The 55,886-nt window shown below is 64.3% G+C and carries 51 protein-coding genes (1 of these 51 running past the window's edge); 26 read left to right on the top strand and 25 right to left on the bottom strand.

Annotated features, from left to right (window positions below):
* The 3 genes from spoT to C6A77_RS11065 all read right to left on the bottom strand — a co-directional run.
* Positions 1-1,936: the 5' portion of a bifunctional GTP diphosphokinase/guanosine-3',5'-bis pyrophosphate 3'-pyrophosphohydrolase gene (gene spoT, locus C6A77_RS11075; RefSeq protein WP_114169513.1), read on the bottom strand. It extends 173 nt beyond the left edge of the window; 1,936 of the gene's 2,109 nt are visible here — the first part of the coding sequence; its start codon is at positions 1,934-1,936; the stop codon falls past the left edge of the window.
* A 59-nt stretch (positions 1,937-1,995) separates the two neighbouring features.
* On the bottom strand, positions 1,996-2,259 hold the full coding sequence (rpoZ, locus tag C6A77_RS11070; protein ID WP_003253383.1) for a DNA-directed RNA polymerase subunit omega: 264 nt from the start codon (positions 2,257-2,259) through the stop codon (positions 1,996-1,998).
* Positions 2,260-2,519: 260 nt separating this feature from the next.
* Positions 2,520-3,392 carry a LysR family transcriptional regulator gene (locus C6A77_RS11065; protein WP_114169512.1) on the bottom strand — a complete coding sequence of 291 codons (873 nt, stop codon included), beginning with the start codon at positions 3,390-3,392 and terminating at the stop codon, positions 2,520-2,522.
* 207 nt (positions 3,393-3,599) lie between these two features.
* Here C6A77_RS11065 and C6A77_RS11060 point away from each other — a divergent pair, with 207 nt between their 5' ends.
* The 3 genes from C6A77_RS11060 (at position 3,600) to C6A77_RS11050 (ending at position 7,416) form a co-directional block, all read left to right on the top strand.
* Positions 3,600-4,982: a glutamine synthetase family protein gene (locus C6A77_RS11060; protein ID WP_114169511.1), complete on the top strand. Its 1,383-nt coding sequence runs from the start codon at positions 3,600-3,602 to the stop codon at positions 4,980-4,982.
* Positions 4,983-4,986: 4 nt separating this feature from the next.
* Complete coding sequence (locus C6A77_RS11055; protein ID WP_114169510.1) at positions 4,987-5,760, top strand: gamma-glutamyl-gamma-aminobutyrate hydrolase family protein; 774 nt, start codon at positions 4,987-4,989, stop codon at positions 5,758-5,760.
* Positions 5,761-5,874: 114 nt separating this feature from the next.
* Positions 5,875-7,416 carry an APC family permease gene (locus tag C6A77_RS11050; RefSeq protein WP_114169509.1) on the top strand — a complete coding sequence of 514 codons (1,542 nt, stop codon included), beginning with the start codon at positions 5,875-5,877 and terminating at the stop codon, positions 7,414-7,416.
* Positions 7,417-7,539: 123 nt separating this feature from the next.
* On the opposite strand, the gene gmk is transcribed toward C6A77_RS11050, so the two are convergent.
* Both gmk and C6A77_RS11040 read right to left on the bottom strand, forming a co-directional pair.
* A complete protein-coding gene (gmk, locus tag C6A77_RS11045; protein WP_114169508.1) occupies positions 7,540-8,160 on the bottom strand; it encodes a guanylate kinase in 621 nt (206 codons plus the stop codon).
* A gap of 13 nt (positions 8,161-8,173) precedes the next feature.
* Positions 8,174-9,037 carry a YicC/YloC family endoribonuclease gene (locus C6A77_RS11040; RefSeq protein ID WP_114169507.1) on the bottom strand — a complete coding sequence of 288 codons (864 nt, stop codon included), beginning with the start codon at positions 9,035-9,037 and terminating at the stop codon, positions 8,174-8,176.
* Between the two features lie 226 nt (positions 9,038-9,263).
* Between C6A77_RS11040 and rph the strand changes: the two genes are divergently transcribed.
* Together rph and C6A77_RS11030 are read left to right on the top strand one after the other, a co-directional pair.
* On the top strand, positions 9,264-9,986 hold the full coding sequence (gene rph, locus C6A77_RS11035) for a ribonuclease PH (RefSeq protein WP_051096411.1): 723 nt from the start codon (positions 9,264-9,266) through the stop codon (positions 9,984-9,986).
* A gap of 23 nt (positions 9,987-10,009) precedes the next feature.
* A complete protein-coding gene (locus tag C6A77_RS11030; RefSeq protein WP_114169506.1) occupies positions 10,010-10,378 on the top strand; it encodes a DUF4870 domain-containing protein in 369 nt (122 codons plus the stop codon).
* A 33-nt stretch (positions 10,379-10,411) separates the two neighbouring features.
* Here C6A77_RS11030 and C6A77_RS11025 read toward each other — a convergent pair whose 3' ends face one another.
* A complete protein-coding gene (locus tag C6A77_RS11025) occupies positions 10,412-11,191 on the bottom strand; it encodes an exodeoxyribonuclease III (protein WP_003253401.1) in 780 nt (259 codons plus the stop codon).
* Positions 11,192-11,271: 80 nt separating this feature from the next.
* Here C6A77_RS11025 and pyrE point away from each other — a divergent pair, with 80 nt between their 5' ends.
* Positions 11,272-11,913 carry an orotate phosphoribosyltransferase gene (gene pyrE / locus C6A77_RS11020; RefSeq protein WP_003253405.1) on the top strand — a complete coding sequence of 214 codons (642 nt, stop codon included), beginning with the start codon at positions 11,272-11,274 and terminating at the stop codon, positions 11,911-11,913.
* Positions 11,914-12,076: 163 nt separating this feature from the next.
* Here pyrE and C6A77_RS11010 read toward each other — a convergent pair whose 3' ends face one another.
* The 7 genes from C6A77_RS11010 to coaBC form a co-directional block, all read right to left on the bottom strand.
* Positions 12,077-12,736: a DUF799 domain-containing protein gene (locus C6A77_RS11010; RefSeq protein ID WP_114169504.1), complete on the bottom strand. Its 660-nt coding sequence runs from the start codon at positions 12,734-12,736 to the stop codon at positions 12,077-12,079.
* Positions 12,733-13,080, bottom strand: coding sequence for a DUF4810 domain-containing protein (locus tag C6A77_RS11005; protein WP_241507411.1), 348 nt, complete (start codon positions 13,078-13,080; stop codon positions 12,733-12,735). Before C6A77_RS11005 ends, C6A77_RS11010 begins: the two co-directional genes overlap by 4 nt.
* 48 nt (positions 13,081-13,128) lie before the next feature.
* On the bottom strand, positions 13,129-13,809 hold the full coding sequence (locus C6A77_RS11000) for a CsgG/HfaB family protein (protein WP_114169502.1): 681 nt from the start codon (positions 13,807-13,809) through the stop codon (positions 13,129-13,131).
* A 161-nt stretch (positions 13,810-13,970) separates the two neighbouring features.
* The gene (argB, locus tag C6A77_RS10995) at positions 13,971-14,876 is read right to left on the bottom strand and encodes an acetylglutamate kinase (RefSeq protein ID WP_085621522.1); all 906 of its coding nucleotides are present in this window, start codon (positions 14,874-14,876) and stop codon (positions 13,971-13,973) included.
* A gap of 30 nt (positions 14,877-14,906) precedes the next feature.
* A complete protein-coding gene (locus C6A77_RS10990; protein ID WP_114169501.1) occupies positions 14,907-16,307 on the bottom strand; it encodes a phosphomannomutase/phosphoglucomutase in 1,401 nt (466 codons plus the stop codon).
* A 111-nt stretch (positions 16,308-16,418) separates the two neighbouring features.
* Positions 16,419-16,874, bottom strand: a complete 456-nt coding sequence (gene dut / locus C6A77_RS10985; protein WP_114169500.1) for a dUTP diphosphatase — start codon at positions 16,872-16,874, stop codon at positions 16,419-16,421.
* 5 nt (positions 16,875-16,879) lie between these two features.
* Positions 16,880-18,091, bottom strand: a complete 1,212-nt coding sequence (gene coaBC / locus C6A77_RS10980; RefSeq protein ID WP_114169499.1) for a bifunctional phosphopantothenoylcysteine decarboxylase/phosphopantothenate--cysteine ligase CoaBC — start codon at positions 18,089-18,091, stop codon at positions 16,880-16,882.
* 127 nt (positions 18,092-18,218) lie between these two features.
* On the opposite strand from coaBC, the gene radC reads away from it, so the two are divergent.
* Positions 18,219-18,899, top strand: coding sequence for a DNA repair protein RadC (gene radC / locus C6A77_RS10975; protein ID WP_114169498.1), 681 nt, complete (start codon positions 18,219-18,221; stop codon positions 18,897-18,899).
* Positions 18,900-19,033: 134 nt separating this feature from the next.
* On the opposite strand, the gene C6A77_RS10965 is transcribed toward radC, so the two are convergent.
* The gene (locus C6A77_RS10965; protein WP_114169497.1) at positions 19,034-20,641 is read right to left on the bottom strand and encodes an ABC transporter substrate-binding protein; all 1,608 of its coding nucleotides are present in this window, start codon (positions 20,639-20,641) and stop codon (positions 19,034-19,036) included.
* Positions 20,642-21,002: 361 nt separating this feature from the next.
* On the opposite strand from C6A77_RS10965, the gene rpmB reads away from it, so the two are divergent.
* Positions 21,003-21,239, top strand: a complete 237-nt coding sequence (rpmB, locus tag C6A77_RS10960; protein ID WP_003258972.1) for a 50S ribosomal protein L28 — start codon at positions 21,003-21,005, stop codon at positions 21,237-21,239.
* A gap of 10 nt (positions 21,240-21,249) precedes the next feature.
* Entirely contained in the window at positions 21,250-21,405 is a 156-nt protein-coding gene (rpmG, locus tag C6A77_RS10955; RefSeq protein WP_003253507.1) for a 50S ribosomal protein L33, read from the top strand.
* A gap of 168 nt (positions 21,406-21,573) precedes the next feature.
* On the opposite strand, the gene C6A77_RS10950 is transcribed toward rpmG, so the two are convergent.
* The gene (locus C6A77_RS10950; protein ID WP_112249410.1) at positions 21,574-21,933 is read right to left on the bottom strand and encodes a cupin domain-containing protein; all 360 of its coding nucleotides are present in this window, start codon (positions 21,931-21,933) and stop codon (positions 21,574-21,576) included.
* A gap of 196 nt (positions 21,934-22,129) precedes the next feature.
* Here C6A77_RS10950 and C6A77_RS10945 point away from each other — a divergent pair, with 196 nt between their 5' ends.
* Positions 22,130-23,623, top strand: coding sequence for an aldehyde dehydrogenase (locus tag C6A77_RS10945; RefSeq protein ID WP_114169496.1), 1,494 nt, complete (start codon positions 22,130-22,132; stop codon positions 23,621-23,623).
* Positions 23,624-23,761: 138 nt separating this feature from the next.
* Positions 23,762-24,901, top strand: a complete 1,140-nt coding sequence (locus C6A77_RS10940; RefSeq protein WP_114169495.1) for an MFS transporter — start codon at positions 23,762-23,764, stop codon at positions 24,899-24,901.
* Positions 24,902-25,033: 132 nt separating this feature from the next.
* Here C6A77_RS10940 and C6A77_RS10935 read toward each other — a convergent pair whose 3' ends face one another.
* Together C6A77_RS10935 and C6A77_RS10930 are read right to left on the bottom strand one after the other, a co-directional pair.
* Complete coding sequence (locus tag C6A77_RS10935; protein ID WP_114169494.1) at positions 25,034-26,587, bottom strand: phospholipase D family protein; 1,554 nt, start codon at positions 26,585-26,587, stop codon at positions 25,034-25,036.
* Positions 26,588-26,647: 60 nt separating this feature from the next.
* Positions 26,648-28,078, bottom strand: coding sequence for a PLP-dependent aminotransferase family protein (locus C6A77_RS10930; RefSeq protein WP_161959661.1), 1,431 nt, complete (start codon positions 28,076-28,078; stop codon positions 26,648-26,650).
* 177 nt (positions 28,079-28,255) lie between these two features.
* Between C6A77_RS10930 and C6A77_RS10925 the strand changes: the two genes are divergently transcribed.
* A complete protein-coding gene (locus tag C6A77_RS10925) occupies positions 28,256-28,486 on the top strand; it encodes a DUF1127 domain-containing protein (RefSeq protein ID WP_114169492.1) in 231 nt (76 codons plus the stop codon).
* Positions 28,487-28,609: 123 nt separating this feature from the next.
* Here the strand turns inward: C6A77_RS10925 and C6A77_RS10920 are convergent, their stop codons facing one another.
* Positions 28,610-29,902, bottom strand: coding sequence for an FAD-binding oxidoreductase (locus C6A77_RS10920; protein WP_114169491.1), 1,293 nt, complete (start codon positions 29,900-29,902; stop codon positions 28,610-28,612).
* 208 nt (positions 29,903-30,110) lie between these two features.
* Here C6A77_RS10920 and C6A77_RS10915 point away from each other — a divergent pair, with 208 nt between their 5' ends.
* Positions 30,111-30,464, top strand: coding sequence for a YkgJ family cysteine cluster protein (locus C6A77_RS10915; protein ID WP_114169490.1), 354 nt, complete (start codon positions 30,111-30,113; stop codon positions 30,462-30,464).
* A 2-nt stretch (positions 30,465-30,466) separates the two neighbouring features.
* Here C6A77_RS10915 and dadR read toward each other — a convergent pair whose 3' ends face one another.
* Positions 30,467-30,955 (bottom strand): transcriptional regulator DadR, encoded by a 489-nt coding sequence (gene dadR, locus C6A77_RS10910; RefSeq protein ID WP_003258963.1) that lies wholly within the window; start codon positions 30,953-30,955, stop codon positions 30,467-30,469.
* A gap of 156 nt (positions 30,956-31,111) precedes the next feature.
* Here dadR and dadA point away from each other — a divergent pair, with 156 nt between their 5' ends.
* From dadA to C6A77_RS10885, 5 genes are all read left to right on the top strand, one after another.
* On the top strand, positions 31,112-32,416 hold the full coding sequence (dadA, locus tag C6A77_RS10905) for a D-amino acid dehydrogenase (RefSeq protein ID WP_114169489.1): 1,305 nt from the start codon (positions 31,112-31,114) through the stop codon (positions 32,414-32,416).
* Positions 32,417-32,558: 142 nt separating this feature from the next.
* Complete coding sequence (gene alr, locus C6A77_RS10900; RefSeq protein WP_114169488.1) at positions 32,559-33,632, top strand: alanine racemase; 1,074 nt, start codon at positions 32,559-32,561, stop codon at positions 33,630-33,632.
* 109 nt (positions 33,633-33,741) lie between these two features.
* Complete coding sequence (locus C6A77_RS10895) at positions 33,742-34,290, top strand: cupin domain-containing protein (protein WP_114169487.1); 549 nt, start codon at positions 33,742-33,744, stop codon at positions 34,288-34,290.
* 154 nt (positions 34,291-34,444) lie between these two features.
* On the top strand, positions 34,445-34,849 hold the full coding sequence (locus C6A77_RS10890; RefSeq protein ID WP_038408395.1) for a c-type cytochrome: 405 nt from the start codon (positions 34,445-34,447) through the stop codon (positions 34,847-34,849).
* A gap of 220 nt (positions 34,850-35,069) precedes the next feature.
* A complete protein-coding gene (locus C6A77_RS10885) occupies positions 35,070-36,929 on the top strand; it encodes an acetyl-CoA hydrolase/transferase C-terminal domain-containing protein (RefSeq protein WP_114169486.1) in 1,860 nt (619 codons plus the stop codon).
* 109 nt (positions 36,930-37,038) lie between these two features.
* On the opposite strand, the gene C6A77_RS10875 is transcribed toward C6A77_RS10885, so the two are convergent.
* On the bottom strand, positions 37,039-37,611 hold the full coding sequence (locus tag C6A77_RS10875) for a xanthine phosphoribosyltransferase (protein WP_009683322.1): 573 nt from the start codon (positions 37,609-37,611) through the stop codon (positions 37,039-37,041).
* Between the two features lie 65 nt (positions 37,612-37,676).
* Complete coding sequence (rep, locus tag C6A77_RS10870) at positions 37,677-39,686, bottom strand: DNA helicase Rep (RefSeq protein WP_114169485.1); 2,010 nt, start codon at positions 39,684-39,686, stop codon at positions 37,677-37,679.
* 253 nt (positions 39,687-39,939) lie between these two features.
* Here rep and C6A77_RS10865 point away from each other — a divergent pair, with 253 nt between their 5' ends.
* Positions 39,940-41,604 (top strand): bifunctional diguanylate cyclase/phosphodiesterase, encoded by a 1,665-nt coding sequence (locus tag C6A77_RS10865; RefSeq protein WP_114169484.1) that lies wholly within the window; start codon positions 39,940-39,942, stop codon positions 41,602-41,604.
* 123 nt (positions 41,605-41,727) lie between these two features.
* On the opposite strand, the gene C6A77_RS10860 is transcribed toward C6A77_RS10865, so the two are convergent.
* Positions 41,728-43,116 (bottom strand): NorM family multidrug efflux MATE transporter, encoded by a 1,389-nt coding sequence (locus tag C6A77_RS10860; RefSeq protein WP_114169483.1) that lies wholly within the window; start codon positions 43,114-43,116, stop codon positions 41,728-41,730.
* A 157-nt stretch (positions 43,117-43,273) separates the two neighbouring features.
* Between C6A77_RS10860 and C6A77_RS10855 the strand changes: the two genes are divergently transcribed.
* Together C6A77_RS10855 and C6A77_RS10850 are read left to right on the top strand one after the other, a co-directional pair.
* Positions 43,274-44,200 (top strand): LysR substrate-binding domain-containing protein, encoded by a 927-nt coding sequence (locus C6A77_RS10855; RefSeq protein ID WP_114169482.1) that lies wholly within the window; start codon positions 43,274-43,276, stop codon positions 44,198-44,200.
* A 236-nt stretch (positions 44,201-44,436) separates the two neighbouring features.
* Positions 44,437-46,344 (top strand): methyl-accepting chemotaxis protein, encoded by a 1,908-nt coding sequence (locus C6A77_RS10850; protein ID WP_114169481.1) that lies wholly within the window; start codon positions 44,437-44,439, stop codon positions 46,342-46,344.
* Positions 46,345-46,464: 120 nt separating this feature from the next.
* On the opposite strand, the gene C6A77_RS10845 is transcribed toward C6A77_RS10850, so the two are convergent.
* Both C6A77_RS10845 and C6A77_RS10840 read right to left on the bottom strand, forming a co-directional pair.
* Positions 46,465-47,859, bottom strand: coding sequence for a VOC family protein (locus tag C6A77_RS10845; protein WP_114169480.1), 1,395 nt, complete (start codon positions 47,857-47,859; stop codon positions 46,465-46,467).
* 190 nt (positions 47,860-48,049) lie between these two features.
* Positions 48,050-48,940, bottom strand: coding sequence for a LysR family transcriptional regulator (locus C6A77_RS10840; RefSeq protein ID WP_114169479.1), 891 nt, complete (start codon positions 48,938-48,940; stop codon positions 48,050-48,052).
* A gap of 136 nt (positions 48,941-49,076) precedes the next feature.
* Here C6A77_RS10840 and C6A77_RS10835 point away from each other — a divergent pair, with 136 nt between their 5' ends.
* Both C6A77_RS10835 and C6A77_RS10830 read left to right on the top strand, forming a co-directional pair.
* Positions 49,077-50,567 carry an aldehyde dehydrogenase family protein gene (locus C6A77_RS10835; protein WP_114169478.1) on the top strand — a complete coding sequence of 497 codons (1,491 nt, stop codon included), beginning with the start codon at positions 49,077-49,079 and terminating at the stop codon, positions 50,565-50,567.
* Between the two features lie 97 nt (positions 50,568-50,664).
* Positions 50,665-51,951 carry an FAD-binding oxidoreductase gene (locus tag C6A77_RS10830; protein ID WP_114169477.1) on the top strand — a complete coding sequence of 429 codons (1,287 nt, stop codon included), beginning with the start codon at positions 50,665-50,667 and terminating at the stop codon, positions 51,949-51,951.
* A gap of 146 nt (positions 51,952-52,097) precedes the next feature.
* Here the strand turns inward: C6A77_RS10830 and C6A77_RS10825 are convergent, their stop codons facing one another.
* Positions 52,098-53,525: a mechanosensitive ion channel family protein gene (locus C6A77_RS10825; protein WP_114169476.1), complete on the bottom strand. Its 1,428-nt coding sequence runs from the start codon at positions 53,523-53,525 to the stop codon at positions 52,098-52,100.
* A gap of 319 nt (positions 53,526-53,844) precedes the next feature.
* On the opposite strand from C6A77_RS10825, the gene ycaC reads away from it, so the two are divergent.
* The 3 genes from ycaC to C6A77_RS10810 all read left to right on the top strand — a co-directional run bounded on the left by ycaC (position 53,845) and on the right by C6A77_RS10810 (position 55,758).
* The gene (gene ycaC, locus C6A77_RS10820) at positions 53,845-54,474 is read left to right on the top strand and encodes an isochorismate family cysteine hydrolase YcaC (protein WP_114169475.1); all 630 of its coding nucleotides are present in this window, start codon (positions 53,845-53,847) and stop codon (positions 54,472-54,474) included.
* Positions 54,475-54,591: 117 nt separating this feature from the next.
* On the top strand, positions 54,592-54,900 hold the full coding sequence (locus C6A77_RS10815; RefSeq protein ID WP_114169474.1) for a hypothetical protein: 309 nt from the start codon (positions 54,592-54,594) through the stop codon (positions 54,898-54,900).
* Between the two features lie 39 nt (positions 54,901-54,939).
* A complete protein-coding gene (locus tag C6A77_RS10810; RefSeq protein ID WP_114169473.1) occupies positions 54,940-55,758 on the top strand; it encodes an alpha/beta hydrolase in 819 nt (272 codons plus the stop codon).
* The last annotated feature ends 128 nt before the right edge of the window (positions 55,759-55,886 follow it).

Genomic DNA, 55,886 nt, shown 5'->3' with positions numbered 1-55,886 from the left:
TGCTTGCCAGCAGGGCAATCAGGCCGCGCTGGTGCTCCAGCTCGACACGCAACTCGACGTTGAACTCACCGGTGATGTCCTTGGCCCAGGAGAGCTGTACGCACTTTTCCGGGTTGTGGCGGATTTCACTGATGTTGCGGCAGTTTTCCAGGTGCACGACCATGCCCTTGCCGGCTGACAGGTGGCCAACGATCGGGTCGCCCGGGATCGGCGTGCAGCACTTGGCGTAGCTCAGCACCAGGCCTTCGGTACCGCGGATCGCCAGCGGGCCTTCCGGCGCCGGCAGCTGCTCGCCTTCGGCCGACAGCAGGCGGCGCGCGACCACGTAGGCCATGCGGTTGCCCAGGCCGATGTCTTCGAGCAGGTCTTCGATCAGTTCCAGGCGGTACTCGGCGAGAATCGCCTGGATGCGCTCCTGGGGGATTTTCTCCAGGCTGCTGTCGAAACCGGTAAGCACCTTGTTCAGCAAGCGTTCGCCCAGGCTGATCGACTCGGAGCGGCGCTGCTGCTTGAGCGCGTGGCGGATGTGCGTGCGAGCCTTGCCGGTAACCACGAAGTTGAGCCAGGCCGGGTTCGGCCTGGCGCCCGGGGCGCTGACGATTTCCACCGTCGAGCCGCTTTGCAGCGGTTCGGACAGCGGCGCCAGGCGGCGGTTGATGCGGCAGGCGATGCAGCTGTTGCCAACGTCGGTGTGCACCGCGTAGGCGAAGTCGACGGCCGTGGAGCCTTTGGGCAGCTCCATGATGCGGCCTTTGGGCGTGAACACGTAGACCTCGTCCGGGAACAGGTCGATCTTCACGCTTTCGATGAATTCCAGCGAGTTGCCGGCCCGTTGCTGCAGCTCGAGGATACCCTTGACCCACTGGCGGGCGCGGGCGTGGCTGCCCTTGGGCTGCTCGTCGTCGTTGGACTTGTACAGCCAGTGCGCGGCGATGCCGTTGTTGGCCATCTCTTCCATCTCGCGGGTACGGATCTGGATTTCGATGGGCACGCCGTGCATGCCGAACAGCGTGGTGTGCAACGACTGGTAGCCGTTGGCCTTGGGGATTGCGATGTAATCCTTGAAGCGGCCCGGCAGCGGCTTGTACAGGTTGTGCACGGCGCCGAGCACGCGGTAGCAGGTGTCGACCTTGTCGACGACGATGCGGAAGGCGTACACGTCCATGATCTCGTTGAAGGCGCGGCGCTTGCCACGCATCTTCTTGTAGATGCCATAGAGGTGCTTCTGCCGGCCGCTGACCTCGCCCACGATGCCGTCGGCGGCCAGGCAGTTGGCCAGCGAGTGCTCGATCTTGGCGACGATTTCCTTGCGGTTGCCGCGTGCGCTTTTCACCGCCCGGTGGATCAGCGACGAGCGCATCGGGTGCATGGCCTTGAAGCCGAGGTCCTCGAATTCCACGCGCACGGTGTGCATGCCCAGGCGGTTGGCGATGGGCGCGTAGATCTCGAGGGTTTCCTTGGCGATGCGCCGGCGTTTCTCGCCGGACAGCACTTCCAGGGTGCGCATGTTGTGCAGGCGGTCGGCCAGCTTGACCAGGATCACGCGGATATCGCGGGCCATGGCCATGGCCATTTTCTGGAAGTTCTCGGCCTGCGCCTCGGCCTTGGTCTCGAAGTTCATCTGGGTCAGCTTGCTGACCCCGTCGACCAGCTCGGCCACGGTCTCGCCGAACTGCTGGCTGAGGGCTTCCTTGGCGATGCCGGTGTCTTCGATCACATCGTGCAGCATGGCCGCCATCAGGCTCTGATGGTCCATGTGCATGTCGGCGAGGATGCTGGCCACGGCCAGCGGGTGGGTCACGTAGGGCTCGCCACTGCGGCGGCGCTGCCCGTCGTGGGCCTGTTCGGCGTAGAAATAGGCGCGCCGGACCAGGTTGACCTGTTCGGGGCCAAGATAGGTCGACAGCCGTTCGGCCAAGGCTTCTATACCCGGCATGGGTTCACCTCCTGCCGAGGAAGAGGGCCTTGCGCCGTGCGACGTCGACCTGGCATCAATCAGACAGCCTCGTTGTTCTCGTCCTCGAACGCGGCGAAGACCGGATCCTCGGTGACGATCTCTTCAGCAGCGATGAATTCGTTGGTGACGATGCCTTCGGCGATTTCACGCAGGGCAACAACGGTCGGCTTGTCGTTTTCCCACGCCACGCGTGGTTCTTTGCCGCCGGTCGCCAGCTGGCGAGCGCGCTTGGTCGAGAGCATGACCAGCTCAAAGCGGTTATCCACGTGTTCCAGGCAGTCTTCAACAGTTACGCGGGCCATGGTCTTCCTCAGTAGCAAATGCGGTGGGCGTGCAGCCCGATAATGGGCAGGCGGACTCGATAGTTTAAAAAATCACCAGCCAATAGGGAAGCGCTGTTTTGTCGGGTGTTACCTTCAAGCCCTGTGTTGCCTTCTTCGCGGCTAAAGCCGCTCCCACAGGGACCGCGTTGTCCTCAAGCCCGGCACCGCACCCTGTGGGAGCGACTTCAGTCGCGAAAGGGCCGCAACAGACAGCCTACCGCTTGAGCCTGACGATAACCTCAGAGCATCGCGTCACGCAACCGCGGGGTCAGCTCCTCGAACAGCGTCTGCACCGAGCGCAACGCCCGGCAATCCGGCCGGGTCAGCAGCCACAACTGGGTGTCGCAGCCCGGCAGCGGCCCGCTCAGTGCATCCACCCCGGGCAGCGCATGCACCATGTAGTCCGGCAGCGCCGCCACACCCAGCCCAGCGGTGACCAGCTGGGCGATGGTGGACATGCCGCTGCACTGGTAGCGCGGGCTCAGCCCCGGGTGCTGCTGGTTGCGCCAGACCACCGTGGGGTGGTCCTGCATCGAGTCGTCGGGGGCGATCCACGGCACGCTGGCGGGCGCCTCGGCCAGGCGCTCGCGCCACTGCGGCTGGCCGCAGACTACATAAGAGGTAGAGCCCAGGTTACGGCCCACCAGGTGTTCCGGAGGCGTATTGGTCAGGCGCAGGGCGATGTCGGCATCGCGTCGGCTGAGGTTGGCGAAGGTGTTGGAGGTGCCCATCTCCAGCGACAAGGCCGGGTAGTTGGGCATGAACTCGGCCAGCGCCGGCAGCAGCAGGCTGTGCATCACCGCCTCGGTACAGGTCAGCCGCACCGTTCCGCTGACCACCTGTTCGCCGCTGGTCATGGCAATACGCGCGGCCTCCAGCGCCTGTTCGGCACGCTCGGCCTGCTCGGCCAGCGCCTGCGCGGTGTCGGTCGGCAGGTAGCCCTTGCGGCTCTTGACGAACAGGGCGGTGCCCAGCGCCGACTCCAGGCGACGGATCGAGCGGAACACCGTCGATACGTCGACCTTGAGCAACTCGGCAGCCTTGGCCAGCGAGCGGCCACGTTCCAGCGCCAGGACCAGGGAGAGGTCGGCATGGGTAATCTGATATTGCATTGGTGCACGCTCTGCTTGCCGAATTGCCAATGTCTGTTGCGTTTTGGCCATTTTATAGTGGAACCGCCCCTGGGAATCAATGCGCCCGGTCGGGTAACCAATCCCCACGATGGGAAAGTGAAAAGAACAACAGCTGCAACCATCGTCGCCCCCCGAGGCGCCAGCCGCATCTCCACATCGCCGCAGCAAATCATAGGATGTACAGCCATGACGTCGGTAACCCCGTGCGCCAGTTCTTCCAGCGAGATGAATGACTTCCTCCAGGCCCATCCGGACACGCAGTACGTCGACCTGCTGATCTCCGACATGAACGGCGTGGTACGTGGCAAGCGCATCGAGCGGGCCAGCCTGCACAAGGTGTACGAAAAGGGCATCAACCTGCCGGCATCGCTGTTCGCCCTGGACATCAACGGCTCCACCGTGGAAAGCACCGGCCTTGGCCTGGACATCGGCGACGCCGACCGCATCTGCTTCCCGATCGCCGGCACGCTGTCGGACGAGCCGTGGCAGAAACGCCCCACCGCCCAGCTGCTGATGACCATGCACGAGCTGGATGGCCAGCCGTTCTTCGCCGACCCGCGCGAAGTGCTGCGCCAGGTGGTCAGCAAGTTCGACGACCTGGGCCTGGATATCTGCGCCGCGTTCGAGCTGGAGTTCTACCTGATCGATCAGGACAACCTCAACGGCCGGCCACAGCCGCCGCGTTCGCCGATTTCCGGCAAGCGCCCGCAGTCGACCCAGGTGTACCTGATCGACGACCTCGACGAATACGCCGACTGCCTGCAGGACATGCTCGAAGCGGCCAAGGAGCAGGGCCTGCCTGCCGACGCCATCGTCAAGGAAAGCGCCCCGGCGCAGTTCGAGGTCAACCTGCACCATGTGGCCGACCCACTGAAGGCCTGCGACTACGCGATCCTGCTCAAGCGCCTGATCAAGAACGTCGCCTACGACCATGAAATGGACACCACCTTCATGGCCAAGCCCTACCCGGGCCAGGCCGGCAATGGCCTGCACGTGCACATCTCGTTGCTGGACAAGAAAACCGGCAAGAACATTTTCGCCAGCGACGACCCGCTGCAAAGCGACGCGCTGCGCCATGCCATCGGCGGTGTACTGGAGACCATGCCGGCGTCGATGGCCTTCCTCTGCCCGAACATCAACTCCTATCGCCGCTTCGGCGCGCAGTTCTACGTGCCCAACGCGCCAAGCTGGGGCCTGGACAACCGCACCGTGGCCGTGCGCGTACCCACCGACAGCAGCGACAACGTGCGCCTCGAGCACCGCGTGGCCGGCGCCGACGCCAACCCGTACCTGATGCTCGCGGCGATCCTCGCCGGCGTTCACCACGGCCTGACCCAGCAGGTCGAGCCCCAGGCGCCGATCGAAGGCAACTCGTACGAGCAGCTGGATCAGAGCCTGCCGAACAACCTGCGCGATGCCCTGCGCGCGCTGGACGACAGCGAAATCCTCAACCAATACATCAGCCCGGACTACATCGATATCTTCGTGGCCTGCAAGGAAAGCGAACTGGCCGAGTTCGAAGTGTCGATTTCCGACCTCGAGTACAACTGGTACCTGCACACGGTGTAAGCCCATGAGCGCAAATGCGGTCCCCTTGATCGGTGTCAGCGCCTGCCGTCAGCAGGTGGGGAAGAACTCGTCGCACACGGTAGGCGACAAGTATGTCGAGGCGGCCGGCTTTGCCGGCTTGCCGCTGATCTTGCCCGCGCGTGACGGGGGCAGCGACACGCAGGCGCTGCTGGCTCGCCTGCATGGCATTGTTTTTACCGGCTCGCCTTCAAATATCGAACCGCATCATTACAATGGCGCCCCCAGCGCGGCGGGAACCCGGCACGATCTGGCACGTGATCGCCTGACCCTGCCGCTGCTGCAGGCGGCCATTGCCGCCGGTGTACCGGTGTTCTGTATCTGCCGTGGCTACCAGGAATTGAACGTGGCCCTGGGCGGCAGCTTGCACCAGCGCGTGCAGGAACTGCCCGGCTACCTTGACCATCGCGAACCTGAGGACGCACCCCTGGAGGTGCAATACGCCCCTCGTCACCCAGTCGGCATAGTGCCAGGCGGGTTGTTCGAGCGGCTGGGCCTGGCTGCGCAGTTCGAGGTCAACTCGCTGCACAGCCAGGGCATCGACCGCCTGGCCCCGGGCCTGCGCGTCGAGGCACGGGCCCCGGACGGCCTGATCGAAGCGGTGTCCATGCCTGCGGCGCCGGGCTTCGTGCTCGGCGTGCAGTGGCACCCGGAGTGGCGATTCAGCGAAAACCCGGTCTCGCTGCGCCTGTTCCAGGCGTTTCGCGAAGCCTGCATTGCTTATGCAACACGGGAGGCCGCACGGCAGGAGGCATTCTGACGTCAGCCGAAGGTCTCGGATGACTTGTTCCCGGCAGCACGCTTTCAATGAGTGAAAGCGGGTCTTGTACGCAAGGCCTGTGAAAACAATTCCAAAATTTACGGCAAATTACTCATGAGCAATTACACAGAAGCCGGCCGCCCACCCGATGTGGCAGCCGACGCGGGCAACACCCAGCGCAGCAAGGGGCTGGCCACCGGCCGGCTGGGCTTGCTGGCCAGCGTGGTGCTGGGCATTTCCACCATCGCCCCGGTCTACACCCTCACCGGCGCCCTTGGCCCGACCGTGCGTGAAGTGGGCGCGCACTTGCCTGCCGTGTTCATCGTCGGCTTCCTGCCGATGCTGCTGGTGGCCCTGGGCTACCGCGAACTGAACTCGGCAGAGCCGGACAGCGGCACCTCGTTCACCTGGTCGGCGCGTGCCTTCGGGCCGATGATCGGCTGGATCGGCGGTTGGGGGCTGGTGGTTGCCACCACCATCGTGCTGTCGAACCTGGCGGGGGTGGCGGTCGATTTCTTCTACCTGTTCCTTGGCCAGATCACCGGCAAGCACGAGCTGGCGGGGCTGGCCGACAACCTGTTGATCAACATCACCACCTGTTGCGTATTCATCGCCCTGGCGGTGTGGATCTGTTGCCGTGGCATGACCACCACCATGACCGTGCAGTACGGCCTGGTGGCGTTGCAGCTGCTGGTGCTGATCGGCTTCGGCTTTGCCGCTTTCGGCGAAACCACCGCGCCGCCACCCCTGGCGTTCGATTTCGCCTGGTTCAACCCGTTCGGCGTCGAGTCGTTCTCGGCCTTTGCTGCCGGGCTGTCGCTGTCGATCTTCATCTTCTGGGGCTGGGATGTGTGCCTGACCGTCAGCGAAGAATCGGTTGGCAGTGATGAGGTGCCGGGCAAGGCGGCCACCTGGACCGTGCTGCTGATTCTCGGCCTGTACCTGTTCACCGCCATTGCCACGCTGCAGTTCGCCGGTATCAGCGAACAGGGCCTGGGCCTGAACAACCCGCGCATCCAGGAAAACGTGTTCGCCCACCTGGCCGGTCCGGTCATGGGGCCGCTGGCGATCCTGATGTCCATCGCCGTGCTGGCCAGCACCGCGGCGTCGCTGCAGTCGACCTTCGTGTCGCCGGCGCGCACCCTGCTGGCCATGGGTTACTACGGCGCGGTGCCGCAGAAGTTCGCCAGTGTCTGCCCGCGCTCGCAAACCCCGCGTTACGCCACCATTTGCGCCGGCGTGGCCGCAGGCCTGTTCTACGTGACCATGCGTACCCTGAGCGAGAACGTGTTGGCCGACACCATCACGGCACTGGGCATGATGATCTGCTTCTACTATTCGCTGACGGCGTTCGCCTGCGTCTGGTACTTCCGCGACAGCCTGTTCGACAGCTTGCGCCACTTCCTGATGCGCGGCCTGTGCCCGCTGGCGGGTGGGGTGATCCTGTCGGTGATCTTCGTGCGTACCGCCATCGACAGCGCCTCGCCGGACTTCGGCAGCGGTTCGCATGTGGGCGGGCTGGGGCTGGTGTTCGTGATCGCCGCGATCATCTCGGTGCTGGGGATCGTGCTGATGATGCTGTCGCGCCTGCGCGCGCCGGCGTACTTCCTGGGGGCTACCCTGCGTCAGCAGGCTACCTTGCCACTGCAGGAATAAAGCTGGGGGCGCTTTGCGCCCCTATCGCGACACAAGGCCGCTCCCACAAAAGCACGGCGTACGCCATCAGATGTGGGAGCGGCCTTGTGTCGCGAAAGGGCCTCGAAGAGGCCCCATCGATTTTCAGCCGATCATTTGCTTCAGCAAAGCCGCGTGGCGCTGTTGCTGCTTCTTCAGCAGCAGGCGATTCGCGCGGAACACCGCCTTCAGATCTTCCAGCGCTTCGGCGAAATCATCGTTGATGATCACGTAGTCGTACTCGTCGTAGTGCACCATCTCGCTGACCGCTTCCTTCATGCGCCCGGCGATGATCTCTTCGCTGTCTTGCCCACGGCCATCCAGGCGCTCGCGCAGGGCCTGCTGGCTTGGCGGCAGGATGAACACCGACAGCGCCTCAGGCATCAGCTTGCGTACCTGCTGGGCGCCTTGCCAGTCGATTTCCAGGATCAGGTCATTGCCCTGGTCGAGTACCTCTTGCAGCGCGCTGCGCGAAGTCCCGTAGAAATTGCCGAACACTTCGGCGTGCTCGAGGAAGTCACCCTTGGCGATCAGCCCCTTGAAGTCTTCATGGCTGACGAAGTGGTAGTTCACGCCGTGCTGCTCACCCGGGCGCATGGCCCGCGTAGTGTGCGAAACCGAGACGCTGACGCGTTCGTCGGCCTTGATCAGGGCGGTGACCAGGCTGGTCTTGCCGGCGCCCGAAGGGGCCGAAACGATGTAGAGGGTGCCGCTGCTGTGGTTCATGGTCGGGGTGGCCTTACTCGATGTTCTGTACTTGTTCACGCATCTGTTCGATCAATACCTTCAGGTTGACCGCCGCTTGCGTGCTGCGCGGGTCGAAGGCCTTGGAGCCGAGGGTGTTGGCTTCGCGGTTGAGTTCCTGCATCAGGAAGTCCAGGCGCCGGCCGGCGGCACCGCCACCCTTGAGCACCCGGCGCACTTCGGTGACGTGGGTGCTGAGGCGGTCGAGCTCCTCGGCCACATCGCTCTTCTGGGCCAGCAGCACCATTTCCTGCTCCAGGCGCTGCGGGTCGAGCTCGGCCTGCATGTCGCCGAAGCGGTCGAGGATTTTCTGCCGCTGCGCCGCCAGCATCTGCGGCACCAGCGCGCGCAGGGTGGTGACTTCGCTGGCCATGTTGTCCAGGCGTTCGTTGATCAGCCGGGCCAGTTCCTGGCCTTCACGCTGGCGCCCGGCCTTGAGCTCGGCCAGCGCCTCATCGAACAGCGCCATGGCTTCGGCGTTCAGCGCCTGCGGGTCGCTGGCGTCGGCCACCAGCACGCCCGGCCACGACAGCACTTCCAGCGGGTTCAGCGGTGCCGGCTGCTTGATCAGGCCGGCGACTTCCTCGGCGGCGGCAACCAGCTGCGCGGCGCGTTCGCGGTCCACCTTCAGCGGTTTGCCGTTGCTGTCTTCGTTGAGGCGCAGGGTGCATTCCACCTTGCCCCGCGACAGGCCCTGGCGCAGGCCTTCGCGCACGGCGCCTTCGAGGTCGCGCAGGGCCTCGGGCAGGCGCAGGTGGGGCTCCAGGTAACGGTGGTTGACCGAACGCAGCTCCCAGACCAGGGTGCCTTGGCTGCCGGCACGCTCGACACGCGCAAAAGCGGTCATGCTGTGCACCATGGGGAGTACCTCGCATAGATGAATGAACGGGGAGCCTCTCGGCTGCAAGGCGCAGGATTGTAGCGCAGTGGGGCCTTGGCGCCCAATCCACCCATGTTACAGAGGGGGCGCCTGGCCGGTAGGAAAAGGCGACGGGCTGTGCCGGGCGCGACAATAGGCATGTCTTCCCCGGGCGCCGGGCTCTATAATGCTCGGCAGATTTACAGTCCCAGTACAGGTATCCCAGATGAAACGTCCAAGTGGTCGCGCCGCCGATCAGCTCCGCTCGATCCGCATCACCCGCAACTACACCAAGCACGCCGAAGGGTCGGTACTGGTCGAGTTCGGTGACACCAAGGTCATCTGCACGGTCAGCGTGGAAAACGGTGTGCCGCGCTTCCTCAAAGGCCAGGGCCAGGGTTGGCTGACCGCCGAATACGGCATGCTGCCGCGCTCCACCGGCGAGCGTAACCAGCGCGAAGCCAGCCGTGGCAAGCAGGGTGGTCGCACCCTGGAAATCCAGCGCCTCATCGGCCGTTCGCTGCGCGCCGCGCTGGACATGAGCAAGCTCGGTGACATCACCCTGTACGTCGACTGCGACGTGATCCAGGCCGATGGCGGCACCCGTACCGCGTCCATCACCGGCGCCATGGTCGCCCTGTGCGACGCCCTGGCGGTGATCAAGAAGCGCGGCGGCCTGAAGGCCGGCAACCCGCTCAAGCACATGATCGCCGCCGTGTCGGTGGGCATGTACCAGGGCGAAGCGGTACTCGACCTGGACTACCTGGAAGACTCCGCCGCCGAAACCGACCTGAACGTGGTCATGACCAGTGCCGGTGGTTTCATCGAGGTGCAGGGTACCGCCGAAGGCGCGCCGTTCCAGCCAGAAGACTTCAACGCGATGCTCGCGCTGGCGCAGAAGGGCATGACGGAAATCTTCGAGCTGCAACAGGCCGCATTGGCCGACTGAACCCAGCCAGGGAGGTGCGGGGCATGAGCGATTCGAACCTGTCGATCACCCCGCCCAATGCCGAGATCCGGCAATGGGCGATGTTCTGTCACCTCTCCGCGCTGCTGGGCCTGGTGGTGCCGCTCGGGCATTTGCTGGGGCCGCTGGTGCTGTGGCACCTCAAGCGTGAGCAAGACCCTTTCATCGACGCCCAGGGCAAAGAGGCGCTGAACTTTCAGATCAGCGTGACCATTGCCGGGTTCATCTGCTTCCTGCTGATGTTCGTGTTCGTCGGGCTGATGCTGTTCGCCATGCTGATGGTGGCGGTGCTGGTGCTGATCATCATCGCCGCCGTGCGGGCCAATGAAGGGAAGCCGTATCGTTACCCGATGATCTGGCGGCCGATCAAATAGCCATTGGGGCCGCACTGCGGCCCCAATTGGCGTTTAGATGGTCAACGTCCAGTCATAGTCGACGATCAGCGGCGCATGCTGCGAGAAGCGTGGCTGACGCGGCAGGCGGGCGTTGCGCACGAAACGGCGCAGGCCCGGGGTGAGGATCTGGTAGTCGAACCGGTAGCCCAGGTTGAGCATCTCGGCCTGCTCGTTGTCCGGCCACCAGCTGTACTGGTCGCCTTCACGGCTGACTTCGCGCAGGGCATCGACATAACCCATCTCGCCGGTGATTGCATCCATCCAGGCGCGCTCCGGCGCCAGGAAGCCCGGCGACTGCTGGCTGTCACGCCAGTTCTTGATGTCGAGCTTCTGCTGCGCCACGTAGAACGAGCCGCAGTAGATGTATTCGCGACGCTTGCGACGCTGCTTGTCCAGGTACTTGGCGAAGTCGTCCATCAACTTGAATTTCTGGTTCAAGTCTTCGTCGCCGTTCATGCCCGAAGGCAGCAGCAGGCTGGCAATACTGACTTTGTCGAAATCTGCTTGCAGGTAACGCCCGTAGCGGTCGGCTGTCTCGAAGCCCAGGCCGGTGATGACTGCCTTGGGCTGCATGCGCGAATACAGGGCCACGCCACCTTGGGCAGGCACCTCCGCGTCGCAGGCATAAAGGAAATAGCCATCGAGCTGGAAAGCTGGGTCGTCGAGTTCAAAGGCCGAGGCGCGGGTATCCTGAAGGCAGATGACGTCGGCATTCTGGGCTTGCAGCCAGCTGAGCAAACCACGCTCGGCCGCAGCCTGAATGCCATTCACGTTCACACTGATGATCCGCATAAATGGCCCCAAAAATCTCGTGCGTGTATGATACCCGAGCTCAACCCATTTAGCTAAATCCGTGGTGTCCGGGACTATCCATGCAGCCGTATCAGCGCGACTTCATCCGTTTTGCCATCGATCGCGGGGTACTGCGTTTCGGTGAATTCACTCTGAAATCGGGGCGTACCAGCCCGTATTTCTTCAATGCCGGCCTGTTCAATACCGGTTCTGCCCTGGCCGAGCTGGGGCGTTGCTACGCCGCCGCCATCGTCGACAGCAAGATCCCGTTCGATGTGCTGTTCGGCCCGGCCTACAAAGGTATTCCGCTGGCGGCGACCACCGCGGTGGCCCTGGCTGACCAGCATCAGCTGGATGTGCCATGGTGCTTCAACCGCAAGGAAGCCAAGGACCACGGCGAAGGTGGCAGCCTGGTGGGCGCGCCTCTGGCCGGTGATGTGCTGATCATCGACGATGTGATCACTGCCGGTACGGCCATCCGCGAGGTCATGCAGATCATCAACGCCCAGCAGGCCAAGGCCGCAGGCGTACTGATCGCACTGAACCGCGAAGAGCGCGGCAATGGTGAACTGTCGGCGATCCAGGAAGTGGAGCGCGATTTCGGTATCCCGGTGGTCAGCATCGTTTCGCTGACCCAGGTGCTGGAGTTCCTGGCCGATGACCCACAGCTCAAGCAGCACCTGCCGGCAGTCGAGGCTTACCGGGCGCAGTACGGGATCTGATCCGGGCCTGGAAATGAGAAAAGGCGACCTTCTCGTGAAGGTCGCCTTTTTTGTGTCGGCTGTTCCGGCCTCTTCGCGGGCATGCCCGCTCCCACAGTTACAAGCGTGGCGCTATCCCCGTGGGAGCGGGCGTGCCGGCGAAGAGGCCGGAACAGGCAGCACCTCAGTCAGTGCCGTACTTGGGCGAACGCGGCCCGTACAGAATGCCGCCGTTCGGGTGCGGCGTCAGCAGGCGTGCGCTGGTCATGCCGGCGATCGGGTAGCCCGCATCTTCCTGCACGCTGCTGATGATCTGGTTGACCGCCGCAACGATCAGCATGCCGACCAGGCCACCCTGGTTCTGCTGATTCTCCTGGCTGGACGCCGTGGCGCTGCCAGTCCACAAGGTGGTGCCGGTCTTCAGGTCGACCAGCTTGGCAGTGGCGGTGACGATGGTCGCGCTGCTCAGCACCATGTAACGAGTGCCATAGTCCGATACCGTCACATACAGGCCGGCATCAGCGCCAAAGATCTCGCGCAGCTTTGGCATCGGCAGCTGGTGGATGTCGGCCGGCGTCGTCATGCCGTTCTGGCGGAAGGTCTCGTCCACCAGCGCTACCGGCATCACGTAGTACCCGGCTTCGGCCAGCGGGTAGGTAACCTGCGACAGCATGCTGTAGGTCGCCTTCACATCCGGCGATTCGTTCAGGGGCGGCAGGATCAGGATCGACTTCGGCCGGCTCTGCTTGTAAGCCGAATAGTCGATGGTCTTGCGCTCTGCGCAGCCAGCGAACAGAGCCAGCACGCAGGCGCCGACGACAAGGCGGGCAAGGCGTTTGATCATTGCTTGGCCCCCTTGGTGGCGTTGCTCAGCAGAAAGTCCATGTACGCTGCCGATTCCGGAAACAGCGCCTTCTCGGTGCGGAACTGCTGGACCATCTGGTCATCCTTGCCCAGGCTGGAATACAGCAGGCCAAGCTGCGCATGGTAGCCAGGCGGTACGGCACCATTTTTGGCCTTGATCTTTTCGAGGTCGCGCTCCAGGGCGATGACCTGTTCCTCTTTCGAGTCGCCTTTGAGGTAGCTGTAAACCTGGGGCTGATAGCTTTCCCATTGGTACAGCGGCTTGGGCGCGTTGCAGCCGGCCAGCAGGATGCTGCCCAGCACAAGGCCAGCGCAGCTGCGCATGGCCGGTAGGGTGATGCTCATGGGAGGAGTCCTTCCTGGAAAAGTCCGTTACTGGGCCTTCGGGTTCCATTGGCCGTTTTCGACGGCGTTCACCAGTTTGTTCACCGCTTCGCGCATGGCCAGGTCCAGCACTTTGCCGTTGAGCGTCGAGTCGTAGCTGGCGGTGCCGCCAAAACCGATGATTTCGCGGTTGGACAAGGCATACTCACCTGCACCCTGGCTCGAATAGACCACTTCGGAGGTGCTGATGTTGACGATGTTCAGTGCCACCTTGGCGTAGGCGATCTGGGTCTTGCCGCGGCCGAGAATGCCGAACAGCTGGTGGTCGCCGACTTCCTTGCGGCCGAACTCGGTGACATCACCGGTGACCACGAAGTCCGCACCTTTCAGGCGTTGGGCCTGGCCCTTGATCGCCGCTTCCTGCTGGATCTCGCTCATGTTGTCGCGGTCGAGCACATTGAAGCGGTTGGTCTGCTGCAGGTGGGTGATGAGGATGGTCTTGGCCTGGCCGCCGAGGCGGTCGACGCCATCGGAGAAGATGCCACGCATGTAGCTGGAACGGTTGTCGAACTTGCCGACGGCAATCGGCGCGCGCACACCGCTGTAGGGGCGGCTGACGCTTTCGACCTGTTGCACGGCAACAGCAGTGGATGTTTCGGTGGCGCAGCCGGCGATGGACCCGACAGCCAGGGCAGCTGCCAGCACGAGTCCTTGTGATGCGTATTTCACGCAGTTTCTCCAGAGTAGGTTCAAGTTGCAGCGAGATGGCATTCTGCCGTTTTTTGCGGCAAAAAGCATCGCCGGCGAGCTGGCTCCCGCAGTACCGCGCCGACCTGAGTCAGTGCAGTGCTGCGGAAGCCGGCTTGCCGGCGACAGGGTGTTGCGGGCGGTCAGCGTGGCTTGCGGTTGGTAATCAGGGTACCTACGCCGCTGTCGGTGAAGATTTCCAGCAGCACCGCATTCGGCACGCGGCCGTCGATGATGTGCGAGCTGTTCACCCCGCCCTGCACCGCATCCAGCGCGCACTTGATCTTCGGCAGCATGCCGCCGTAGATGGTGCCGTCGGCGATCAGTTCGTTGACCTGCTCGGTGGTCAGGCCGGTCAGTACCTCGCCCTGCTTGTCCATCAGGCCGGCGATGTTGGTCAGCAGCATCAGCTTCTCGGCCTTGAGGGCCTCGGCTACCTTGCCCGCCACCAGGTCGGCGTTGATGTTGTACGACTCACCGTTGGCGCCCACGCCGATCGGCGCGATCACCGGGATGAAGTCGCCCTTGACCAGCATGTTCAGCAGGTCGGTGTTCACGCTCACCACTTCGCCGACATGGCCGATGTCGATGATTTCCGGGGTGGTCATTTCGGGCGTCTGGCGGCTGACGGTCAGCTTGCGCGCACGGATCAGCTCCGCATCCTTGCCGGTCAGGCCGATGGCGCTGCCGCCGTGGCGGTTGATCAGGTTGACGATGTCCTTGTTGACCTGGCCACCCAGCACCATCTCCACCACGTCCATGGTCGCCGAGTCGGTGACGCGCATGCCGTCGATGAAATGGCTTTCGATCGACAGGCGCTTGAGCAGGTCGCCGATCTGCGGGCCGCCACCGTGGACCACCACCGGGTTGATGCCCACAGCCTTCATCAGCACGATGTCACGGGCGAAGCCGGTCTTGAGCTCCTCGCTCTCCATCGCGTTGCCGCCGTACTTGATCACCAGGGTCTTGCCGACAAAGCGGCGAATGTAAGGCAGTGCTTCGGACAAAACCTCGGCTACATGGGAAGCGGCATCGCGATCGAGGGTCATGCAGGGCTCCTGTAAGGAACAGATAGTCGGTCAGAACGGCAGTTGCAGCTCAGGCTCAACCCGCAGCAACTGGGTACGGAAAACATCCTTGATACGTTGCAATTCGGCGTCGCTGTCGGCCTCGAAGCGCAGCACCAGCACCGGGGTGGTGTTGGAGGCGCGAACCAGGCCCCAGCCGTGGGCGTAATCCACCCGTACCCCGTCGATGGTGGTCAGGTTGGCTTCGCCCCAGTCGGCGTCGCGTTGCAGTGCATCAATGATGCTGAATTTACCCTCGTCGGTCACATCAATATTGATTTCCGGCGTGGAAATATCGTTCGGGAAGGCGGCAAACAGGTCTTCGGCGCTCTGATCGGCCTTGCTGAGGATCTCCAGCAGGCGTGCGGCGCTGTAGATGCCATCATCGAAACCGTACCAGCGTTCCTTGATGAAGATGTGACCGCTCATCTCGCCGGCCAGCAGCGAACCGGTCTGTTTCATCTTCTTCTTGATCAGCGAGTGGCCGGTTTTCCACATCAGTGCGCGGCCACCGTGCTGTTCGATCAGCGGGGTCAGGCGGCGGGTGCATTTGACGTCGAAGATGATCTCGGCGCCGGGGTTGCGCGACAGCACGTCCTGGGCGAACAGCATCAGCAGGCGGTCAGGGTAGACGATGCTGCCGGTGTTGGTCACCACGCCGACGCGGTCGCCGTCACCGTCGAAAGCCAGGCCGATGTCGGCGCCGGTTTCCTTGACCTTGGCGATCAGGTCTTCGAGGTTTTCCGGCTTGCCCGGGTCCGGGTGGTGGTTGGGGAAGTTGCCATCGACCTCGCAGAACAGCGGAATCACTTCGCAGCCCAGGGCTTCGATCAATTGCGGCGCGATCACGCCGGCGGCACCGTTACCGCAGTCCACCACCACCTTGAGCTTTTTCGCCAGCTTCACATCAGCGACGATCTGCTGGAAGTAGCGGTCAAGGATTTCGACCTTTTCCACGCGGCCATCGGCGCGGCTCAGGTTGTTGGTTTTAAGGCGGGTGAGCAGGGCCTGGATCTGTTCGTTGGCCAGGGTGTCACCGGCGATGACGATCTTGAAGCCGTTGTAGTCGGACGGGTTGTGGCTGCCGGTCAGCATCACCCCGGACTTGCCCGCCAGCACATTGGCCGCGTAGTACAGCGCCGGGGTGGGCACCAGGCCGACGTCGCTGACCTGGCAACCGGCATCGGCCAGGCCCTTGATCAGCTGTTCGACCAGCATCGGGCCGGACAGACGGCCATCGCGGCCGACCGAAACCTGCGGTTCACCCTGGGCCAGGCTCTGTGCGCCGATGGCGCGGCCGATCCAGTAGGCGGTTTCGGCGTGAAGGGTCTTGCCGACCACGCCGCGGATGTCATACGCGCGGAAAATGCTGTCTGGCAGTGCGGCGGGTACCAGCTGGGCCATGTCGTTCATCTCTGGAAGCTCCATTAGTCAAAGGCTGTCTGGGCAGGCGCAAACTGAACGCTTGGACGGTGGTTTCGCCAGAGAGTTCGCCATCCTTGGCTTGAACGGTCATTTGTCGGCTCAGTGGCTGCCGGAGTGGCCGAAGCCGCCAGCGCCGCGCTGGCTTTTGTCGAACGCCTCGACGATATCGAAATGCGCCTGGACCACAGGCACCAGCACCAGCTGGGCGATACGCTCGCCAACCGCGATGGTGAACGGGGTGTTGCCACGGTTCCAGCACGACACCATCAGCTCGCCCTGGTAGTCCGAGTCGATCAGCCCGACCAGGTTGCCCAGCACGATGCCGTGCTTATGGCCCAGGCCGGAGCGCGGCAGGATCACCGCTGCCAGGCCCGGGTCGCCGATGTAGATCGACAGGCCGGTCGGGATCAGCAGGGTCTGGCCTGGTTCGAGGACGGTGTCTTGCTGCAGCAGGGCGCGCAGGTCGAGGCCGGCGGAACCGGGGGTGGCGTAGGTCGGCAGCGGGAATTCGCTGCCCAGACGTGGGTCGAGGATCTTGGCTTGAAGAGCGTGCATGTAACTTATTGAACCTGATTGAGCCGTTCGGCGATGAAGGCGACCAGTTGCCGGGCAATCTTGCCTTTGCTGGTCTGCGCGAAGAGGGTCTGGTGCTGCTGACGGTCGATCACGGTCAGGGCATTTTCCTCGCTGTTGAAGCCGATGCTGGGGTTGGCCACATCATTGGCGACGATCAGGTCGAGGTTCTTGTCCTTGAGCTTGCGCGTGGCGTAATCGAGCAAGTGTTCGGTCTCGGCGGCGAAGCCGACGCTGAACGGGCGGTCGGCGCGGCCAGCGAGGGTGGCAAGGATATCGGGATTGCGCACCATCTGCAGCAGCATGCCGTCGCCGGTCGTAGGATCTTTCTTGAGCTTTTGCGGGGCAACGACTTCCGGGCGGTAGTCCGCAACCGCCGCCGAGGCGATGAACAGGTCGCACGGCATGGCCGCTTCACAGGCCGCGAGCATGTCCCGCGCGCTGACCACGTCGATGCGGCTGACCCGGTCGGGGGTGGGCAAGTGCACCGGGCCGGTGACGAGGGTAACCCGAGCACCGGCTTCGGCGGCCGCTTCGGCCAGGGCGAAGCCCATCTTGCCGGAGCTATGATTGGTGATGTAGCGCACCGGGTCGATGTTTTCCTGGGTCGGCCCGGCGGTGATCAGTACGTGTTTGCCGGTCAGTGCCTGGCGCTTGAAGCTTTCAGCGGCACACCAGGCCAGCTCGGTGGCTTCGAGCATGCGGCCCAGGCCGACGTCGCCACAGGCCTGGCTGCCGGAGGCCGGGCCGAACACCTGGATGCCACGGCTCTTGAGCAGCTCGAGGTTGGCCTGGGTGGCCGGGTCGCGCCACATGGCCTGGTTCATGGCCGGGGCGACGGCGACGGTGGCGTCGGTGGCCAGCACCAGGGTGGTCAGCAAGTCGTCGGCCATGCCTTGGGCCATGCGCGCCATGAGGTCGGCGGTGGCCGGGGCGATCAGCACCAGGTCGGCCCACTTGGCCAGTTCGATATGGCCCATGGCCGCTTCGGCGGCAGGGTCGAGCAGATCCATGTGCACCGGGTGGCCCGACAGCGCCTGCAGGGTCAGCGGGGTGATGAACTCGGCACCACCACGGGTCATGACGACGCGCACCTGCGCGCCGTGCTCCAGGAGTCGGCGAATCAGTTCGGCGCTTTTGTAGGCGGCAATGCCGCCTCCCACGCCGAGAACGATGCGCTTGCGATACAGCCGCTGCATAGGCTTGCCTTTTTCCAGTGAGAGCGGGCGACGACGTTTGAAAATGCCTGCGGCGGAACGTCGCATGTACGAGGCGAAATAGATTAACACAGGGCCGAAATGGGCCGCAGCAAGGGCAGAGGGCGGGATGAATATCAGGCAATGGCCGGCTGAAGAGCGGCCGCGAGAGAAGTTGTTGCAGCGCGGGGCCGCAAGCCTGACCGACGCGGAGTTGCTGGCTGTGTTTCTCGGCTCCGGCGTGCGTGGGCGCAATGTCGTCGAGCTGGCGCGGGGTCTGCTGGTTAAGTTCGGGGGCTTGCGCCAGTTGCTGGAGGCTGACCGCGAGGCCTTCGTCGGCGAGCTTGGGCTGGGCCCGGTGAGGTACAGCCAGCTGCAGGCGTTGCTGGAGATCGGGCGCAGGCACCTTGCAACGTCGATCAAGCGTGAGTCTGCCATGGACAGCCCGGCAACGGTGCGGCGCTATTTGAAAGCCATGCTGCGGCATGAGGTCAGTGAGGTATTCGGCTGCCTGTTTCTGGACACCAAGCACCGGCCGCTGGCCTTCGAGATCCTGTTCAGGGGCACGATAGACCGGGCTAGTGTCTACCCGCGGGAGGTAGTGCGGCGGGCACTGCTGCACAACGCGGCGGCGTTGATCCTGTGCCACAACCATCCTTCAGGCAACAACGAGCCGAGCCAGGATGATGTGCATTTGACCCTGTCGTTGAAGCGCGGGCTGGCGTTGATCGATGTGCGGGTGCTGGACCACATCATCATTGGTGACGGGGAGCCGCTGTCGATGGTCGAGCATGGGTGGATTGTGGCCTGAGAAAAAACTGGAGTTTTGTGCTGCCAGTACCGGCCCTTTCGCGGGTGAACCCGCTCCCACAGGGACTGCGCCCACCTTGAATGTGGTGCAGCACCTGTGGGAGCGGGTTTACCCGCGAAGAGGCCGGCACAGGTTTACTTTGTTACGGAAACCTTGCTGAAATCCAATCGCCCGAACGGGCTCACCTGATACCCCTCGACCCCCTGGCGCAACAGGGTCGCCGCCGTCGGATGCGCCAGCGGCACCCACAGTGCCTGCTGCTGGATCAAGGTCTGCGCCTGCTGGTACAGCCGGCTGCGCACGCTCTGGTCGTTGGTGGTGCGCCCGGCGCTGATCAACTGGTCCAGGCGGCTATCGCAGAAGCGTGCGAAGTTGGTCCCGGACTGCACCGCCGCGCAGGAAAACTGCGGGCTGAGGAAGTTGTCCGGGTCGCCGTTGTCACCGGCCCAGCCCATGAACAGCAAGTCATGCTCGCCGGCCTTGGCGCGGCGGATCAGCTCGCCCCATTCGATCACGCGGATTTCCGCCTTGATGCCAACCTTGGCCAGGTCTGCCTGCAGCATCTGCGCACCGAGGCTGGGGTTGGGGTTGAGCAGGCTGCCCGACGGCCGGGTCCAGATCGTGGTGCTGAAGCCTTCCGCCAGGCCAGCCTTGGTCAGCAAGGCCTTGGCTTTCTTCAAATCCAGTGGGTAGCCAGGCAGGTCCTTGGCGTAGCTCCAGGTGTTGGGCGGGTAGGGGCCGTTGGCGGCCACTGCGGAATCTTCGAACACGGCCTTCAGGTAAGCCTGCTTGTCGAAGGCCAGGTTGATGGCCTGGCGCACTTCCGGTTTGTCCAGCGGCGGGTGTTGGGCGTTGATGGCGACGAAGGCGGTCATGAAGGCCGGGGTGGTGGCCACCTTGAGGTTGCCATCCTTGCCGGCTTCGACGACGTCCAGCGGCTTGGGCGACAATGCCACCTGGCACTCGCCACGCTTGAGCTTCTGCAGGCGCACGTTGGCATCGGTGGTAATGGCGAAGATCAGCGGGTCGACCGCCGGCTTGCCGGCGAAGTAGTCCGGGTTGGCGCGGTAGCGCACCACCGCGTCCTTCTGGAAGCGCTGGAACACGAACGGCCCGGTGCCGATGGGCTGGCTGTTGAGCTTCTCCGGCGTGCCGGCCTTGAGCAGCTTGTCGGCGTATTCAGCGGAGTAGATCGAGGCGAAGCCCATGCTCAAGGTAGCCAGGAAGGTGGCGTCCGGGTGGTTGAGGGTGAAGCGCACGGCGTTCGGCGCCGGGGCCTCGATCGCCTTGATCAGGCTGCCCAGCTGCAGCGACTGGGCATGCGGGTAACCGCCGGCTGCGGTCTTGTGCCAGGCGTGGGCGGGGTAGAGCATGCGCTGGAAGCTGAACAGCACATCGTCGGCATTCAGTGCGCGGGTCGGTTTGAAGTAGGCGGTGCTGTGGAATTTAACGTCATCGCGCAGGGTGAAGTCGTAGGTCAGGCCGTCGGCCGATACCGTCCAGCTGGCCGCCAGGCTCGGCACCACCTTGCCTTGCGCTGCGTCGAACTCCACCAGGCGGTTCATCAGCACATCGGCGGTGGCGTTGGTGGTGGTCAGCGAATTGTACTGCACCACATCGAAGCCTTCGGGGCTGGCCTCGCTGCACACGCTGAGCGGAGCGGCCTGTGCAACGCCAGCGGCGAACAGGGCGCCGGCGGCGAACACAGAGTTGAACAATAAGGAAAGGGCGGCGGCACGCATGGTGGCTCCTTGGCTGTCAGTGGCCCATCTGCCAGTGCAGTCTGGAAAAGGCCTACCCTAGTGTGCCCGTCGGGAAATGACCACACCCTTTTTTACAAATCTGGCGACGAGCGGTCGACGGCTGGCGGGCCCTGCCGCTATGCTGGCCCGGCACGCTTGGCTGGTGTCGGAAACGTATCTTCTGTTGTTGTGGCCAAGTCTTTCTGGTATAAAGCAGCGCTCTTTTCTAGGGGCTCGGCCTGTCGCGTCAGCGTATCCGGTCGGTAAGACCTCCAGAATCACGGCGCCCAGGCGCCAAAGACTGAGAGATTAAGCGGCCAACCCATGCCGGGTTGGGCATGTGGTTTTAGAGGGCTGAGTCATGTCGAGAGTCTGTCAAGTTACTGGTAAGGGTCCAGTAACCGGGAACAACATTTCCCACGCAAACAACAAAACCCGTCGTCGTTTCCTGCCGAACCTGCAGCACCACCGTTTCTGGGTTGAATCCGAGAAGCGTTTCGTGCGTCTGCGCGTATCCGCCAAAGGCATGCGCGTCATTGACAAGCGTGGTATCGACGTAGTGCTGGCCGAGCTGCGTGCTCGCGGCGAAAAGTTCTAAGGAGAACGTCATGCGTGAATTGATCCGTCTGGTTTCGAGTGCTGGCACTGGCCACTTCTACACCACCGACAAGAACAAGCGCACCACTCCGGACAAAATCGAGATCAAGAAATACGATCCGGTTGTTCGCAAGCACGTGGTGTACAAGGAAGCCAAGATCAAGTAATTGATCGGCGACCTGAAAAAACCCGCATCCGAAAGGACGCGGGTTTTTTTATGCCTGCTCGGGCCTCTTCGCGGGCTTGCCCGCTCCCACAGGTACATCACAGCCCTCGAGAGCAATGAATCCCTGTGGGAGCGGGCAAGCCCGCGAAGAGGCCGGCACAGCCAGCGCTTACTTCTGCTCGAACATCACATAGATCTTGCGGCAAGGCTCCAGCACCTCCCAGGTGCCCTTGAAGCCGGCCGGGATGACGAACCGATCACCGGCACGCAGGGTCTTGGCCCCGCCGTCCTGGTCGCGCAGCACCGACACACCCTGAACGATTTCGCAGTACTCATGCTCGGTGTAGTTCACCGTCCACTGCCCCACCTCGCCTTCCCACACGCCCGCGGCGAACTGCCCGCATGGGCTGGAGTAATGGTTGTAGACCGCCTGGTCGGGTTCGCCCTTGAGGATTTTTTCCGCCGCCGGGCGGTAGCGTTCGGCCTCGGTAATGACCTGCGCGAAGTCGATGATGCTGGCGATACTCATGGTTCGGCTCCTGTTGTTGTTTAATAAAATGCACATCAGTAGGCTTTTGAGCCTTTTGTGTCAAATATATTGATAGTTTACCCCGGCTGGTTTAGGGTATCGCTTGCCAGTGTGCGCTCGTCGCCCGGCCAGAATTCTGACAACGCCTGTGAGTCCTCAGTGCGGCGTTGCACCTAAACAAGAGGAGGAGTTTCGTATGACCACCCTGACTCGTGCGGACTGGGAACAGCGTGCCCAGCAACTGAAGATCGAAGGCCGTGCCTTCATCAACGGCGAATACACCGATGCCGCATCCGGTGAAACCTTCGAGTGCCTGAGCCCGGTCGACGGACGCTTCCTGGCCAAGGTTGCCAGCTGCGACCTGGCCGATGCCAACCGCGCTGTGGAAAATGCCCGTGCCACCTTCAACGCCGGCGTCTGGTCGCAGCTGGCCCCGGCCAAGCGTAAAGCCAAGCTGATCCGCTTTGCCGACCTGCTGCGCAAGAACGTCGAAGAGCTGGCGCTGCTGGAAACCCTGGACATGGGCAAGCCGATCGGCGACTCCTCCAGCATCGACATTCCAGGTGCAGCGAATGCCATTCACTGGACTGCCGAAGCCATCGACAAAGTCTACGACGAAGTCGCCCCGACCCCGCATGACCAGCTTGGCCTGGTCACCCGCGAGCCAGTGGGTGTGGTCGGTGCCATCGTACCGTGGAACTTCCCCCTGCTGATGGCCTGCTGGAAACTCGGCCCGGCCCTGGCCACCGGCAACTCGGTGGTGCTCAAGCCGTCCGAGAAATCGCCGCTGACCGCCATTCGCATCGCCCAGCTGGCCATCGAAGCCGGTATCCCGGCTGGCGTGCTGAACGTGCTGCCTGGCTACGGCCACACCGTGGGCAAGGCCCTGGCCCTGCACATGGACGTCGACACCCTGGTGTTCACAGGCTCCACCAAGATCGCCAAGCAACTGATGGTCTACGCTGGCGAGTCGAACATGAAGCGCATCTGGCTGGAAGCCGGTGGCAAGAGCCCGAACATCGTCTTCGCCGACGCCCCGGACCTGAAAGCCGCTGCCGAGGCCGCCGCCAGCGCCATCGCCTTCAACCAGGGCGAAGTGTGCACTGCCGGTTCGCGCCTGCTGGTCGAGCGTTCGATCAAGGACAAGTTCCTGCCTATGGTGGTCGAGGCCCTGAAAGGCTGGAAGCCAGGCAACCCGCTGGACCCACAGACCACTGTCGGTGCCCTGGTCGACGCCCAGCAGATGAATACCGTGCTGTCGTACATCGAAGCTGGCCACCAGGACGGCGCCAAGCTGCTGGCTGGCGGCAAGCGCACCCTGGAAGAAACCGGCGGCACCTATGTCGAGCCGACCATCTTCGACGGCGTGACCAACGCCATGAAGATCGCCCAGGAAGAAATCTTCGGCCCGGTGCTGTCGGTGATCGCCTTCGACACCGCCGAAGAAGCCGTGGCCATTGCCAACGACACGCCGTACGGCCTGGCGGCGGGCATCTGGACCTCGGATATCTCCAAGGCTCACAAGACCGCCCGTGCCGTGCGTGCCGGCAGCGTCTGGGTCAACCAGTACGATGGCGGTGACATGACCGCGCCGTTCGGTGGTTTCAAGCAGTCGGGCAACGGCCGTGACAAGTCGCTGCATGCGCTGGAGAAGTACACCGAGCTGAAGGCGACCTGGATCAAGTTGTAATCCAGGGGGCCGCCTGGCGGCCCATTCGCGGGTGAACCCGCTCCCACAGGTACTGCACTGTTCGAGGACAGTGGTGTCCCCGTGGGAGCGGGTTTGCCCGCGAATCAGCCATGGAAATTCTTGGCCTGGGAGGCTGCAATGCGTTGGGGTACCTACTTCGCCGTACTGGCATCAGTACTGAGCGTCGGGCTGGCGCTCGGCGTGAGCATGCCGTTGGTATCCCTGCGCCTGGAGGCCTGGGGCTACGGCAGCTTCGCCATTGGCGTGATGGCCGCGATGCCGGCGCTGGGCGTGCTGATAGGTGCCAGCCTGGCCAGCCGCCTGGCCGGCTGGGTCGGCGTGCCCTCGGCGATGCGCCTGTGCCTGTGGGGCGGGGCGCTGTCGGTCGGCTTGGTCGCGCTGCTGCCCAGCTACCCGCTGTGGTTGCTGCTGCGCCTGCTGATCGGCATGTCGCTGACCGTAGTGTTCATCCTTGGTGAAAGCTGGATCAACCAGTTGGTGGTCGAGCAGTGGCGCGGTCGCCTGGTGGCGCTGTATGGCAGCAGTTACGCCCTCAGCCAGCTGGCCGGGCCGCTGGTGCTGGGTTTTCTCGGTTCCGATGATGACTTTGGTTTCTGGGCCGCGACCGGCCTGTTGCTGGTGGCGCCGCTGATCCTGTTTGGCCGTGGCGGGGCACCGAGCACCGAAGCCTGCAGCGTCACCTTCGGCGACCTGTTCGCCTTCTGCCGGCGTTTGCCGGTGATCGCCTGGGCGATTGCCCTGTTTGCCTCGTTCGAGGCGATGATTCTGACCTTGCTGCCGGTGTACTGCCTGCAGCAGGGCTTCAGCACCGAAATTGCCCTGTTCATGGTCAGTACCGTGGTGGTGGGCGATGCGGTGCTGCAACTGCCCATCGGTGCGCTGGCCGACCACATGTCGCGCCGTGCGCTGTTCACTGGCTGCGCGGTAACGCTGCTGGTGGCCAGCCTGGCGATTCCACTGTTGTTGCATACCCCGGCGATCTGGCCGTTGTGGGTGCTGTTCGGGGCCAGCGCGGGGGGCTTGTTCACCTTGTCGCTGGTGCTGATCGGTGAGCGTTATCGTGATGATGCGCTGGTGCGGGCGAATGCCCATGTGGCGCAGCTGTGGGGTATCGGTTGCTTGCTCGGGCCATTGCTGGCGGGGGCGGGGAGCCAGTGGATCAGTGGGCATGCGTTGCCGTTGCTGATGGCGGCAGGGGCAGCGGGGTTGGTGGTGTTGACCCGGCGGCGTGGGGCCTTCGAGCCGGTGTCTGCCTGATGGATTTTGGGGCCGCTTTGCGGCCCATCGCGACGCAAGGCCGCTCCCACATTTTTGTTCAGCGTACGCTGCACCTTTGTGGGAGCGGCCTTGCGTCGCGAAAGGGGCGCAGAGCGCCCCCAGCAATTGCGGCTACAACATCTTCTCCAGGCCGACCGCCTTGCTGATCCAGGCATTGAACCGCCGCCAGATGCCACCCGGCTCGGCGGTCAGCATATGCTGCTGGCCGTTGTCCTCGGTCACCCATACCAGCTTGTCGTCCACCAGCTTAACCTGGTAGCTCAACGCCGGCGCCATGCCCTGCTCGGCCAGCGCGCGGGTGTATTCGGCCAGTTCCGGGCTGTCCACCATTACCCCGACCTCGGTATTCCACAGCACCGACCTGGGGTCGAAGTTGAACGAGCCGATGAACGTCTTGCGCCGGTCGAACACGATCGCCTTGGTGTGCAGGCTTGAATCCGAGCTGCCGTGGTAACTCAGCCGTCCGGAGCTGGGGTCGCCTGGCTGGCGGCGCAGTTCGTAAAGCTGCACACCATGCTCCAGCAGCGCCCGGCGGTAGGGGGCATAGCCACCATGCACCGCCGGCACATCGGTGGCCTCCAGCGAGTTGGTCAGCAGCTTCACCGAAGTGCCGGCGTCGGCACGGCCGGTCAGGTACAGCAGGCCGGGTTCGCGCGGCACGAAATACGCCGACATCAGGATCAGTTCGCGCTGCACGCTGGCCAGGTCCGGTGCCAGCTGGTGGCTCAGCAGCAGTTGCGGTTCCGGTTCGTCGTCGGCCAGCACTTTGCTCGGCGCATCCCACAGCGCCTGGGCGTGGGCCCAGATCAGCTCGTTGCGCCATACATCCAGGTGCGGTTTCGACTGGTAGGCCATCAAGCGGTCATACAGCGCTTTGCGCTGGGTCCGGGCTTTGGCCAGCGACACTTCCAGGCGCTGGCGGCTGGCGCGCAGGTCGCTGGCATCCGGGTCCTGCCAGAGAAAGTCGGTGATCGGCCGGCTGAGGGCGCTGTTCCAGTACTGATCGAAGCTGTGCCCCAACTGCGCGGCGATCGGGCCGACGCCCAGCAGGTCGATGTCGGTGAAATTGAGGTTGGGCTCGGCATCGAAGTATTCGTCGCCCAGGTTGCGCCCGCCGACGATGGCCATGCTGTTGTCCACCAGAAACAGCTTGTTGTGCATGCGTCGGTGCTGGCGCGACAGGTTGAACAGGCGGCCCACGGCGCGGGTCACGCCGGTGCTGCGCCCCAGGTGCAGCGGGTTGAACACGCGGATGTGGATGTTCGGGTGGGCATCGAGGGTGCCCATGATCACATCGAGGCCGTCGCTGGTGGTGTCGTCGAGCAGGATGCGCACGCGTACGCCCCGGTCGGCGGCGCGCAGCAGCTCATGCACCAGCGCGCGGGTGCTGAGGCCGTCATGCACGATGTAGTACTGCAGATCGATGCTCGCCTGGGCGTTGCGGATCAGTTCGGCGCGGGCGCGGAACGCCTCGTTGCTGTTGGGCAGCAGGCGAAAGCCCGAGCGGCCGCCGTAGGGTTCGGCCTGGCGCAGTACCGAGCGGCCGAAGGCCGAGTCGTTGGCGGGTAGCGCCTGGCTGGTTTCGCGGGGTGTGCCGACACTGGCACAGCCGGCAAGGCCGAGCAGCAGCACCAGCAGCAGGGGCAAGGCTCGCTGGAGTCTCAAGGGTTGATCGTCCTGTGCAACGAAGGCTTGAAAGGTTGGACCGTTGCGGGCGGCGCAAAGTTACGCGTCGGCGCTTTCTTCATCCAGTAGACGAAGGGCGGTTTCCCCCACCTTGCGCACGGCGGCTTCGATCTGCGGCGTCGGCCGCGCGGCGAAGTTCATGCGCAGGCAGTGGCGGAACTTGCCCGAGGCCGAGAAGATGCTGCCCACGGCAATCTGTACGTCCTGTTCCAGTAAAGCGCGGTTCAGCCGCAGCGTGTCGAAATGTTCGGGCAGTTCCACCCACAGCATGAAGCCGCCCTGCGGCCGGCTGACCCGGGTGCCCGCCGGGAAGTAGCGGGTTACCCAGTCGCTCATCAGGTCGCGACTACGCTGGTACTGGCTGCGCATGCGCCTGACATGCGGTTGGTAGTGCCCCTCGGCGATGAAATCGGCAATCGCCAGTTGCGGCTGGCTGGCGGTACTGCCGGTGCTGATGTACTTCATGTGCAGCACTCGCTCCAGATAACGCCCGGGCGCTACCCAGCCCACCCGCAGGCCGGGGGCGAGGGTCTTGGAGAACGAGCTGCAGAGCAGCACGCGGCCATCTTCGTCGAACGACTTGAGGGTGCGCGGGCGTGGGTAGGTGTAGGCCAGGTCACCGTATACATCGTCTTCCAGAATAGCCACGTCGTAGCGCTGGGCCAGGCTCAGCAGGGCTTTCTTGCGCGCCTCGGGCATGATGTAACCGAGCGGGTTGTTGCAGCTGGGGGTGATCTGGATGAGCTTGATCGGCCATTGATCCAGGGCCAGCTCCAGCGCCTCCAGGCTGATGCCGGTGACCGGGTCGGTGGGGATTTCCAGGGCTTTCATGCCCAGGCCCTTGAGCGTTTGCATGGCGCCGTGGAAGCTCGGCGAGTCGACCGCGACGATGTCGCCGGGTTCGCACACCGCGCGGATGCTGCACGACAGCGCCTCATGGCAGCCGGTGGTGATGACCAGATCGGCCGGGCCCAGGCGACAGCCAGAGTCGAGCATCAACCGCGCCACCTGTTCGCGCAGGGCCAGGTTGCCGTGAATGTTGTCGTAGTAGAGGCCGGGCATGTCCTGCCGCCGGCTGAGCTGGGCGAGGCTGCGCAGCAGCGGCTTCAGGGTGGGGCTGTCGATGTCGGGCATGCCGCGGCCAAGCTGTATCACATCCTTGCGCGGGGTGCTGCGCACCAGCTCCAGCACCTGCTCCCACTGCGAGATGTCCACCGGGCGCTGGGCCGGGCGGCTGACTGCGGGCAAGGCGGGCAAGTGGCGGTGGTCACTGACGAAGTAGCCGGACTTGGGCCGGGGCGAGACCATGCCGCTGTCTTCCAGCATACGGTAGGCCTGTTGCACCGTGCTCAGGCTGACCCCGTGCTCCACGCTCAGGGCGCGCACCGAGGGCAGGCGCTGGCCGGGGCGATAGAGGCCCTGCTCGATGCGGGCGCCGAGCAGTTCGGCGAGGTTCAGGTAGAGGGTCACGGCATACTCCTGCGCTGCATTGGCATAGCGACCGGTACAGTTGGGGTGAAAATACAGCATTCAGTAGGCCAGTCGCCAATTCTGTATGGGAATAATAACCCTGTATTGGCTCTGTATTGGCGGTGCTGTCGACGCGCATGCTTTCTCCACGGTATCAATCGAATGGAGAACGCAGCGATGGGTGGCATGAGCGATGTGCGCTTGCAACTGTTGGCCAGGGAACTGGAAGCGGGGCAGCAAACCAAGGTGTTCAGCGCGCCGGCAGGGTTGGGGCGTTGGGGGCTGATGGTGCATCGCTGGCATACCCGCCGGGCGCTGCTGCAGCTGACGGACGATGAGTTGCGCGATGTCGGACTGAGCTGGGAGCAGGCGCGTACAGAAGGTCAAAAGCCTTTCTGGAAGGACTGAAGTTCACAACGGTTTTGAAGCCTGTACGGTCCCTGTGGGAGCGGGCGCGCCCGCGAAACTGGCGACGCGGTGGCTGGCACCGGCTTTGCCGGTGTTCGCGGGCATGCCCGCTCCCACAGGGTCCTAGGCCAGCTCTTTGAGCCTGTGCCACAGCATCCCCAGCGCCAGTAGCGGCGAGCGCAAGTGCTTGCCGCCGGGGAAGGTGATATGCGGCACCTTGGCGAACAGCTCGAAGCGCCCGCTCTCCTGGCCGCTGATGGCTTCACCCAGCAGGCGCGCGGCCAGATGGGTGGCGTTGAGCCCATGGCCCGAGTAAGCCTGCGCGTAATACACGTTCGGCTGACTGGCCAGGCGGCCGACCTGCGGCAGGCGGTTGGCGCCGATGGCGATCATGCCGCCCCACTGGTAGTCGATGCGCACATCGGCCAACTGCGGGAACACCTTGAGCATCTTCGGCCGCATGTAAGCCGCAATGTCTTTCGGGTCGCGGCCCGAGTAATGGCAGGCACCGCCGAACAGCAGACGGTTGTCGGCAGACAGACGGTAGTAATCCACCGCGACACGCTGGTCACACGCAGCCATGTTCTGCGGCAGCAGCGCGCGGGCGCGTTTCTCGCCCAGCGGCTCGGTGGCGATGATGTAGCTGCCGGCGGGCAACACCTTGCCGCCCAGCTCGCGGTTGAGGTGGTTATGGTAGGCGTTGCAGCACAGCACCAGGGTCTTGGCCCGGACGCGCCCTTGGGCGGTGTGCACCTGCACTTGCGGGCCGTAATCGATGCGGGTGACCTCGGACTGCTCGAACAGCTTCACGCCCAGGCTGGCGGCCACGGCGGCTTCACCCAGGGCCAGGTTGAGTGGGTGCAGGTGCCCGGAGCCCATGTCGACCAGCCCGCCCGCGTAGCAGTCGGCACCGACCACGCTGTGGATATCGTCCTTGCCGATCAGGCGCAGCTCGTGGTTGTAACCGAGGCTGCGCAGCGCTTCGGCTTCTTCGGCAAAGCCCGACAGCTCGGCGGGTTTGTTGGCCAGGTCGCAGTAGCCCCAGGTCAGGTCGCAGGCGATGGCGTGTGTTTCTACCCGCTCGCGCACGATCTGCACGGCCTCCAGGCCCATCAGCTTCATGCTGCGCACGCCTTCCTCGCCAATCACCGGAAGGAACTGCTCCAGGCCATGGCCGACGCCACGGATCAGCTGCCCGCCATTGCGCCCGCTGGCGCCCCAGCCGAGCTTGCGCGCCTCCAGCAGCATGACCGAAAAGCCGCGCTCGGCCAGTTCGATGGCGGTGTTAAGGCCCGAGTAACCGCCGCCGACGATGCACACATCGGCGCTGTGTTCACCTTGCAGAAACGAGTGGTCAGGGTGTGGCGCGCTGCTGGCGGCGTAATAGGAGGCGGCGTGCTGCGCGCTGTGGATCATTGGGCTCGGTCCTGGGGCTGATGGGCTAGGGGAGGAGGATAAGCCGGGGTAGGGTGGTGGGCAACAAGGCGAGGGCTGTGCCCTCGTTCGCGGGTAAACCCGCTCCCACAGGGACCGCGCCACTGTTGACGCATCCACCCGCCTGTGGGAGCGGGTTTACCCGCGAATGGGCCTATAATCCATCCAAATCATTTGCTCTGTACCCGCCATGTCCTGCAACCGCCACAAAATCCACTTCCTGCGCGAACTCATCCCTTCGTTCGAATGCGAGCCTGGCTGCCACGACTGCTGCGGCCCGGTCACCACCTCGGCGGAAGAAATGGCGCGCCTGCCGCGCAAGTCCCAGGCCGAGCAGGACGCTGCCCTGGAGCGCCTGGATTGCGTGCACCTGGGCCCCGACGGCTGCACCGTGTATGAAGAGCGCCCGATGATCTGCCGGCTGTTCGGCACCACCCCGCGCCTGGCCTGCCCGCGTGGGCGCGGCCCTGAACCGATGATCGACCCGGCCGCCGAGCAGCTGGTTCACCAGTTCATCGCCACCACCCGCCAGGTGCTGGTCTAGGCTCAGTCCGGGATCGGCAGGCAGAGGCTTTCCTTCACCTCTTCCATGACGATGTAGCTCTTCGATTCGCGTACGTGCGGCAGCTTCAGCAGGATGTCGCCGAGCAACTTGCGGTACGAAGCCATCTCGGAAATGCGCGCCTTCACCAGGTAGTCGAAGTCGCCCGACACCAGGTGGCACTCCAGCACATGCGGCAGCTTCAACACCGCCCGGCGGAACTCCTCGAAGGTGTCGCCCGACTTGTAGTCCAGGCTGATTTCCACGAACACCAGCAGGCTGCCCTTGAGGTGCTGCGGGTTAAGCCGGGCGTTGTAACCCATGATGATGCCCTCGCGCTCCAGGCGGCGCACCCGCTCGGTGCAAGGGGTAGTGGACAGCCCGACTTTCTCGCCCAGTTCGGTGAAGGAAATCCGCCCGTCGTTCTGCAGGATGCGCAGGATGTTACGGTCGATCTTGTCCAGTTCACGCTTGCTCTGGTGCTGGGTTCTCATAGGGGATGCCCCTCCGTGAAAGGCGATTTTGCCGAGAATTCTCGCCAATAATAGGCTTTTATATAGTGAATTGCACTGCCCTCAAATTCCTATACTGCGCGCATTCATGCCATTTCAATAAAAGTCTGCGGCGTGCCGCGTGCGAGGAATAAAACGATGCGAGTTCTGGTACTTGGTAGCGGTGTAATCGGAACCGCCAGTGCCTACTACCTGGCCCGGCAAGGTTTCGAAGTGACGGTGGTCGATCGCCAGCCGGCGGTGGCCATGGAAACCAGTTTTGCCAACGCAGGCCAGATCTCGCCCGGCTATGCCTCGCCCTGGGCCGCCCCGGGCGTGCCGCTGAAGGCCGTCAAATGGCTGCTGGAGCGCCATGCCCCGCTTGCCATCAAGCTCACCGGCGATGTCGACCAGTACCTGTGGATGGCCCAGATGCTGCGCAACTGCACCGCTAACCGCTACGCGGTGAACAAGGAGCGCATGGTGCGCCTGTCCGAGTACAGCCGTGACTGCCTCGACGAGCTGCGCGCCGAAACCGGCATCGCTTACGAAAACCGCAGCCTGGGCACCACCCAGCTGTTCCGTACCCAGGCCCAGGTTGACGCAGCAGCCAAGGACATTGCCGTGCTCGAACAGTCCGGGGTGCCTTACGAACTGCTCGACCGCGACGGCATTGCCCGCGTCGAACCGGCCCTGGCCGGGGTGAAAGACATCCTCGCCGGCGCCCTGCGCCTGCCTAACGACCAGACTGGCGACTGCCAGCTGTTTACCACCAAGCTGGCCGACATGGCCGTGAAGCTGGGCGTGGAGTTCCGCTTCGGCCAGGACATCCAGCGCCTGGACTTCGCCGGCGACCGCATCAATGGGGTGTGGATCGACGGCAAGCTGGAAACCGCCGACCGCTACGTGCTGGCGCTGGGCAGCTACTCGCCGCAGATGCTCAAGCCGTTGGGCATCAAGGCCCCGGTGTACCCGCTGAAGGGCTACTCGCTGAGCGTGCCGATCACCAACGCCGACATGGCCCCGACCTCGACCATTCTCGACGAGACCTACAAGGTCGCGATCACCCGCTTCGACAACCGCATTCGTGTCGGTGGCATGGCTGAAATCGCCGGTTTTGACCTGTCGCTGAACCCGCGCCGGCGCGAAACGCTGGAGATGATCGTCAACGACCTTTATCCTCGCGGCGGTGACCTGAGCCAGGCCAGCTTCTGGACCGGCCTGCGCCCGGCAACCCCGGACGGTACGCCTATTGTGGGTGCCACGGCGTTCCGCAACCTGTTCCTGAACACCGGTCACGGCACACTGGGCTGGACCATGGCGTGCGGCTCCGGTCGCCTGCTGGCCGACCTGATTGCGCGCAAGAAGCCGCAGATCAGTGCCGAAGGCCTGGACATCTCCCGCTATGGCCACAGCCCGGAAGTGGCCAAGCACGGGCAGGCTGCGCCGGCTCACCAGCAGTAATAGCCTGTACCGGCCTCATCGCCGGCAAGCCAGCTCCCACAGGATCTCTACAGTCTTCAGGCCCTGTGAAATCCTGTGGGAGCTGGCTTGCCGGCGATGAATCCAGCACCGATTTCAACCCGAACAACATAAGGCAGCCGCCATGCGTCCCGCCCGCGCCCTGATCGACCTCCAGGCCCTGCGCCACAACTACCGTCTGGCCCGTGAACTGACCGGTGCCAAAGCCCTCGCCGTGATCAAGGCCGACGGCTACGGCCATGGCGCCGTGCGTTGCGCCCTGGCCCTGGAAGCGGAAGCCGACGGTTTTGCCGTGGCCTGCATCGAAGAAGCGCTGGAACTGCGCGCCGCCGGTATCAAGGGCCCGCTGCTGCTGCTCGAAGGTTTCTTCGAAGCCAGCGAGCTGGCGCTGATTGCCGAGCACGACCTGTGGTGCGTGGTGCACTCGCTGTGGCAGCTGGAAGCGATCGAGCAGACCCAGTTGCACAAGCCGCTCAACGTCTGGCTCAAGCTCGACAGCGGCATGCATCGCGTCGGCCTGCACCCCAAGGACTACCGCGAGGCCTACCAGCGTCTGCTGGCCAGCGGCAAGGTTGCGCGCATCGTGTTGATGAGCCACTTCGCCCGCGCCGACGAGCTGGATGCCGACGCCACTGCCCAGCAGATCGCGGTGTTCGAGGCGGCCCGCCAGGGCCTGGCCGCCGAGTGCAGCCTGCGCAACTCGCCTGGCGTGCTGGGCTGGCCGCAGGCGCCCAGCGACTGGGTACGCCCAGGCCTGATGCTGTACGGCGCCACACCGTTCGAAGTGGCCCAGGCCGAGGCCGAGCGCCTGCAGCCGGTGATGACCCTGCAATCGCGGGTGATCAGCGTGCGCGAGCTGCCTGCCGGGGAACCGGTGGGCTACGGCGCCAAGTTCCTCAGCCCACGGCCAACCCGCGTGGGCGTGGTTGCCATGGGCTACGCCGACGGCTACCCGCGCCAGGCACCCAATGGCACCCCGGTGCTGGTCGCCGGCAAGCGCAGCCAACTGATCGGCCGGGTGTCGATGGACATGCTCAACATCGACCTGACCGACATTCCCGAAGCCACCGTCGGCAGCCCCGTGGAACTGTGGGGCAAGCACGTGCTGGCCAGCGAAGTGGCGGCGCATGCGGGCACCATTCCCTACCAGATCTTCTGCAACCTGAAGCGGGTGCCGCGGGACTACATCGGCGAATGACACGCTGAAGCGGACAGCTTGAAGGGCGGTGTGTTGTAAATACTGAACGGCATTGCCATGATATCGTTCACATCCACCCGCCTTTTCACCGTTTCAGGAGGCTCCAGCTTTGGACGTCGGCGAACGACTGCAAGCCATCCGCAAGCTCAAGGGCCTGTCCCAGCGCGAACTCGCCAAGCGTGCCGGCGTGACCAACAGCACCATCTCGATGATCGAGAAGAACAGCGTGAGCCCGTCGATCAGCTCGCTGCGCAAGGTGCTGAGCGGCATTCCCATGTCCATGGTCGAGTTCTTTTCGGTCGAACTGGCACCTGAAAGCCCCACCCAGATCGTCTACAAGGCCCATGAGCTGATCGATATCTCCGACGGTGCAGTGACCATGAAGCTGGTCGGCAAGTCGCACCCCAACCGCGCCATCGCCTTTCTCACCGAGGTGTACCCACCGGGCGCCGATACCGGGGCCGAAATGCTCACCCATGACGGCGAAGAAACCGGGATCCTGCTCGAAGGACGACTGGAACTGGTGGTCGGCAACGAGATCTTCATCCTCGAGGAAGGCGACAGCTACTACTTCGAAAGCACTCGCCCGCACCGTTTTCGCAACCCGTTCGACCGGCCGGCACGGCTGATCAGTGCAGCGACGCCTTCAAACTTTTGATCCAGCGCAGTGCATTGATTCGGCAATACCCCTTTCCTGTGTGGGGTCGTTTCACGCTCTGCGGGTTCCCGCTATACTTTTCAACGCTCGCCGATCCGTGGCCGCGAGCGTGATTAGCCACCATGAGGGTGTTCGCGTGAACCAAATCAAGAAGATGCTGGCCGTACCAGCAGCCGTATTCGCCCTCTGGGCAATGAGCGCAACCGCTGCGACCAATGACGACATCGCCAAACGCCTGGAGCCGGTTGGCCAGGTGTGCGTCCAGGGCCAGGAATGCAAAGGCATGGAAGTCGCTGCAGCAGCAGGTGGCGGTGGGGCCAAGACGCCAGATGAAATCATCGCCAAGCACTGCAATGCCTGCCATGGCAGCGGCCTGCTCGGCGCACCGAAGATCGGCGATACCGCAGCGTGGAAAGAACGCGCCGACCATCAGGGCGGCCTGGATGGCATCCTGGCCAAGGCCATTACCGGCATCAACGCCATGCCGCCGAAAGGCACTTGCGCGGACTGCTCGGATGACGACCTGAAAGGGGCGATCAAGAAGATGTCCGGGCTGTGAGAAACAGCTGAATTGCATGAGGCCCGCCTATTCTGGCGGGCTTTGTTTTTTTGGTGGGCCCTTTCGTGGCTAAAGCCGCTCCCACAACGACCTCGCAGTCCTTGAGCCTTGCGCTGTAGCTGTGGGAGCGGCTTTAGCCGCGAAAGGGCCGGTACAGGCAACCAACCCAACAAAGCCCCTGTCCAACCCCCTGAACCCATGGATGTCTCAGGAGGCCCCGATGCACCTCTGCTCCATCGACCAGGCGGTCGAGCAAGCCCTGGCACGCCTGCCAGCCCACATCCACATGGGCCTGCCGCTGGGCCTGGGCAAACCCAACGCCTTCGTCAATGCCCTTTATGCCCGGGTACGCGAGCTGCCCGAACGCCGGCTGACCATCTATACCGCGTTGTCCCTCGGCCGCCCGCCACTCGGTGATGGCCTGCAGCGGCGCTTTCTCGAACCCTTCGTCGAGCGCGTGTTCGCCGATTACGAAGAGCTCACCTACCTCGCCGACCTGCGCAACGACAGCCTGCCAGCCAACATCCGCGTCGAGCAGTTCTTCATGCAGCCCGGCAGCCTGCTGCACAGTGAAGCGGCCCAGCAGGACTACGTCAGCAGCAACTACAGCCACGCCGCCCGTGACATCAACGCCAAGGGCCTGAACCTGATCGCGCAACTGGTGGCCGCCAGCCCCGAGCGGCCCGTGCACCTGAGCCTGGCCTGCAACCCCGATATCACCCTCGATCTGCTGCCAATGATCGCCAAGCGCCGCGCCAATGGTGAAACCATCCTCATGCTGGGCCAGGTGCATGCCGAGTTGCCCTACATGCCGGGCGACGCCGAACTGCCCATGGATAGCTTCGACCTGCTGCTCGATGAAGCCGAGCAACGCCGCCTGTTCTCCACGCCGAACATGCCGGTCACCCTTCAGGACCATTGCATCGGCCTGTACGCCAGCAGCCTGGTACGCGACGGCGGCACCCTGCAGATCGGCATTGGCGCCATGGGTGATGCGGTCGCTGCCGCACTGCTGGCGCGCCAGGGCGACAACGCCGGCTATCGTGCCGTGCTCGACGCCCTGGATGCTCAAGCATGGCAAGGGCTGATCGAACGTGAAGGGGGCCTGGCCCCCTTTGCCCAAGGCCTCTACGGTTGCAGCGAGATGTTCGTCAACGGCCTGCTGGTGCTGGCCGAAGCGGGCCTGCTGCGGCGCCCCGTGGATGAGCAGGGCACCCTGTTACATGGTGGCTTCTTCCTTGGCCCGCAGGCGTTTTACCAGCGCCTGCGCGACATGACGTTGGAGCAGCGCGCACGCTTTGCCATGACCCGCATCAGCTTCATCAACGAGCTGTACGGGCAGGAGGAGCTCAAGCGCAGCCAGCGCCGCGATGCCCGTTTCATCAACACCGCGTTCGGCATGACCCTGCTTGGCGCCGGGGTGGCTGACCAGCTGGAAGATGGCCGGGTACTCAGCGGCGTGGGTGGGCAGTACAACTTCGTCGCCCAGGGCCATGCCCTGGAAGGCGGGCGTTCGATCCTGCTATTGCGCAGCTGGCGCGAGGCGGGTGGGGAGGTGACCTCGAACCTGTTCTGGACCTATGGTCACTGCACCATACCCCGGCACCTGCGCGATATCGTGGTGACCGAATACGGCATTGCCGATTTGCGCGGGCAGACCGACAGCGAGGTGATTGCGCGGTTGCTGGCGGTGTGTGATTCGCGGTTCCAGCCGGAGCTGATCGAGCAGGCGAAAGAGGCCGGCAAACTGCCTCGGGGGTTTCAGCTGGACGCGCGCTTTGCCGACAACACGCCCCAGCGCCTGGAGGCGATCAGGGCGCGGCATGCGCGGTTGTTCCCGGAGTATCCGCTGGGCACGGACTTCACCGCTGAGGAGCGCGATCTGTTGCGGGCGCTGAACTGGTTGAAGAGCAAGTTCAAGCTGAGCGAGATGCTGGAGCTGGGCAAAGCCGCGCTGGATGCGCCAGGGCCGCAGGGGTATGAGCAGCATCTGCTGCGGATGGGTCTGGATCAGCCGCAGGGGCTGAAGGAAGAGCTGTACCAGCGGCTGTTGCTGGCGGGGTTGGCGGCAGCCGAATGACTCCAGGGTACATTGGCCCCTGTGGGAGCGGGTTCACCCGCGAATGCGATAGGGAATGTGCCATCGCATTCGCGGGTAAACCCGCTCCCACAGGGATCGCGTAGCGGCCTTACTCGATAAAGGTCACCACACCACCTTCCAGCGACTTCACCCGGGCCAGCGACTCAACGCGATAACCCTGGCTGTCCAGCTCGGCACGGCCGCCCTGGAACGACTTCTCGATCACGATACCCAGGCCAGCCACGGTGGCGCCGGCCTGCTTGATGATCGAGATCAGCGCTTGCGACGCCTTGCCGTTGGCCAGGAAGTCGTCGATCACCAGCACGCGGTCGCTGCTGTTGAGGTGGCGCGGCGAGATGGCCACGGTGTTCTCGGTCTGCTTGGTGAAGGAGTACACCGAGGCGGTCAGCAGGTTCTCGGTCAGGGTCAGCGACTGATGCTTGCGGGCGAAGATCACCGGCACGCCCAGCTTCAGGCCGGTCATTACCGCCGGGGCGATGCCCGAAGCCTCGATGGTGACGATCTTGGTCACGCCCGCGTCGGCGAACAGACGGGCGAACTCGTCACCGATCAGCTGCATCAGCGCAGGGTCGATCTGGTGGTTGAGAAACGCATCGACTTTGAGAACCTGATCGGAAAGCACGATGCCTTCTTCGCGAATCTTCTGATGCAGTGCTTCCACTGTGGTATTCCTCGATGTAACAAAGGTGGCCGCTGCAAGCGGCAAGAATAAAGAGTAATGGTTGATCAGCGTTTGAGCATCGCCCGGATATCGGCCAGGGCGTTGTTGCCGCGTGCGGCCTTGACCTCGACCGGCGCGTCGTCCAGGCCTTCCCAGGCCAGGTCTTCCGGCGGCAGTTCGTCGAGGAACCGGCTCGGCGTGCAGTCGATGATTTCCCCGTACTGTTTGCGCTTGGCGGCGAAGGTGAAGGCCAGGGTCTGGCGCGCACGGGTGATGCCCACGTAGGCCAGGCGGCGTTCCTCTTCGATGGTGTCGGCCTCGATGCTGGAACGGTGCGGGAGGATTTCCTCTTCCATGCCCATGATGAACACGTAAGGGAACTCCAGGCCCTTGGAGGCATGCAGGGTCATCATCTGCACCCCTTCGGCGTTTTCTTCCTCTTCCTGCTGGCGCTCGAGCATGTCGCGCAGCACCAGCTTGCCGATGGCGTCCTCGATGGTCATGTCACCCTCTTCGTCCTTTTCGAGGGTGTTCTTCAGCGCTTCGACCAGGAACCAGACGTTGCTGATGCGGAACTCCGCAGCCTTGTCGCTGGCGGTCTGCTGGCGGATCCAGTTCTCGTAGTCGATGTCGCGAATCATCTCGTGCAGCGCGGCAATCGGGTCTTCCAGCGCAACCTTGTGGCGCACCCCGTCCAGCCAGTGCTTGAAGCGCTGCAAACGCTCGGTGTAGCGCGCGTCCAGGTGTTCGCCCAGGCCCAGCTCCTCGCTGGCGGCGTACATCGAAATGCCGCGCTCGGTGGCATAGTTGCCGAGCTTTTCCAGGGTGGTGGAGCCGATTTCACGGCGCGGTACGTTGATCACCCGCAGGTAGGCGTTGTCATCGTCCGGGTTCACCAGCAGGCGCAGGTAGGCCATCAGGTCCTTGACCTCCTGGCGGCCGAAGAAGCTGTTGCCGCCCGACAGGCGATACGGCACCTGGTGGTGCTGCAGCTTCAGTTCGATCAGCTTGGCCTGGTAGTTGCCGCGGTAGAGGATGGCGAAGTCGCTGTACGGGCGGTTGGTGCGCAGGTGCAGGGTGAGGATTTCCATGGCCACGCGTTCGGCCTCGGCTTCCTCGTTCTTGCAGCGGATCACGCGGATCTCGTCGCCCACGCCCATCTCGCTCCACAGCTGCTTTTCGAAGGCGTGCGGGTTGTTGGCGATCAGTACGTTGGCGCAGCGCAGGATGCGGCTGGTGGAGCGGTAGTTCTGCTCCAGCATCACCACTTTCAGGGAGGGGTAATCCTCCTTGAGCAGCATCAGGTTTTCCGGCCGGGCACCCCGCCAGGCGTAGATCGACTGGTCGTCATCGCCCACCACGGTGAACTGGTTGCGCATGCCGATCAGCATTTTCACCAGCAGGTACTGGCTGGCGTTGGTGTCCTGGTATTCGTCCACCAGCAGGTAGCGCACGCGGTTCTGCCAGCGCTCCAGCACATCGGGGTGTTCCTGGAACAGCTTGACCGGCAGCAGGATCAGGTCGTCGAAGTCCACCGCGTTGAACGCCTTGAGCGTGCGCTGGTAGTGGGTGTAGACGATGGCGGCGGTCTGCTCGCGCGGGTTGCGCGCCTTTTCCAGGGCCTCGGCGGGCAGGATCAGGTCGTTTTTCCAGGCACCGATCATGTTCTTGATCTCGTCGATGCCGTCGTCGCCGGAGTATTCCTTCTGCATGATGTCCGACAGCAAGGCCTTGATGTCGGACTCGTCGAAGATCGAGAACCCCGGCTTGTAGCCCAGGCGCTCGTGCTCCTTGCGGATGATGTTCAGGCCCAGGTTGTGGAAGGTGCACACCGTCAGGCCACGGCCTTCCCCCGGACGCAGCAGGGTGGCGACCCGCTCCTTCATCTCGCGCGCGGCTTTGTTGGTGAAGGTCATCGCCACGATGTACTGGGCACGAATGCCGCAGTTCTGGATGAGGTGGGCAATCTTGCGCGTGATCACGCTGGTCTTGCCCGAGCCTGCACCGGCGAGCACCAAAAGAGGGCCGCCGACATAGTCACGGGCTTCCTGCTGCCGGGGATTGAGTCGGGACATGCTAGAAACCGGGGGTCGCCAGAAAATAGCCGCGCATTCTAACAGGCATGGGGCCGTTGTGGCGCGACCGTCTGACGTCTGAGTCAAATATGTAAACGGATTTGCCGGCCGGCGCAGTTTCGCGCAGGATGCACGACAAAATACGTCGGGATGCTACGCCCGTAGAACCTGCATCAACGTGAAAAGCGTTTTCATCGAATGCAGTAGCATGCCTGGCAGTCCCCGTTGCACCGTGAAGCCCTAAGGAGCCCGCTTGTCCACGCCTGTCGAACCATTGCGTTTGCTGCTGTTGGCCGATGAGCCGGAATGGGCCGCGCTGCTGAACGCCTGCATGCCTGCCCTGGCGGGCAGCGCCGTGCTGCTGACGGCACCCAGCTGGGAGGCGGTCGACAGCCTGTTCAGCCACGACCGCCAGGCTATCGTGCTGGCAACCTCGGCCCTGCAACCGGCGCCGGGGCGCTGCGAGCTGCCGACCATTCTGCTGCTCGAACACGAGCCCGGGGTGGCGCCCAGCGCGGTCAGCGACTGGCTGGTGCGTGACCAGCTCAATGCCGACACCCTGCGCCGTTCGCTGCGCCATGTGCGCGAGCGCGGCGTGCTGGTGGCTACCTTGCAGCGCCTGGCCGAGCAGGACCCACTGACCGGCATCGCCAACCGCCAGGGCTTCCAGGCCTTGCTGACCGCCAGCCTGGCCGAGAATGACGGCCGCGGCCTTGCCCTCGGCCACCTGGACCTGGACAACTTCCGCCACGTCAACGACGCCCTCGGCCACCAGAGCGGCGACCGCCTGATCCTGCAGGTGGTGGCGCGTCTGAAGCAGCAACTGGAGGCCGGCGACCAGCTGGCGCGGCTGGGCAGCGACGAGTTCGCCCTGCTGATCGACACCCGGCGCGACGCCAACCGTGCCGAGTGGATTGCCGAGCGCATCGTCGAGGCACTGGCCGAGCCGTACTGGATCGACGGCGAAAGCCTGCTGCTGGGCTGCAGCCTGGGCCTGGCCCATGCCCGGGCCCAGAGTGGCGCCGACCCGCTGATGTGGCACGCGCATATCGCCATGCGCCAGGCCAAGGGTAGCCAGGGCTGCACCTTCCATGTCTTCAACGAGCGCATCAACCGCAATGCCCGCAGCCTGGCCGACCTGGAAAGCGAATTGCGCCGCGCCTTGCGGCGTGACGAGCTGGAGCTGCATTACCAGCCGCGGCTGAACCTGGCCGACGGGCGCATCGTCGGCCTCGAGGCGCTGGTGCGCTGGCGGCATGCCGAGCGCGGGCTGTTGCCGCCCAGCGAGTTCGTGCCACTGGCCGAGCAGAGCGGCCTGATCGTGCCGCTGGGCTACTGGGTGATCTCCCGCGCCCTGCGCGACATGCAGGTGTTGGGCGAGCGCGGGCTGGCGCCGCTGCACATGGCGGTCAACCTGAGCTTCCGCCAGTTCCAGGACAGCCAGCTGCTGGCGACTTTGAGCCGCCTGATTCTCGAGCATGGCGTGGATGCCCGCTGGCTGGAGTTCGAACTGACCGAAACGGCGGTGATGCGGCGCAACGAGCTGGTGCGCCAGACCATGGACGCGCTGGGCCGCCTGGGTGTGCGCTTCTCCCTTGATGACTTCGGCACCGGGTTTTCTTCGTTCGTGCACCTCAACAGCCTGCCGATCACCCTGCTCAAGGTAGACCGCAGCTTCGTCGCCGAAATGGAAATGCGCGAAGAGAACCGCAAGCTGGTGCACGCCATGATCAACCTGGCGCACAACCTCAACCTCGAGGTGGTGGCCGAAGGGGTGGAGAGCGAAGAACAGCTGGCATTGTTGCGCGGGTTTGGCTGTGACCAGGTGCAAGGGTTCCTGGTCAGCAAACCGTTGCCGGTGGGGGAGTTGATGGAGTTCTTGCTGGATTACAGTAAGCCGAAGCTGGTTAGCCTGTGACATCGCAGGGGAGGGCTTCGCCCTCCTTTCGCGACACAAGGCCGCTCCCACATTGATCGGCGAACGCAGGCCCATGTGGGAGCGGCCTTGCGTCGCGAAAGGGCTGCAAAGCAGCCCCGGCAATCACACAGACACTGCCGACCCGTCAGCCAGACCGGCCTTGCCCAAAAGCCGCTTCATCCGCCATTCAAAGCCAAAGGTCAGCGCCACTGCCGCGCACGCCAGCCCCAGCGCCAACCCCCACCACACCCCTAGCGCGCCCCCGCCCAGGGTAAAGGTGAACAGCCAGGCACTCGGCGCACCCACCAGCCAGTAGCACGCCAGCCCGATCAGGAAGGTGGTCTTGGCATCCTTCAGGCCACGGATCGAGCCCATCGCGATCGTCTGCATGCCATCGAACAGCTCGAACCACGCCGCCACCATCAGCAGCTGCACCGCCAGTTGGTAGATCGCCGTGAACGCCGGGTCATCACGGTCGATGAACAGCCCCACCAGCGCCTCGGGCAGCAGCCAGAACAGCGCGGCGAAGGCGAACATGATCGTCGCCCCGAAGCCGATGCCCACCCGCCCGGCGCTGCGCGCAGCCAGCAGGTTGCCGGCGCCGTAGTAAAGCCCCACGCGCATGGTTACGGCATACGACAACCCGGTCGGCACCATGAACGCTGTCGAAACGATCTGCAGGGCAATCTGGTGCGCCGCCAGCTCGGTACTGCCCAGCACGCCCATGCACAGCGCGGCGAAGGCGAACAGGCCGACTTCCACCATGTAGGTACCGCCAATCGGCAGCCCCAGCCGCCACAGCTCGCGCAAGGCCGGCAGTGACGGGCGCGACAGGCCCTTGCGCAGTGGGTAGGCGGCGTAGGCCGAGTGCCAGCGGATGTACAGCGCCAGGGCGATGGCCATGCCCATCGACACCACCGCCGTGACCAGGCCGATACCCATCAGGCCCAGCCTGGGCAGGCCGAACATGCCTTCGATCAGCGCCACGTTGAACAGGTAGTTGAGCACCGTGCCGACCAGGCTGATGACCATCACCGGGGTGGAGCGGCCCAGCGCGCTGGTGAAGCCGCGCAAGGCCATGAAGGTCAGGTAGCCGGGCAGGGCCAGTGGCAACAGGGTGAGAAACTCGGCGGCAGAGGCAACGTTCTCGGGTTTCTGGCCGAACAGCAACAGCACCGGCTCGAGGTTCCACAGCACCAGCCCGGCGAACAGCGCCAGGCCCCAGGCCAGCCACAGGCCGCTCTGCGCCAGGCGTGTGGCGCCCTCGATGTCGTTGGCGCCCTTGCGGATCGCCACCAAGGTACCCACCGCAGCGATCACGCCCAGGCAGAAGATCGACACGAACGAGTAGCTCGCCGCGCCCAGGCCGCCACCGGCCAGGGCCTGCGGGCTGATGCGGGCCATCATCAGGGTGTCGGTCAGCACCATCAGCATGTGCGCCAACTGCGAGGCGATAAGCGGCCCGGCCAGGCGCAGCAAAGCCTTGAGTTCTGTGGTGGGCGCGACATGCATGGGGCGGTCCTTCTTCCTGGGGTTAAGCAACGAAGGCCGATTCTGAGGCTTTGGTCAACTTTGCACAAAAGGATAAAAGCGATCATTGGCATGAGTCTTACTCATGTATGTATGCTTTCCAGTGATTCGCCCCATAGCCCGGTATTGCAGGTGCCATATGTCCCGTCATCTTCCTCCGCTGTATGCCCTGCGTGCATTCGAAGCGGCCGCGCGGCTGAGTTCCTTCACCCGTGCGGGCGAAGAGCTTTCGATTACCCAGAGTGCGGTCAGCCGGCACATCCGCACGCTGGAGGAGCATTTTGCCTGCCGCCTGTTCCTGCGCAGTGGTCGCAGCCTGCAACTGACCGAAGCGGCGCGGGTGTTGCTGCCCGGTGTGCGCGAAGGCTTTGCGGCGCTGGAGCGGGCCTGCGATACGCTGCGCGGCGAAGACGACATCCTGCGCATGAAGGCGCCCTCGACCCTGACCATGCGCTGGTTGCTGGCGCGCCTGAGCCGCTTTCGCCACTTGCAGCCTGGCAACGAAGTGCAGCTGACCAGCGCCTGGATGGACGTTGACCATGTGGACTTCAACCTGGAGCCGTTCGATTGCGCGGTGTTGCTCAGCGACGGCGTGTTCCCGGCGGACTGGGAGGTACGCAGGCTGTTCCCGGAGCTGCTGATCCCGGTCGGTGCGCCGGACCTGCTCGACAAGGAACCCTGGGACGTCTGCCGACTGGCGAGCATCGAACTGCTGCACCCCACGGTAGACAAGCGCGACTGGCGCGAATGGCTGGAGCGCATGGGCCTGAGCGACAAGGTATCGCTCAAGGGCGGCCAGGTATTCGATACCCTGGAGCTGGGCATGATCGCCGCCGCGCGTGGCTACGGGATATCGATGGGCGACTTGCTGATGGTGGCCGAAGATGTGGCGCAGAAGCGCCTGAGCCTGCCTTGGCCCACGGCCGTGCCCAGCGGTATGGATTACTACCTGGTGTGGCCGCGCACCCGGCGCGGCGGCGAGCGCCTGCGGCGTCTGAGCGCATTTCTCGAGCAGGAAGTAGCCGCGATGGATTTACCCGCTGTAGAAGTCCTGTCACGTCCCTGACTGCTGCGACGCGGCCCCTGTGGGAGCGGGCAAGCCCGCGAAAAGGGCATCACAGGAAAGTGCCGTGACAGGAAAGCGCAAAGGTTTGCGAATATCCCTGCCCGACGCTCAAGTATTCGCCAGCGACGCCGATTCACTGGCACCAGCGTCCCGGAAGAGGGCGCGCTTCCCGTCGATAACAAGCGGGTGGTCAGCGTGATCAGGATGATCCCGGCCTCTTGCCAGGAGCTTGCCCCATGTCTCAACCGCGTGCCCGTATTGCCTCACAGCTCGGTGTCGCCCTTGCCATCGTGCTGGCGCTGGTGATTTCCGGCAGTACCCTGTTTGCCCTGCGTTCGCTGGACGACGCCAACCTCGCCACCCGCCAGGCCCACCTGGCCAGCGAAGCGCGCCTGCTGGCCGACCAGCTCGACACCTTCCACGGTTCGCTCAAGGACAACACCCAGCGCCTGAGCGGCCTGTTCGAGCGGCGCTTTGCCTCGGGCCTGGCGCTGCATGCGGGCGAGACCGTGCAGGTCGCCGGCCAGGCAACGCCTGCCCTTTACCAGGGCGACCACCTGCTGAACAACGATTTCCAGCAAGTGGACGAATTCCAGCAGATGACGGCCGGCATCGCCACGCTGTTCGTGCGCAGCGGCGACGACTTCGTGCGCATCAGCACCAACCTGAAGAAGCAGGACGGCAGCCGCGCCATCGGTACCCAGCTCGATCGCCAGCACCCGGCCTACCTGAAACTGCTGGCCGGGCAGATGTACATCGGCCGTGCCGTGCTGTTCGAGCGCAACTACATGACCCGCTATGTGCCGGTGAGCGACAGCGCAGGGCGGGTGATCGCCGTGTTGTTCGTCGGCTTCGACTACACCGAGGCGCAGAACGCCCAGTTCGCCAACCTCAAGCGCTTTCGCATCGGCCAGACCGGTTCGCTGGCGCTGCAGGACGAGAAAGGCCAGTGGCTGGTACCGCCGGCCAATGCCGAGCAGCAGCTGTACAGCGCCACCGCGCCGTTTGCCGAGGGCCCGTGGACAGTGGTCGCGAGCATGCCGATGGCCGAAATCCGCGAGGTGACCTGGAGCGTCGGCCTGCGCCTGGCGATCGGCAGCCTGCTGGCGATGCTGCTGGCGGTGGCTGCCACGTTGTGGCTGCTGCGCCGCAAGCTGCGCCCGCTGGATGACCTGGTGCGCCAGGCCGAAGCGCTGGGGGCGGGCGACCTGAGCGCCCGCCTGGCGGTGACCAGCCATGATGAAATCGGGCAGCTGGCGCGCAGCTTCAACAAGATGGGCGAGGCGCTGTCGACCATGGTCGAACACATCCGCAGCGCCTCCGAGCAGGTCAGTAACCGCGCCCGCTCGCTGTCCGGGCTATCGGCCGGCGCTTGCGAAGGCATGGACCAGCAATCCGGCGAAATCACCAGCATGGCCGGCGCAGTCGAGGAGTTCAGCGCTACCTCGATGAACATCGCCGACAACATGTCCGGTACCGAACGCATGGCCCGCGACAACGCCCAGCAGACGCGCATCGGCCGCAGCGCCATGGACGAGGCTTCGCGCTCGCTGAAACAGATCGCCGAGGCCCTCGGCGGCACGGCCACGGTGATGGATAGCCTGGGCGCACGTTCGCAGGAAATCGGCGGCATCATCAGCGTGATTACCGCAATTGCCGAACAGACCAACCTGCTGGCATTGAACGCCGCCATCGAAGCGGCCCGTGCCGGTGAGCAGGGCCGTGGCTTTGCCGTGGTGGCGGATGAAGTGCGTGGCCTGGCAGCGCGGACGCGCCAGGCCACGGATGAAATCTCCGGCATGATCACCAGCATCCAGCAGCAGACCGGGCATGCCATCTCGACTCTGGAGCAGGGCAACCAACTGATGCAGGAAGGCCTGGAGCGCAACGACAAGGTGGCGCAGGCGCTGGCGCGTATCGACGAGCAGAGCCGCGCCGCCGGCGAACAGTTTGCCGTGATCAGTACCGCGACCCAGGAGCAGAGCAGCACCGCGACGGTGCTCAGCCGCAACCTGCAGAGCATCGCCCAGGCCAACGGCGAGCAACGCGAGGTGGCCAACGAACTGGCCTTTACCGCGCGGGAGCTGGAAGGGTTGGCGGCGCAGCTGCGCCAGGAAGTGGACCGTTTTCGGGTTGGCCGCTAAGCGCTGACATTGTTGTGCCGGTCAGGGCCTTTTCGCGGGCTTGCCCGCTCCCACAGGACTGAATTGTGGGAGCGGGCGAGCCCGCGAAGAGGCCATGAAAGACCCAATACCGTCCGAGCCTTACAGCGAGCCCAGGTTCAACGCCTGCGCACACGTCTGCAGCGAGCGCTGTTCGCTCTGCGCATATAGCGCCAGTTCGTCTTGCACCTTCAGCCCCAGCGCCGCTTCGAACGCTTCGCGGTTGGCGTTGCTGCCGTACTCCGCCTGCGCATCGTCACCCAGGTTGGACTGGAATATTCCCGCCGCACTGACCGGCAGGAAGTCTTCGTACACCAGCGCCTCGAAGTGCACATGGCCAGCCTCGATCAAGCCTTGCAGGGTGGTCGGGCGGCCAGCCTGGTCGCGCGCGGCCAGGCCTTTCTCAGTGGCGAAGTAGCGGAAGTAGGCCAGCCCCTGTTCACGCATCTGCCCCAGGTCATCCGGGAATTCTGCAAAGGTCGCCGTCAACAGCGCCATGTAGCGCTCGGCGTTGGCTTCGGCCGGTGCGCCCCCCAGGGCCGCGCGGGTGGCGTCGAGCAGCTTGTCATACAGCTGGCGGCCTTTCGGCGTCAGCGCCGCGCCACGTTGCTCGATTTCGCCGAAGCGTGCGGTGTGGCTGCCTTCGCTGCCCTGCTGGTCGCTGAACGCAACTTTTTCCTGCAGCGCCTTGAAGCTGGTCTGGCGCAGCAGGATCGGGTGACGGCGGGTGGGCGGGCCTTCGACCACGGCCTTCGGCGGAATACCCTTGGCCGGCATGCCCAGCTGGATCGCATCGATATCCAGGGTGCGCGGGGTCAGGTGATTGATATGCGGGCCCTTGAAGGCCACCACATCGGCGATCAGGCGGTGCTGGTCGTGCAGCTGCTGGTACTGCTCGGCGGTGACGGTAGCGTCATGGTGCCAGCGGAAGGTGTGCAGCGCTTCCTGGACGAAGGCCTCGGCATCCGCGGCGTTCAGGCCGCCATCGCGCTCGCGTTGGGCAATCAGTTCGAGCGCCCGGGCGGTGAAGATCTGGCGCTTGGCCAGGATGCTGTGTGCCAGCTCGCGCAGCTGCGGGTTGTCGATCAGTTCCAGGCGTAGCAGCGAGGTGAACACGCGGAACGGGCTGATGTGCAGCGACTGCTCATGGACCGCGCGAAAAGCGGTGGAATGCACCGGCACGCCGGCCGAGCTGAGGTCGTAATAGCCGACCGGCTGCATGCCCATGACCGCGAACAGGCGGGCGATGGTCGCCAGTTCTGCGGCGCTGCCGACGCGGATGGCGCCGTGGCGCTCCTGGTCCAGGCGCTCGATTTCGCCGGTCCAGCGCAGGGCCGCGGCGACCTCGGGCTGGCGGGCCATGACCTGCTGGTTGACTTCGCTCACCAGCTCCAGCAGCGTGCCGTACAGGGGCACTTCCTGTTTGTACATGAGCGACATGGCGGCAGAGAACTGCGCGCGGATGCTGTCGGGGCTGACGAAATCTTGGGCGGGCATCGCTAGCTTCCTGGTTGGGTTCGGACGCTTACATGAAAGCTGGGAATGCACTTGCCTCACAAGCGAAAAAAAGTGGGTGTGTCATTCCTTTTTTGATCGACCTTCATGGCCCTTTCGCGGGCACGCCCGCCCCCACATGGGCTGTGCCCGGGCTGAACCTGTGGGAGCGGGCGCGCCCGCGAAGAGGCCCTCAAGCCAATAACTGCTCGCGAATCCATTCCACCAGCGCCCGCACCTTCGGCACCTCCGCCGCATGCTCGGCATACGCCAGGTAATGCGCCCCGGCACTGCGCATCGCATGGTTCCACGGCACCACCAGGCTACCCTCGGCCAATTCCTTCGCCGCCAGGTAACGCGGCACCAGCGCTACCCCGCACCCGGCCTGCGCCGCGCTCAAGGCCATATAGAAGGTATCGAAGCGCGGCCCGTGGTAGGCGCTGACGCTCTGCAGGTCCTGCTCCAGAAACCACTCATGCCAGGCCTCCGGCCGTGATGTGCTCTGCAACAGCACCAGCTCGGCCAGCTCCTCGGCAGCGCCCAGCGCCCGCCCGGCGAGCAGCTCCGGCGCGCACACCGGCACCACCTCTTCACCGAACAGTTCCACGCAGGTGGCCCCCGGCCAGGTGCCCTGGCCATAGAAGAACACCACATCCGCCGAGCCTTGCAGCAGGGCGAACGGCTCCATCTCGTTGCGGATATCCAGGTGGATATTGTTGTGCCGCTTGCCAAAACCCTTGAGGTGCGGGATCAACCAGCGCACGCCAAAGCTCGGTTGGGTGGCTACCTTCAATATTTCGGTCTGCTCGCCATAAGTGAGCACGTAGCGGCTGGACATGTCCACCTGGGTGAGAATCTTGTTGACCTCGGCCAGGTACAGGCTGCCCGCCGGGGTCAGTTGCAGACGACGGCGGATGCGCAGGAACAGGTGGTGGCGCAGCATGTCCTCCAGCTGCGCTACCTGCTTGCTGACCGCGCTCTGGGTCAGGTGCAGCTCCTCGGCGGCACGGGTAAAGCTCAAATGGCGGGCTGCAGCTTCGAAGCACTGCAGGGCGGTCATGGACGGCACCAGGCGTTTGGACATAGCGGTCTCTGCGGTTCAAATCATTACCTGACGGAATGATATGCGGAATAAAGGTCGTTTGTTGCACCGGTGTGATCGGATTAATACTGATCCACATCATTTTTCCACCCCATCACCCGATGTAGGAGAAGCACAAATGGTTGCTGGATTGCTCGAGCGCCTTGGCGTTGCCGCCGCGGCTTACACCCAGGGCGACTACCCTGTTCACACGCCGATCGACGGCAGCCAGATCGCCTCGGTGAAACTGCTCGGCAAGGCCGAGACCATCGCCCGCATCGATCAGGCGCAGCGCGCCTTCGAAGCCTGGCGCAGCGTGCCGGCCCCGCGCCGTGGCGAGCTGGTGCGCCTGTTCGGCGAAGTGCTGCGCGAACACAAGGCCGACCTCGGCGAGCTGGTCTCGATCGAAGCCGGCAAGATCACCCAGGAAGGCCTGGGTGAAGTGCAGGAAATGATCGACATCTGCGATTTCGCCGTTGGCCTGTCGCGCCAGCTGTATGGCCTGACCATCGCCTCCGAGCGCCCTGGCCACCACATGCGCGAAACCTGGCACCCGCTGGGTGTGGTCGGCGTGATCAGCGCCTTCAACTTCCCGGTCGCAGTCTGGGCCTGGAACACCGCGCTGGCGCTGGTCGCCGGCAACTCGGTGGTGTGGAAGCCGTCCGAGAAGACCCCACTGACGGCCCTGGCCTGCCAGGCGCTATTCGAAAAAGCCCTGAAAGCCTTCGGCGATGCCCCGGCTGGCCTGGCACAACTGGTGATCGGCGGCCGCGAAGCCGGCGAAGCCATGGTCGATGACCCGCGCGTACCGCTGGTCAGCGCCACCGGCAGCACCCGCATGGGCCGCGAAGTGGGCCCACGTGTGGCGGCCCGCTTCGGCCGCAGCATCCTCGAACTGGGCGGCAACAATGCCATGATCCTGGCACCGAGCGCCGACCTCGATCTGGCCGTGCGCGGTATTCTGTTCTCCGCTGTCGGCACCGCCGGCCAGCGTTGCACCACCCTACGCCGGCTGATCGTGCACCGCTCGATCAAGGACGAAGTGGTGGCCCGCGTCAAAGCCGCCTACGGCAAGGTGCGCATCGGCGACCCACGCAAGGACAACCTGGTCGGCCCGCTGATCGACAAGCAGTCGTTCGACGCCATGCAGGGCGCGCTGGCCAAGGCTCGCGACGAAGGTGGCCAGGTGTTCGGTGGTGAGCGTCAGCTGGCCGACCAGTACCCGAACGCCTACTACGTGTCGCCGGCCATTGCCGAAATGCCGGCGCAGAGCGAGGTGGTCCGCCACGAAACCTTCGCGCCGATCCTGTACGTGCTGGCCTACGACGACTTCGAAGAGGCCCTGCGCCTGAACAACGAAGTGCCACAAGGCCTGTCGTCGTGCATCTTCACCACCGACATTCGCGAAGCCGAGCGCTTCCAGAGCGCCTCGGGCAGCGACTGCGGCATCGCCAACGTCAACATCGGCACCAGCGGCGCCGAGATCGGCGGTGCGTTCGGCGGCGAGAAGGAGACTGGCGGCGGTCGTGAGTCCGGTTCGGACGCCTGGAAAGGCTACATGCGTCGCCAGACCAACACGGTGAACTACTCGCGTGAGCTGCCGCTGGCGCAGGGTATCGTGTTCGACTGATCGGTTGATGCTGCATGGCCGGGGGTTTTGCCCCCGGTTCACCCGCGAATGGGCTGCAAGGCAGCCCCAGACAAGAACAAATTGCTGGAGCCGGGCCATGTCCGAATTGCGTCAACAATGCTTGTGGGAATTCGTCAGCAAACCGACCGTCGCCGCCCAGGCCCTGGCCGGTGAGCACAAGGCCGATGTCTGCGTGATCGGTGGCGGTATCACCGGCCTGTCGGCGGCCATCCACCTGCTCGAACAGGGCAAGTCGGTGATTCTGCTGGAGGCCTGGAAGATCGGCCATGGTGGCTCCGGGCGCAACGTCGGCCTGGTCAACGCCGGCACCTGGATTCGCCCCGATGACGTCGAGGCCACGCTTGGCCTGCAGCAGGGCAGCCGGCTGAACCAGGTGCTTGGCGAAGCCCCGGCGCAGGTGTTCGCCATGATCGAACGCCTTGGCATCGACTGCCAGGCCCAGCACAAAGGCACGCTGCACATGGCGCACAACGCCACCGGCATCGCCGACCTCGAAGCGCGCCACGAACAATGGCGCCGCCGTGGTGCCGATGTGCAGCTGCTGACCGGCGCCCAGTGCCAGGAGTATTGCGGTACCGACAAGATTTCCGCCGCGCTGCTAGATCGCCGCGCCGGCACCATCAACCCGATGGGTTACACCCAAGGCCTGGCCGCTGCCGTGGCGCGCCTGGGCGGCAAGCTGTTCCAGCAGTCGTCAGTCGAGGGCCTGGAGCGTGACGGCGATGCCTGGCGAGTGAAGACCGCGCGCGGTTCGGTGCGTGCCGACAAGGTGGTGATTTCCACTGGCGCCTACACCGAAGGCGACTGGAGCAACCTGCAAAAGCAGTTCTTCCGGGGTTATTACTACCAGGTGGCGTCCAAGCCGCTGCAGGGTGCTGCTGCCGACAAGGTGCTGCCACATGGCCAGGGTTCGTGGGATACCCGTACCGTGCTCAGCAGCATCCGTCGTGACGACCAGGGCCGTTTGCTGCTCGGCAGCCTGGGCCGGGTCGACAACAAGCCGGCCTGGTTCGTGCGCAGCTGGGCGGACCGCATCCAGAGCCATTACTACCCTGAACTGGGCAAGGTCGAGTGGGAGATGCACTGGACCGGCTGCATCGACTTTACCCCCGACCACCTGATGCGCCTGTTCGAGCCGGCGCCGGGGCTGGTGGCGGTGACCGGCTACAACGGCCGCGGCAATACCACCGGAACCGTGATTGGCCGGGCGTTTGCCGAGTTTCTGCTGAAGGGGGAGGCGGGCAGCCTGCCGATCCCGTTCTCGCCGATGAAGGGCGTGAGTGCGCCGTCGCTGCGTACGGCGTTCTATGAGTCCGGGTTCTCGCTGTACCACGCGGGGCAGTGCTTGCGGGTTGTGTTGTAAGCACGTGCCCCTTCGCGGGTGAACCCGCTCCCATAAGTATTCACAGCTTTTGAAACCTGTGGGAGCGGGTGAACCCGCTCCCATAAGTATTCACAGCTTTTGAAACCTGTGGGAGCGGGTTTACCCGCGAAGGGGCCAGCCCAGGCTTACCTGTGCAACCAACTGAGGAAGCCGCCTTTCTTGATTGAAACCGGCTTCTGCAGCAACAACGATTCCCGGCTCTGCCGCCTGAACCGCTGCAACTTGCTCAGCGCCGTCTGCACCTCGCCACGCTGCTCCAGGCAGCTTTTCACCTGGTCCTTGTCGATCCGGTACAGCACGCAACTGGTCAGCGTGCGGAATTCGGCGAGCGAGTCGTCTTCATCGATGATCCCTTCGATCCCCAGCACCTCGCCCGGCCCCATGCGCCCGGCCTCGACCAGCCTGTCGCCATCGCGAATCGACGCCGAAACCACCCCGCTGCCGATCACCAGCAAGTGATCGGAATGTTCGCCCACCCCCAGAATCACCTGGTCCGCCAGGTATTCCACCGCCGTCATGCGCTGGCTCAAGGCATCGCGCTCCTCGCTGTTGAGCGAGCGGAACACCCGCACTTCGTCCAGCACCTCGCGCTGGCGGCTGCGCGGCGGCAGCGCCAGGTCGACGTTCCACATCACGCCGCTGGCTTCCAGGTGCCGGTGGGCCAGGTCGAACAGCTGGTTGCGCGCGTCACCCTTGGCGCCGGCATCGGCGACGAAACCGCTGACCTCGTACTCTACCGATTCCAGCGTCGAGGCCTTCACCGTGACCTTCGGCTTTGGCGTGGCGAGGATGGCGCTGACGCCTTGCAACGCCTTTTCCAGCGCATCGAATACCCGCTTGGGCCGCACCTTGGCCGGCACTACCACACTGATTGTCACCCCATGGACATCGGCAGGGCGGCTGTGGTTGAGCAACCGGGCCTTGGCCGCCACCGAGTTGGGGATCACCGCCAGGCTGCCGCTGCCAGTGAGCAGGCGGGTGGCACGCCAGTCGATTTCCAGCACCTTGCCTTCGGTGCCATCGATGGAGATCGAATCGCCGATCTGATACGGCCGCGTGGTGTTGAGGATGATGCCGCTGAACACATCGGCCAGTGTGCTCTGCAACGCCAGGCCGATGACGATGGCCATCACCCCCGATGTCGCCAGCAGGCCTTTCACCGGCAACTGCAACACGTAGCCCGCAGCAGCGACCACGGCAACCAGGAAGATCAGTGCCCCCAGCACATCCTGCAGCAGTCGCCCGCCATGGCTGCCACGGGCGACCAGCAGCAGGCCGAACACCACCGTCACCGTGCGCGCCCCGAACAACCACCAACCGATGGCCAACACCGTGGCCATCAGGTTGCGCGAGACATCGTCGGGCCAGGGTGGCGGTTGCAGCGGGCTCATGCCAGCTGCCATCAGCACTGCGCTGAACAGCAGGAACAACAGCAGCCGCGCGGCGATGCGCCAGGCCCGGTGCTGCAGGGGAATGAGCTGCCAGAGCACGAGGTCGAGCAGGATCAGGGCGATGCCGAGCAGCAGCGGGTAGGACTGGATGAACGCCAGCATGGAGGTCTCGGGGGTGAGGGGACGGCTGTGGGTAGTAATAGAGCAGGTTGGCCGGGCAGGCAATGGGGCTGTGCCGGCCTCTTCGCGGCTAAAGCCGTTCCCACAGGTACTGCGCACGATTCAAATGCAGCGCAATCCCTGTGGGAGCGGCTTTAGCCGCGAAGAGGCCGGTAAAGCCCACACAAAACCATCGTTCATAAAACAGAACGCTAGAGCCAAAAACCGCTATCTACCGCTGAAAAGGTGATGGTTTTAATCTTCTCCCATCAACGCGAAACACCCAACTTACTGAAAATCAGAACCCTTAGGAGCTACCCCCATGAACAACTTCAAATACAACCGCCTGAACAAAGACGACGCCGCCGTTCTGCTGGTCGACCACCAGGCTGGCTTGCTCTCGCTGGTCCGCGACATCGAGCCGGATGCGTTCAAGAACAACGTGCTGGCCCTGGCCGACCTGGCCAAGTTCTTCAACCTGCCGACGATCCTCACCACCAGCTTCGAACAAGGCCCGAACGGCCCGCTGGTACCGGAACTGAAAGCGCTGTTCCCGGACGCCCCGTACATCGCCCGCCCTGGCCAGATCAACGCCTGGGACAACGAAGACTTCGTCAAGGCAGTGAAGGCCACCGGCAAGAAACAGCTGATCATCGCCGGTGTAGTCACCGAAGTGTGCGTCGCCTTCCCGGCCCTGGCTGCGCTGGAAGAAGAGTTCGAAGTGTTCGTGGTCACCGATGCCTCCGGCACGTTCAACGCCATGACCCGCGACGCCGCGCATGACCGCATGAGCCGTGCCGGCGCCCAGCTGATGACCTGGTTCGGTGTGGCCTGCGAGCTGCACCGCGACTGGCGCAACGACATCGAAGGCCTGGCCGCGCTGTGCTCCAACCACATTCCGGACTACCGCAACCTGATGACCAGCTACAACGCCTTCAACGCCAACAAGTAAGCCCAGCCGCAGCGGGCGCCGCCAGTCGGTGCCTGCCAGGGGCAGCACACCTATCCAATCCAGCGCCCGTCCGCCGTTGCACAGTGGATGCTGGCAAGCTCATCCCAAGGAACGCCGATGAACACCGTACGCCAAGACAACCGCGAAGTCGTGACCGTTTGCCTGCAACACCAAGTGCTCGACAGCGCGCCGGGCACCTCGGCGGCGCAGCCACCGCGCTGGAAGCAGGCGCTGCTGACCTACCTGGTGATCTGCCCGATGACCATGGTCATTCCGCAATTGCTGGCGCCGCTGTTCGCGCGCTTCCCCCAGCTGGGCGGCGCCATCACCGGCAACCTGATCGTCAACGTTTTCGTCATCCTGCCCGTGGTGTTCTACATCATGCCTTGGGTAACCCGCCGCTGCGCCAGCTGGCTGCGCGGTTGAGCCACGCCTTCACTTCGACACTATCAAGGAGATACCGTTATGAGCACCTTCGTTACCCGCGATGGCACTTCGATCTATTTCAAGGACTGGGGCACTGGCAAGCCCGTGCTGTTCAGCCACGGCTGGCCGCTGGACGCCGACATGTGGGATTCGCAGATGGAGTTCCTGGCCAGCCGCGGCTACCGTGCCATCGCCTTCGACCGCCGCGGTTTCGGCCGTTCGAGCCAGCCGTGGAGCGGTTATGACTACGATACCTTCGCCGATGACATCGCCCAGCTGATCGAACACCTCAACCTGCGCGAGGTGACCCTGGTGGGCTTCTCGATGGGTGGCGGCGACGTCAGCCGCTACATCGCCCGTCACGGCAGCGAGCGGGTGGCCGGCCTGGTCCTGCTGGGTGCGGTAACGCCGGTGTTCGGCAAGCGTGACGACAACCCTGAAGGTGTCGACCTGTCGGTGTTCGAAGGCATCCGCGCCGGCCTGCGTGCCGACCGTGCGCAGTTCATCGCCGATTTCGCCACGCCGTTCTATGGCCTGAACCATGGCCAGCAGGTGTCGCAAGGGGTGCAGACGCAGACCTTGAACATCGCGCTGATGGCGTCGATCAAGGGCACCCTGGATTGCGTGACGGCGTTCGCCGAAACCGACTTCCGCCCGGACATGGCCAAGGTCGATGTGCCCACTTTGGTGATTCATGGCGATGACGACCAGATCGTGCCGTTCGAGACCACTGGCAAGCAGGCGGCGGAGCTGATTCGCGGGGCAGAGCTGAAGGTGTATGCCGGGGCGCCGCACGGGTTCGCGGTGACCCATGCGCAGCAGCTGAACGAGGATTTGCTGGCGTTCTTGAATCGTTGAGGAAGCCGGGGCCGCTTTGCGGCCCATCGCCCGGGGGCCCCCCCCCCCCCCCCCCCCCCCCCCCCGGGGGCGGGGGGGGGGGGGGTGGGGGGGGGGGGGGGGGGGGGGGGGGGGCCCCGCCGCACACA

This window comes from Pseudomonas sp. AFG_SD02_1510_Pfu_092, assembly GCF_003331055.1.
Lineage (GTDB): Bacteria > Pseudomonadota > Gammaproteobacteria > Pseudomonadales > Pseudomonadaceae > Aquipseudomonas.
Note: the sequence above shows the minus strand (reverse complement) of the source record. Positions and strands in the feature narration are given on the sequence as shown.

Excerpts from the sequence above, each read along its gene's own strand:
- rpoZ (WP_003253383.1), bottom strand. The coding sequence starts at position 2,259 with ATGGCCCGCGTAACTGTTGAAGACTGCCTGGAACACGTGGATAACCGC.
- C6A77_RS11065 (WP_114169512.1), bottom strand. The coding sequence starts at position 3,392 with ATGCAATATCAGATTACCCATGCCGACCTCTCCCTGGTCCTGGCGCTG.
- C6A77_RS11060 (WP_114169511.1), top strand. The coding sequence starts at position 3,600 with ATGACGTCGGTAACCCCGTGCGCCAGTTCTTCCAGCGAGATGAATGAC.
- C6A77_RS11055 (WP_114169510.1), top strand. The coding sequence starts at position 4,987 with ATGAGCGCAAATGCGGTCCCCTTGATCGGTGTCAGCGCCTGCCGTCAG.
- C6A77_RS11050 (WP_114169509.1), top strand. The coding sequence starts at position 5,875 with ATGAGCAATTACACAGAAGCCGGCCGCCCACCCGATGTGGCAGCCGAC.
- gmk (WP_114169508.1), bottom strand. The coding sequence starts at position 8,160 with ATGAACCACAGCAGCGGCACCCTCTACATCGTTTCGGCCCCTTCGGGC.
- C6A77_RS11040 (WP_114169507.1), bottom strand. The coding sequence starts at position 9,037 with ATGGTGCACAGCATGACCGCTTTTGCGCGTGTCGAGCGTGCCGGCAGC.
- rph (WP_051096411.1), top strand. The coding sequence starts at position 9,264 with ATGAAACGTCCAAGTGGTCGCGCCGCCGATCAGCTCCGCTCGATCCGC.
- C6A77_RS11030 (WP_114169506.1), top strand. The coding sequence starts at position 10,010 with ATGAGCGATTCGAACCTGTCGATCACCCCGCCCAATGCCGAGATCCGG.
- C6A77_RS11025 (WP_003253401.1), bottom strand. The coding sequence starts at position 11,191 with ATGCGGATCATCAGTGTGAACGTGAATGGCATTCAGGCTGCGGCCGAG.
- pyrE (WP_003253405.1), top strand. The coding sequence starts at position 11,272 with ATGCAGCCGTATCAGCGCGACTTCATCCGTTTTGCCATCGATCGCGGG.
- C6A77_RS11010 (WP_114169504.1), bottom strand. The coding sequence starts at position 12,736 with ATGATCAAACGCCTTGCCCGCCTTGTCGTCGGCGCCTGCGTGCTGGCT.
- C6A77_RS11005 (WP_241507411.1), bottom strand. The coding sequence starts at position 13,080 with ATGCGCAGCTGCGCTGGCCTTGTGCTGGGCAGCATCCTGCTGGCCGGC.
- argB (WP_085621522.1), bottom strand. The coding sequence starts at position 14,876 with ATGACCCTCGATCGCGATGCCGCTTCCCATGTAGCCGAGGTTTTGTCC.
- C6A77_RS10990 (WP_114169501.1), bottom strand. The coding sequence starts at position 16,307 with ATGAACGACATGGCCCAGCTGGTACCCGCCGCACTGCCAGACAGCATT.
- dut (WP_114169500.1), bottom strand. The coding sequence starts at position 16,874 with ATGCACGCTCTTCAAGCCAAGATCCTCGACCCACGTCTGGGCAGCGAA.
- coaBC (WP_114169499.1), bottom strand. The coding sequence starts at position 18,091 with ATGCAGCGGCTGTATCGCAAGCGCATCGTTCTCGGCGTGGGAGGCGGC.
- radC (WP_114169498.1), top strand. The coding sequence starts at position 18,219 with ATGAATATCAGGCAATGGCCGGCTGAAGAGCGGCCGCGAGAGAAGTTG.
- C6A77_RS10965 (WP_114169497.1), bottom strand. The coding sequence starts at position 20,641 with ATGCGTGCCGCCGCCCTTTCCTTATTGTTCAACTCTGTGTTCGCCGCC.
- rpmB (WP_003258972.1), top strand. The coding sequence starts at position 21,003 with ATGTCGAGAGTCTGTCAAGTTACTGGTAAGGGTCCAGTAACCGGGAAC.
- rpmG (WP_003253507.1), top strand. The coding sequence starts at position 21,250 with ATGCGTGAATTGATCCGTCTGGTTTCGAGTGCTGGCACTGGCCACTTC.
- C6A77_RS10950 (WP_112249410.1), bottom strand. The coding sequence starts at position 21,933 with ATGAGTATCGCCAGCATCATCGACTTCGCGCAGGTCATTACCGAGGCC.
- C6A77_RS10945 (WP_114169496.1), top strand. The coding sequence starts at position 22,130 with ATGACCACCCTGACTCGTGCGGACTGGGAACAGCGTGCCCAGCAACTG.
- C6A77_RS10940 (WP_114169495.1), top strand. The coding sequence starts at position 23,762 with ATGCGTTGGGGTACCTACTTCGCCGTACTGGCATCAGTACTGAGCGTC.
- C6A77_RS10925 (WP_114169492.1), top strand. The coding sequence starts at position 28,256 with ATGGGTGGCATGAGCGATGTGCGCTTGCAACTGTTGGCCAGGGAACTG.
- C6A77_RS10920 (WP_114169491.1), bottom strand. The coding sequence starts at position 29,902 with ATGATCCACAGCGCGCAGCACGCCGCCTCCTATTACGCCGCCAGCAGC.
- C6A77_RS10915 (WP_114169490.1), top strand. The coding sequence starts at position 30,111 with ATGTCCTGCAACCGCCACAAAATCCACTTCCTGCGCGAACTCATCCCT.
- dadR (WP_003258963.1), bottom strand. The coding sequence starts at position 30,955 with ATGAGAACCCAGCACCAGAGCAAGCGTGAACTGGACAAGATCGACCGT.
- dadA (WP_114169489.1), top strand. The coding sequence starts at position 31,112 with ATGCGAGTTCTGGTACTTGGTAGCGGTGTAATCGGAACCGCCAGTGCC.
- alr (WP_114169488.1), top strand. The coding sequence starts at position 32,559 with ATGCGTCCCGCCCGCGCCCTGATCGACCTCCAGGCCCTGCGCCACAAC.
- C6A77_RS10890 (WP_038408395.1), top strand. The coding sequence starts at position 34,445 with ATGCTGGCCGTACCAGCAGCCGTATTCGCCCTCTGGGCAATGAGCGCA.
- C6A77_RS10885 (WP_114169486.1), top strand. The coding sequence starts at position 35,070 with ATGCACCTCTGCTCCATCGACCAGGCGGTCGAGCAAGCCCTGGCACGC.
- rep (WP_114169485.1), bottom strand. The coding sequence starts at position 39,686 with ATGTCCCGACTCAATCCCCGGCAGCAGGAAGCCCGTGACTATGTCGGC.
- C6A77_RS10860 (WP_114169483.1), bottom strand. The coding sequence starts at position 43,116 with ATGCATGTCGCGCCCACCACAGAACTCAAGGCTTTGCTGCGCCTGGCC.
- C6A77_RS10855 (WP_114169482.1), top strand. The coding sequence starts at position 43,274 with ATGTCCCGTCATCTTCCTCCGCTGTATGCCCTGCGTGCATTCGAAGCG.
- C6A77_RS10850 (WP_114169481.1), top strand. The coding sequence starts at position 44,437 with ATGTCTCAACCGCGTGCCCGTATTGCCTCACAGCTCGGTGTCGCCCTT.
- C6A77_RS10845 (WP_114169480.1), bottom strand. The coding sequence starts at position 47,859 with ATGCCCGCCCAAGATTTCGTCAGCCCCGACAGCATCCGCGCGCAGTTC.
- C6A77_RS10840 (WP_114169479.1), bottom strand. The coding sequence starts at position 48,940 with ATGTCCAAACGCCTGGTGCCGTCCATGACCGCCCTGCAGTGCTTCGAA.
- C6A77_RS10835 (WP_114169478.1), top strand. The coding sequence starts at position 49,077 with ATGGTTGCTGGATTGCTCGAGCGCCTTGGCGTTGCCGCCGCGGCTTAC.
- C6A77_RS10830 (WP_114169477.1), top strand. The coding sequence starts at position 50,665 with ATGTCCGAATTGCGTCAACAATGCTTGTGGGAATTCGTCAGCAAACCG.
- C6A77_RS10825 (WP_114169476.1), bottom strand. The coding sequence starts at position 53,525 with ATGCTGGCGTTCATCCAGTCCTACCCGCTGCTGCTCGGCATCGCCCTG.
- ycaC (WP_114169475.1), top strand. The coding sequence starts at position 53,845 with ATGAACAACTTCAAATACAACCGCCTGAACAAAGACGACGCCGCCGTT.
- C6A77_RS10815 (WP_114169474.1), top strand. The coding sequence starts at position 54,592 with ATGAACACCGTACGCCAAGACAACCGCGAAGTCGTGACCGTTTGCCTG.
- C6A77_RS10810 (WP_114169473.1), top strand. The coding sequence starts at position 54,940 with ATGAGCACCTTCGTTACCCGCGATGGCACTTCGATCTATTTCAAGGAC.